Below are 56340 nucleotides of genomic sequence, written 5' to 3' on the forward strand. Positions count from 1 at the left end.
CCAGCTTAGCACACCGTTTCGGCGGCTTCGCTTTCCTCGCTTTCGGCTTCCACCGCGTTTCCGCGTTTTCCGCCTCCCGGACTCTAGCAGATCTTCCGACCCGCTTTTCATCCGCTGCTTCGTGCTTTCCGCTTTCGAAACTCTCGTTTCTTCCGCTTCCGGCCCGCTGAGCTTAGCAGACCCGTTTTCCCGCCTACCCCGACCTCGCTTGATCACTCTCGCGATGTCGGCGGCCGACGAGCCGCGCGTCGTGCTCCGGATCTCTCCGGCACTCGATGCTTCAACCCTAGCAGGTTTCCCCGGTAAAGCCGAATCACATTCCGAGAATGCGATTCCCAGTAATAAATGGCAGCACAAATAAAACCCCCGGAATTTGGATGATCAAATTCCGCGCGCTTCACAAGGGCTGTGTCGATAACTGGTTACACTGGGTCACACCCACGGAGACACCACAGGGACGGAGCAGCCAAAGGCCGTCCGCTTCAGGATGGATCGTTTGGGGTGTCAGTCGCGATGGGATCGGCCATCGCGCCGGTGTTGAGGGCGCGCCTGTCCGGATCTCCCGAAGTTGCGACTCGTACGAGCTTAAACCACCGTCTTGGACGGGTCAAGCCGGTCCCCTATACCCAGTGAAACGGGTCGGGAACCGGCTCGACGAGTGAACCTTCGGGGTGGCTGACGGTGCATCAACTGCCTTGTGTCAGGCGGTGATCTCCGCTGCGGCAAGGTTGCGCTTGCCGCGGCGCAGGAGGGCCCAGCGGCCGTGCAGCAGGTCGGACGCGGTGATCATCGCGTCCTCGTCGGTCACCTTGGCGTTGTTGAGGTAGGCGCCGCCCTCCTTGATGGTGCGCCGGGCACCGCCCTTGCTCGGGGCGAGGCCGGTGGCCACCAGGGCGTCGATCACCGTCGGGCCCTCGGGCAGTTGTGCGCTGGGGAGTTCGGCGACGGCGGAGCGCAGGGTCGGCTCGTCGAGTGCGGTCAGGTCGCCCTGGCCGAACAGTGCCTTGCTCGCCTCGACGACCGCGACGCACTGGTCGGCGCCGTGGACCAGCGTGGTCAGTTCCTCCGCGAGGGCGCGCTGGCCGATCCGGGCGGCGGGGCGTTCCTCGCTGTCTCGTTCGAGGGTCTCGATCTCCTCGCGCGAGCGGAAGCTGAAGGTGCGCAGGTAGCGCGAGACGTCACGGTCGTCCGAGCCCAGCCAGAACTGGTAGAAGGCGTACGGCGTGGTCAGCTCGGGGTCGAGCCAGACCGTGCCGCCCTCGGTCTTGCCGAACTTGCTGCCGTCGGCCTTGGTGAGCAGGTTGGTGGTCAGCGCGTGCGCCTGGCCGTGCGGGTCGTTGCCGGTGATCCGACGGATCAGGTCCAGGCCGGCGGTGATGTTGCCCCACTGGTCGCTGCCGCCGATCTGGAGCGTGCAGCCGTACCGCTTGTAGAGCTCGACGAAGTCGTAGGACTGGAGCAGCACGTAGCTGAACTCGGTGTAGCTCATGCCCTCGCCGGAGAGGCGGGAGCGCACCGTCTCGCGGGCGAGCATCTGGTTGACGCTGAAGTGCTTGCCGATGTCGCGCAGGTACTCGACGATGCCGAGCTGCGCGATCCAGTCGTGGTTGTTCGCCATCACGGCGGTGTTCGGGTCGGTGCCGTCGAAGTCGAGGAACGCGGAGAGCTGGCCTCGGATCCGGTCGGTCCAGGCCTCGACGGTGGCGACCTCGTTCATCGCGCGCTCGGCCGAGGGCTTGGGGTCGCCGATCAGGCCGGTGGCGCCGCCGACAAGGGCGATCGGTCGGTGGCCGAAGAGCTGGAGTCGGCGCAGCGTCAGGATCTGGGTGAGGTGGCCGACGTGCAGGCTGGCCGCGGTCGGGTCGAACCCGCAATACGCCGTGACGGGACCGTCCGTGAACGCCTTCTTGAGCGCGTCCTCGTCGGTGGTCTGGGCCAGCAGGCCCCGCCACCGCAACTCGTCGACGATGTCCGTCACAGTGCCTGGTCTCCTCGATCGATGCCGATGTGCGGCATGGGGGTGCGGCGTGTGCCGCGAGTGCGGCTGTTGCAGCCGTTACAGGGTGCCCGACGGTCCGCCCTCGGCGCTAACCGCTTTGCCGGGCCGCGCCGGCGTCGGGGTCGGCGGCGGGCTCGGCGGCCGGCTTGGTGGTGCGCTTGCGTGGCTGGTGGGCTCGGTACGGGCTGACCGTCGGGTCGCCCGCGATGTGGAAGCGCCAGGGCTGGGTGGCTCCGCCGCCGCCGACGCCGGTACGTGGGCCGGTGCGGATCGCGGTGCGGGCGGGGGGTGTCCCGTACAGGACGCGGACCGGGCCGGTGGGGTCGCAGACGTCGGTGCCGTCCTGGGTGCGGTCCAGGGCCATCGCCATGGCCAGGCGGGCGGGGCCGGCGGCGAGGTCGGTGTCCTTGCGGGTGGTGGGTCGACGGGCCCGGGCCAGGGCGGTCCCGGTGATGATCTCGCCGGCGCGCAGCAGTACCCCGGATGCGCGCTCGGGTGGGCCGCAGACCAGGTTGGCGCAGTAGTACATGCCGTAGGTGAAGTAGACGTACAGGTGGCCGGGCGGGCCGAACATCGTGGCGTTGCGGGCGGTTTTGCCGCGGTAGGCGTGCGAGCCGGGGTCGTTGGCGCCGTCGTATGCCTCGACCTCGGTCAGCCGTAGTTCGACCGGCCCGGCCTCGGTCTCGTGCACGACGATTCGGCCGAGCAGATCGGCGGCGACGGCCAGGACCGGGCGGTCGAAGAAGGAGCGCGGCAGCGGATCGTTCGGGTCGGCGGTGGGGGCACGCATGACGAGCCAGCTTACGGCCGGGCGCACGTGATGGAATGGGCGGCCGAGACGATCATCGGGGAGGACACATGGTTTTCAAGAAGCTGATGGCGAGCATGGGCGCGGGCGGCGCCTCGGTCGAGACCGAGCTGCACGGTGCGCACACCACGCCGGGCGGTGTGGTCGAGGGACACGTCCGGATCCAGGGCGGCAAGGTCGACCAGCGCATCGAGGGCCTGTATGTCGGGTTCCAGGCGGTCGTCGAGGTGGAGACCCAGGACGGCGAGCAGCGGCGGAACGTGGAGTTCGGCCGGCAGCAGATCGGCGGCGAGTTCGAGCTGCGCGAGGGCACGACGCACGACGTGCAGTTCCGGCTGCCGGTGCCGTGGGAGACGCCGCTGACCACGTTCCGCGGGGTGCAGCTCCGCGGCACCACGGTCGGGGTGCGGACCGAGTTGGCCATCGACCGGGCGATCGACAAGGGCGACCTGGACCCGGTCTCGGTGGACGCGTTCCCGGCGCAGGCGCTGATCCTCGACGCGTTCGGGAATCTGGGTTTCCACTTCAAGGCCGCCGACCTGGAGCAGGGGCACATCCGCGGGGTCGATCAGCGGCTGCCGTTCTACCAGGAGATCGAGTTCGCCCCGCCGCAGGCGTACGCGCGCGGTATCAACGAGGTCGAGCTGACCTTCGTGTCGGCCGAGCACGCGACCGAGGTGATCCTGGAGATCGACAAGAAGGGCGGCGCGCTCTCCGGTGGGAGCGACGCGATCCGGCGGTTCACCGTCGATCACGGTACGGCGCAGCAGACCGACTGGAACGCCTACCTGCACGGCTGGTTCCAGGAGCTCGGTCAGCGCCGCGGCTGGTTCTAGTCCGCGCGTAGTCGGGGACGGGCGGCGGCCCGGGTGTCAGGCGTCCAGGAGCACGCGTACCCGGGCCGCCCAGTCCGCCTCGAACTTCGCCCGGGACAGACCGGTGGCCCTGTCCAGCGCCGCGTCCACGGCGGCGGGCGCCGGGTCGGCGTAGACGGCGGTGACGAAGCCGTACACGGCCAGGCCGCCGCCGAGTTCCTCGATCCGGCGGATCGCGAGGTGGGCGAGTTCGTAGGCGGCGGCGTTGGCGACGGTGTCGGCCTGGTACAGCTCGTTGTCCGTGGGCAGCTTGCCGGTGAACCGGTTCGTGGCGACGTAGGTCCTGGCCTCGTACAGCTCGTCGGTGCCGAGCAGGGTGCGGCCGCGTAGTGCGAGCCAGTCGGCGAAGCCCTCGACGACCCACACGGGTTGGTCCTGGTTGGGCACCTCGGTGCGCAGCGGGGTGACCAGTGCGTGGGCCATCTCGTGGCGCAGCAGTTCGCCCAGGCGTCGGGGGTTGGGCGAGGTGAACCAGCCCGAGGTGGTGTCGAGCACGATCCGCGAGCCGCCGAAGCGGCCCTTGCCGGCCGGGTCGATCGTGCGCAGCGCGTAGGTGAGGCCGGATTCCTCGCCGTGTTCGCCGGTGCGCCCGCCGTACAGCCGGTAGAAGGTGTCGCGGTCGGCGACCGGGACGATGACGAAGCCGGGGGCGGTGCCGGGTGGGCCGCCGTCCGCCCATGTCTCGATGTCGGCGCGCGCGGCCTCCTCGGCGTCGTCGGCCAGTTGTTCGGCGCCGGCGGCGGTGGTCGGGTCGGCGAGCACCACGACGTGGTCGCGGCGAACCACGGTCAGGTCGGCCTGGTCCCAGGGCGCGGGATAGTCGCGGGCGTACGCGTAGCCGGCTCCGTCGTAGGGGGTGCCGTCGACGGCCTCGATGACCAGTGGGGCGCCGGGTTCGGCGCGGACCACGGTCCAGCGGTAGCCCTCGCCGACGGTCGCGGTGTCGGCGGCGGAGATGCGGTGGTCGAAGGACACGTCCACGTAGGCGGTGATCCGCTCGCCGGCCCCGGGCATGGTCTGCACCGTCTCGACGCGGTAGCCGAGGTGGTCGAAGGAGACGCGGCCGAGGTTGTGGAACAGGCGCTGCTGGCCGCTGACCAGTTCGGGGATGTGCGGGTCGAGGTCGGCGGTGAAGCCCTGCGCGTCCCGGCCGATCAGGGCCTTGGTGCGGCGGCCGACCAGTTCTTGGATGTCGGAGCTCGCGATGGTGGGACCGTGTGCGGGGGCGACCGGTGTCGCGGTGCCCGGGCGGGGGCCGCCGATCGCGCCGTCGGCGCCGCGCGGCTTGGCGCTGCCCGGGTCGCTGAGGGTGACGCCGAAGACGATCAGCGCGACGAGCGCCAGTACCAGCGCGGTCAGCGGCGCGGCGAGCCGGCGGACGGCGGATCGCGGCCGGGCCGGTGCGGGCCCGGGTGTCGCGCCGTCGGCGCCGCCCGCCCGATCGGCGGGCTCGGCGGATATGCCCGATGAGGCGTCGTCGGCACAATCGCCGGTTTCGTGCGTCGGCTGGGTCACGCCGGATGCCTCCCCCCTGTTGGCGCGAGGATACCTACGTGATCTTCGCCGGTTTGCCGGACGGTGAGAATAGGCTCGTCCGGACGAGGCGCCCGGCAGGCGGCCGGGTGCCGGTGAGCACGAGCGGAGTCTCGCGTGTCCGAGCCCATCAAGCCCTCGATGCCCTACGACTATCTGCCCGAGAAGCCGTCCTTCACGGTCACCAGTGGGGACCTGAGCGATGGTCTGACCCTGCCGACCGCCCAGGTCAGTGGCGTGATGGGCGCGGGCGGCGAGGACGTGTCACCGCAGCTGTCCTGGTCCGGCTTCCCGGCCGGCACCAAGAGCTTCGCGGTGACCTGCTTCGACCCGGACGCGCCCACGCACAGCGGGTTCTGGCACTGGGTCGTGGTGGACGTCCCGGCGGACGTCACCGAGTTGGCGAGCGGCGCGGGCGCGGCCGACGGCAAGGCGCTGCCCTCGGGCGCGTTCCACGTGCGCAACGACACCGGCGGCCCGGGCTACGTGGGCGCGGCGCCGCCGCCGGGGCACTACCCGCACCGGTACGTCTTCACGGTGCACGCGCTGGACGTGGACAAGCTCGGCGTGGACGAGAGCGCGACGCCCGCGTTCGTCGGCTTCAATCTGTTCTCGCACACGCTCGCGCGCGCGGTTCTGGTCAACACGTACGCGCGGTGATCGCCGTGCCGCGGGCCCGCCGTTCACAAACGGCCGGCCCGGCACCGATTCCCGTCCGGTAATTGCGTTGTCCCGGTGATCGATCAAAAGGCACAGTGGTCGAGTTGTCCGTACTGACGGTTCGTCGAGTCGAAGGGTGCGCATGAGCGTCGCAGCACCACCCCAACGCTGAGCGCGTGGTCGCGCCCGGCCGGTTCGGTGCGCGTCCGGGTGTGCTCGCTTCTCCCCTCGTCGACCAGGTGAGGGGAGGTCGCATGCGGGAGACGTTGGTGCTGAACGCGACGTATCAGCCGCTGGCGACGGTGTCGTTCAAGCGCGCGCTCGTGTTGGTGTTGCAGGAGAAGGCGGTCGTCGAGCATGTCGATCCAGGCCGGGTGGTGCGGGCCTCGACTCTCGAGTTGCCGCTGCCGCGGGTGATCCGGTTGCTCAAGTTCGTCCGGGTACCGTTCCGACAACAGGCCGCTTGGTCTCGCCGGGGCGTGTTGCTCCGGGACAATCGGCGCTGCGCCTACTGCGGTGGGCGGGCGACCACGGTGGACCACGTGCTGCCGCGTTCGCGTGGTGGCGCGGACTCGTGGCTGAACACCGTCGCCGCGTGCGGGAGCGACAATCAGCGCAAGGCGGCCCGGACGCCGGCCGAGGCCGGGATGCGGTTGTTGTTCCAGCCGTACGAGCCGTCGGCGACCCGGGCGCTGGTGCTCGCGTTCGGCGTGGCCGACGTCGAGGGCGCGCAGTGGCTCGCCGAGCCGGCACGGGCGCCGGTGCTCGCGATGGGCGCCTGATCGGCCGCTCGGATGGGTGACGAGGCGTACAGGCCGCCGGGGTTCCTCACCCCGGCGGCCTTCGGCGTTTCGCGGCGTCCCACGGGTGCTTCGGGCGCGGGTGGCGGTCCGGATGTCAGACCGTCTTGCGGACCCAGGCCGCCCAGTCGGCGCGGAGCCGGTCCGGGGTGCTGTCGAAGGCGGCGGTCAGGGCCTCGTCGACGGAGTCGTACCGGCCGGTGACGACGTCCGTGTAGAACGTGCACACCCGTTCCGCGCCGTAGGTCCGGGCCAGGTAGCGCAGCATCAGGTGGGCCAGGTTGTAGGCGGTCTCGACCCGATCCTCGTCGGTGGTCTCGAAGTCGCTCTCGGCGGGCAACTCGCCGGTGAAGCGGCCCCGGTCGATCAGCGCGCGAATATTTTGGGTGATCACCGGCTCCAGCGGCCGGTCGGCCTCCGCCTGCCAGTCGGCGAACCCTTCGGCGAGCCAGGTGGGCAGGTCCGCGGCTCGGGCCGGCCGGGACAGCGGGGCGACCAGGGCGTGTGTCATCTCGTGGCGGAGCAGGATCGGCGCGAAGGCCGGGTCGCTCGCCAGTTGCCCTTCGTCCACCACCATCCGCACGCCGCCGATGGGCCGGTCGGTCCCGGGCAGGCCCAGCGCGTAGCCCGCCGCCCAGTCCTGCACCTCGCCGCTGTTGTACAGCTTGTCGAAGCCGGCCCGCGACGAGGTCAGCACGAGCGCGAAGCCGGGTGAGGTGCCGGGGCCGCCCTTCCACGCGCCGAGCGTGTAGACGGCGGCCCGTTCGGCCAGGTCCGCGTTGCGGCGCAGCGCGGCCGGGTCCGACCCGGAACCGATCAGCACGACGTGCGGGCGCCGTTCGACCCGGATGTCCCACAGGTCCCACGCGGCGGGATACCCGGCGAAGCCGGAGGTGGTGTCGGCGTCGGCCGCGCCGTCGGCGCCGACGAGGGTGCACGGGTCCTCGGGGCCGGCGCAGCGCGCCTTCCAGAGGTAGATCTCCGGGACCGGGCCCAGGTCGACGCCGGTGATGGCGTGCTCGAAGCGCACCTGCGCGGTCACCGTGACCGGCCACGCGGCGGCGGTGCCGGCGTGCTTCGGGTCGGAGCCGTCGGCGGTGACCACCTCCTCGGTGCCCAGGACGCGCCAGCGGGCGGTGTCGAACGGCATCTTGCGCAGGTTGCCGAAGAGTCGGCGCTGACCGTCGACGAGGGCCTTGTCCTGCTGGTCCACGCCGGCCAGGAAGCCCGTCTCGTCCCCGCGTTCGAAGGTTGTCGAGCGGTTCGCGGCCAGGGCCCGCATCCGGGCGGACACGCGCGAGTCGATCCCGTCCGGGGTCGGGGTCGCGGCGGCGCCGGGTGCGCCCGGGACGCGGGAGGCGGTGCGGTCCGGGAGGCGGCCCGGTGTGGGCCGGTCGTGGTCGAGCACCCGTTGGGCCGTGTCGAGTCCGACGAGGCGACCCCCGGCGGACACCGCGCCGACGACGAAGGAGAGCGAGAGCAGGGCGCCCAGCAGGGCGACGCAGATCGCCCACGGTCGGGACCGGCGCGGCTCGACGGCGTCCGGCCACGGCCCGGACGGGTCGCCCGAGCGCACGTCAGTTGCCCACCTTGGTCTTGACGTACTTGGCCCAGTTGCTCTCGAAGGTGTCCCGGTCCTGGCCGGTGGCCTCCTTGAGCGCGGCCTCCAGGGCGGCCGGGGTGGAGTCCTTGTACACCGCGACGACGAAGTCGTCGGCCTTGGCCGCGCCGTACTTCTCCGCGATGTAGCGGATGGCCAGCATGCTGTAGTGGTAGCCGACCGTGGAGGTCTTGGCGTCGGCCGAGTTGACCTCGGTGTCGGTGGGCAACTTGCCGGAGAACTTGCCCGCCCGGACCTGCGCGCGGGCGTCGGGCTGGAACCACTCGGCCAGCGAGAGGTCGGTCCAGGCCAGGTATTCGGCGAAGCCCTCGGAGACCCACAGCGGCGGCCCTTCGCCGCCGCGCTCGAACTCGGCGACCATCGCGTGCCCGAGCTCGTGCCGGAGCAGGTGCATCTGCTGCTCGCCGTCGCCCTTGGCGAACATCTCGTCCGAGCCGTCCAGGGTGATCCGGCTGCCGGCCATCGGCTGGTCGCTGCCGGTGGGGCGGGCGGGCGGCATGGTGCGGCACACCCCGGTGACGTTGGGCAGGTCGTTGCCGGACAGCGCGCGGGTGAAGGTCTCGTGGTCGGGCGTGATGTAGATGACGTAGCGCTGCGGCGTGATGGCCGGGCCCTTCCACACCGCCAGGTTCTTCTTCAGCGCGCTCTCGGCCCGATCGGCCCAGGCGGCGCCCTTGCTCTTGTTCTTCGCCGGTACGGCGACCAGCACGTGCGGGCGTTCGATCAGCGCGAGTTCGTCCTCGTCCCAGGGCGCGGGGTAAGCGTTGCCGCCGCCTCGGGTCGAGCCGCCGGTGATCTTGGTGATCAGCAGCGGTGCGTCCACCGCGGCGCGGGAGAGGGTCCAGATGTAGCGCTCGGCGATCGGCTCGCTGTCCACGCCGGTGATCTGGTGGGCGAACACCACGTTCACGTCACGGGTGAGCGGGCCGGCGTCGGTGCCCGGGTCGATGCTCGCGTTCGGTGGCCGGAACTCGACGCTGGTGAACGGGAAGAGCCGCAGGTTGCCGAACAACCGACGCTGCGCGGCCACGAGTTCGGTGGCGGCGGGGTCGATCCCGGCGACGAACGCGTCGGCGTTGCCGGACTTGAGGGCCTGGGTGCGGTTGTCGGTCAGGAAGGCCACGTCGGACGTCGCGATCCGGGTGACCGGCGGCTTCTTGTCCTCGGGCTTCGCGGAGGTTTCGGCGTCGTTCCGCTCGGCGATGGGCGCGGTGGCCGGGGAGGAGGGTGGGTCGAAGACGCCGCCGACGGCGAGGGACGCGAGCAGCGCCAGGATCGCGACCACGCCGCCGACCGCGGCCAGCCGGCGCCGACGGGTGTTGCGGCGCTGCTGGTCGGCGGGTGGTACGTACGGGAGGGGGCCGAAGAAGCCGACCTGGGTGGGGAACTCGGGTGCCGCGAGGCCCTGTGGAGGGCCGTAGGGGGTGCCGGCCGGCGGTGCGGCGGGTCTGGGGGGTGCGGCGGGCAGCGCGGGCTCGGTGCGCGCGGTCGGCGCGGCGGGCTCCGCCGGCGCGCTCGGGGATGGGGCCCCGGCGGATATGGCGCCGGCGTCGACACCGTCGCCGCCGGGTATCGCCTCCGGCCGGGGTGCGGAGATCACGTGCCCGGTCGAGGCGGCGGGCGGCGGCGCGACTGTCTCGGACCCGCCGGGCGCCGGCGCGGCCTCGGGCCGGTGCGGCTCGGGCACGGCGGGATCCGCACCGCCGGGCTCCGCCGGTGCGGACGGGCTCGCGGACGGGCGTTCGGACGTCCCCATGTCCGGGCGCTCGGGCCGCTGTTCGGCTTCGGACTCGGTGGGTCCGGTGGTCGAAGCGTCGGTCGGCGGGTGTGTGCCGCCGTCGTTCGCGTTTTTGGGCATGTCGGACATGCCAGTCCTCCCCTGGACCGCCGGCCCGATGATTCCGCCCCCGGCCCCGGATCGGCGATCCGATCATGTGTTCGCCGAGGTTATCGACGTGCCCGGACACCGTCGGCACGGGGTCCGCACGCTGTCTTGTGCGGTGCTCGCGGGTGGTCGGCCGGCCGACTCGGCCCGTACGTAGTCTGCCCAGTCGGCCTCGAACCGAGCCCGGTCGAGTCCGGTCGCCGCCTTGATCGTCTCGTCCGCCGAGGCCGGGTCCGCGTACATGGCGACGACGAACGCGTCGGCCTTGGCGGCCCCGGGCGTGGGCGCGGAGCCGGGCGCAGGGGCGGGCAGTTCGTTGGCGGTCGGCGGTGATTCGCTCACGCGTGCGAGCCGAGGTTATCCGGCTCCCCCGGACCCGTCGAGCCGGTATCGCACGTGGTGACGAGCGGTCGGTCAGGAGGCGGTGCCGGCCTCCACGGTGTCCGTGTCGGGGCCCGGGGTGGGGGTCGGCGTCGGGTCGGACAGGTCGAGGACGTGCCACGAGTCGGGGACCAGGTAGCCGGGCACGTCGTAGGAGGCCATCGGGTCCGCGGCCAGGCCCTCGACGCGCGTGGACGAGCCGTCCGGGTGGGCGAGTTCCTCGGTGTAGCGGAAGTGCAGGTGGCCGTGTGCGGCCAGCGCGGGGCGGTAGGCGTCCACGAGGCGCTGGACGCGGCGCTGGTTGGGCAGGCAGCGCGGGTCGCCCTTGCGGTTGAACTCGGGCGCGGTGCGCAGCGGTTTGTCGTGCGTGAACAGCACGTCGACGGGCGAGGGGTCGGCCAGGATCGCGTCCACGTCGGCGTCCGTGGCCTCCTCCTCGGGGAACCACAGGGCGCCCGCGAAGTCCGGCACCTCGCCGGGCGGGCGGCCCGCACCGCGCCGGAAGCCCTCCTTGCGCAGCGCCCTCTCGTACCGCCGACGCTCCTCGGCGAGCCGCTGTTCGCGATCCAGCGAGAGCGCGCCGCCGAACGCGAGGAAGTTCCTCCCGTGCCAGGACCAGCGGTGTCCGCGCGGCGCGTAGCGCACCCGGGTGCGCACGATCAGGAAACCGTGCTCGTCGCGGTCGTCGCCGTAGGACTCCGTCAGCAGCGAGGTCTTGTCGTGGTTCCCGTCCAGGAAGTACACGTCGATGCCGCGCGAGCGGGCCGAACGGTTGACCGCATCCAGGTAGCGGACGCCGGACGCCTCGTGCTCCCAGTAGCCGAAGTCGCCGAGCTGGAAGATCAGATCGACGTCGAGCTGCACGGCGGCGTCGAGCAGCCGCCGCACGTGCCCGGTGTTGCCGTGCGTGTCACCGGCCAGCAGGATCCGCATCGTGAGTCCCCGCCCTTCCACCCCGTTTTCGCGTGCGTGTACGCCCGCCCCCGAGGTCCATCATCGGTGATCGGGCGACGACCCGTCCGGGGTATCTCCCCAGGACTCGGGTGTCGGGCCCGGACAGGACCTAGGCGCCGGGGGGTACGAATGGCAGGCCGGGGGGAGCGCCCGCGGTGATGAGGCGGTCCACCGCGGCGTTGTCGAGGTGGTCGGCGACCAGATCGCCCAGCGCGTCCAGGCGGCTCTGCCGGGCCGCCTCGAACGAGGTGTCCGGCGACACGACGAACCGACGGCCCGTCAGCTCGGCCGTCCGGGCCAGGAAAGCGCGGCGGAAGCCGTCGTTCTCCAGCGCGCCGTGCCACAACGTGCCGGTCACCGCGCCGACCCGACAGCCGTCCAGCGCACCGCCGTCGGCGGCGGTGAACAAGGGCTCGCCCGCCTCGACGTCGACGACGCCGTGGTGGATCTCGTACGCGCTCACCGGCTCGCCGTCGGCGAAGCCGCGTGGACGGGCCAGCGTCTTGGCGGCGGCGAAGCGTATCCGGACCGGGAGCAGGCCGAGCCCGGCCACGGTGCCCGCGCGGCTCTCCACGTCGTCGTGGATCTCGTGCCCGAGCATCTGGTAGCCGCCGCAGATCCCGAGCATGGGCCGGCCCTCGGCGGCGCGTCGGGCCAGCGCGGTGTCCAGGCCGCGCTCGCGCAGCCAGGCCAGGTCGGCGACGGTGGCGCGGGTGCCGGGCAGGACCACCAGGTCGGCGTCGGCGATCTCGCCCGGTGTGCTCACGAATCGGACCACGACGCCGGGTTCGACGGAGAGCGCGTCGATGTCGGTGAAGTTGCTGATCCGGGGCAGCCGGACCACCGCGACCCGCAGGACGTCTTCGCCGAGCGGCGGTTCCGGGGTGCCGCGGTCGGCGTCCAGGGCGAGCGAGTCCTCCACGTCCAGCCACAGGCCGCCCAGGAACGGCAGCACGCCCAGGACCGGACGCCCGGTGAGTTCGCGCATCCGGGTCAGCGCCGGGTCGAGCAGCCGGGCGTCGCCGCGGAACTTGTTGATCACGAAGCCGCAGACGAGTGCCTGGTCCTCGCGCGAGAGCAGCGCGAGGGTGCCGAAGAAGGACGCGAAGATGCCGCCCCGGTCGATGTCGCCGACCACGAGCACCGGCAGGTTCGCCGCCCGGGCCAGACCCATGTTGGTGATGTCCCGGTCGCGCAGGTTGATCTCGGTGGGGCTGCCCGCGCCCTCGCACACCACCACGTCGTAGCGCGAGCGCAGATCGGCCAGCGACTCGAGCACGGCCTCGAACAGACGCGGCTTCAGGTCGCGGTAGTTCAGCGCGCCGACCTCGGCGATCGGCTTGCCGAGCAGCACGACCTGACTGCTCATCAGCCCACCGGGCTTGAGCAGTACCGGGTTCATCACCGCCTCCGGCTCGATCCGCGCCGCGGCGGCCTGCATCGCCTGCGCGCGCCCGATCTCCGCGCCGTCAGCGGTGACCATCGAGTTGAGCGACATGTTCTGCGCCTTGAACGGCGCGACCTTGACGCCCTCGCGCGCGAGCCGTCGGCACAGTCCGGCGACCACGACGCTCTTGCCCGCGTCGGAGGTGGTGCCGGCCACCAGGAGGGCGCCGTTCATCGGGTTGCCTTTCGGGTACGCGGTGCCGTGCGGCCGGCGACGTCCCGGCCGGTGTCGGCGACGGGGTCGACGATCGGCGCGGCGCGGGTCATCGAGGTGTCCTGCGGGTGCGCCACGCGGCGCGGGCGGCGACGAAGGCGACGGCCATCGCTGCGGCGCCCAGGCCGACGGTCGCGGAGAGCCGGTTGGCGCGATCGATGTCGGTGGGGCTCGGCGGCGGGCCGTCGCCCAGTCGCGGGCGGTCCTCGGTGCGGCCGGCGTAGACGTTGCGACCGCCCAGCGCGACGTCCAGCGCGCCGGCGGCGGAGGCTTCGCAGCGGCCCGCGTTGGGGCTGGGGTGACTGCCGCCGTCGCGGCGCAGCACGGCCCACGCGCGGGCCCGGTCGCCGCCGACGACCGGGGCGACGGCGACGGTGAGCAGGCCGGTCAGGCGCGCGGGCAGCCAGTTGGCGGCGTCGTCCAGGCGGGCCGAGGCCCAGCCGAAGTTCTCGTGCCGCGGGGTGTGGTGGCCGACCATCGCGTCGAGGGTGTTGATCGCGCGGTAGCCGAGCAGGCCCGGGATGCCCGCGACGGCGCCCCAGAACAGCGGGGCCACGACGGCGTCGGAGGTGTTCTCGGCGACCGATTCGACCACGGCTCGGGCGATGTCCTTGTCGTCCAGGCGAGCCGGGTCGCGGCCGACTAGGCGGGGCAGCGCGGCCCGGGCTGCGGGCAGGTCGCCGGCCACCAGCGGCGCGGCGATCACTCGGGCCTCGCGACGCAGGGTGGTGCCGCCGAGGACGGCCCACGTGCAGCCGGCGGTGACCGCGATGGTCGCGAGCGGCCGGCCGGCGATCGCGCGGCGCAGCCCCAGGCCGAGGGTGGCGGTGGCACCGACGCACAGCGCGGTGTAGGCGACGCCGCGCGCGCGGTCGTCGGCGTGCATGGCCCGTTCCAGCCGGCCGGCCACGGCGCCGAAGCCGGCCACGGGGTGACCGCGCCGGGGGTCGCCGAAGGCGGCGTCGAGGAGGACGCCTGCGGCGAGGCCGACAGCGGTGGAAGTCGCGTGCGCGGGCATCCCGGCATCGTTTCACGGGGGCGTGACGTCACCTCGACGGGGTGCGACCACCGGGCGCCGGGCTTCGAGGCTCCCGGGCTTCGACGCTCCGGGGTTCCGGAACGACGTGGGACCACGCGTGCGTTGGGCTAGCCCAGCGCCGGTTCCGCGCGGCGCGGCCGGGGCACCAGTTCGCCGCCGCAATTGGGGCACGTGTCGTCCATCGTGGCACTGCACGGTTCGCAGAAGGTGCACTCGTACGAGCAGATCCGAGCCGGGCTCGTCGCGGCGAGCGCCACGTCGCATCGTTCGCACTGCTCGCGCATCTCCAGGGCCATCGGGCCGCCTCCCCGGTAGTGCCGTTCGGGAGGATCAGGGTATCCAAAGCGGCCCTCGCGGCAGCGGCGGAACGACCTCAGAGCAGCAGTCGGACGACCGCGATCAGACCCACCACGACGATCACCGCCCGCAGCACGGTCGGCGGGAGCCGGCGGCCAACCTTGGCGCCGACCTGCCCGCCGATCACCGAGCCGAGCGCGATCAGTAGGACCACCCACCACGCGACGTCGGCGACGAGCATGAACACGATCGCGGCGACGCCGTTGACGATGCCGGCGAGCACGTTCTTGACCGCGTTCATGCGTTGCAGGTTCTCCGCGATGAACACGCCGAACAGCGCGAGCAGCAGCACGCCCTGCGCGGCCCCGAAGTATCCGCCGTAGACGCCGGTCGCGAACACGGCCACCCACAGCAGCACACCGCCGTGGCGGGGGCCCTCCTCGCCCGCTCCGCTGTCGGCACGCCGGGCTGCGAGTCGCTTGGCCAGCCGCGGTTGCAGCACCACCAGCACCAACGCCAGCACGATCAGCGCGGGCACGATCGCCTTGAACGCGTCGTCGGGCAGGGTCAGCAGCAGGATCGCGCCGGCCAGCCCGCCGAGCAGCGAGGCCGCCCCGAGTCGGATCAGCCTGGGCCGCTGGCCCGCGAGTTCGCGGCGGTAGCCGATCGCGCCGCTGATCGACCCGGGTACCAGGCCGATCGTGTTCGACACGTTGGCGGTGACCGGCGAGTAGCCGAAGGCGAGCAGTACCGGGAAGGTGATCAGCGTGCCGGATCCGACCACCGTGTTGATCCCGCCGGCCGCGATGCCCGCGGCGAAGATCGCCAAAGCTTCCAACCAGCCCATGTCCACCCGCTTCGCCGCGATGATCCTGGCGTCGGGAGGACATCGAGCTTCCCCCCGTGGCCGTAACGCCAGTGATCATCGCAGCCCGCGACTCGACCTCAACGTTGTGGTCGGTGACCGCGCTCGATGTGCGGGGGTTCCACGTCGCCGGCCGGCGGGGTGCCGCGGCGCTGCGGCTCGATCGGCGGCTGGGCCGGAATGGTCGGCGGGTCGGCGGGCGGGCGCGGCGGCGTGGAGGCGCCGTTGCCGGCCGGCGGCTTGCGGACCGGCGCCGTGGAGGTACCCGAACCGGGCCAGGCCGGCTCCTCCTCGACCGGCACCTGCGGTACCCGGTGGGCCGGGCCGGAGCCGTTCTGGGACAGGTTGCCGACCGCGTCGCCGATGCCCTCCAGGGCACGGGTGACCTCGCTGGGCAGGATCCACAGCTTGTTGGAGCTGCCCTCGGCGATCTTCGGCAACATCTGGAGGTACTGGTAGGCGAGGAGCTTGTTGTCCACCTCGCCGGCGTGGATCGCCTCGAAGACGGTCTCGATCGCGCGCGCCTCACCCTCGGCCCGGATCACCGCGGCCTGGCGCTCACCCTCGGCGCGCAGCACGGCGGCTTCCTTGTCGCCTTCGGCGGTGAGCACCTGCGAGCGCTGGTGGCCCTCGGCGGTCAGGATCGCCGCGCGCTTGTCCCGCTCGGCGCGCATCTGCTTCTCCATCGAGTCCTGGATGGAGGGCGGCGGCTCGATCGCCTTGAGCTCGACCCGGTTGACCCGGATGCCCCAGCGGCCGGTCGCCTCGTCGAGCACGCCGCGCAGCCCCGCGTTGATCTCCTCGCGCGAGGTGAGCGTCTGTTCGAGGTCCATGCCACCGATGATGTTGCGCAGCGTGGTGATGGTGAGTTGCTCGATCGCCTGGATGTAGTTGGCGATCTCGTAGGTGGCCGCGCGCGGGTCGGTGACCTGGAAGTAGATGACGGTGTCGATCTGAACGACGAGGTTGTCCTCGGTGATCACCGGTTGCGGCGGGAAGGGAACGACCTGTTCACGCAGGTCGATCATCTGCCGGATGCGGTCGATGAACGGTACGAGGATGTTGAGTCCGGCGTGCAGCGTGCGGGTGTAGCGCCCGAATCGCTCCACGATGGCGGCACTCGCCTGGGGGATCACCTTGACCGTCTTGACCAGGGCGACGACCACCAGCAGTACGAGTACGACCAGGACGATGACGGCGGTGGCCTTCACGATCTCTCCCGAGGTCCTGCTTGCCTGTGGCTGCCTTCGAATTCCAAGGCTGGTTCGAGCGTAGGGGTTCGCGGGCCGGCGTGGGGCGTCAACACGGTTGGCGCAACGATCCGGGTCTCACATCACCACGGCGGTCGCGCCCACGATGTCCGCGACGTCCACCCGGCTGCCGGGCTCGAACACGGCGGTCGCGTCCAGGCTGCGGGCGGACCAGACCTCGCCGTTGAGCTTGATCCGGCCACCGTGCTCGTCCACGCGTTCCAGCACCACGGCGCTGGTGCCCTTGAGCGCCTCGATGCCGGTGCGTGCTCCGGGCGTGTTGTCGTGCCGGACCACGATCGGTCGCACGAACACGAGCAGCGCGATTGAGACGACCGCGAACACGACGGACTGGATCAGGAAGTTGCCGCCGAGTCCGGCCGCCGCGGCGGCCGCGGCGGCGCCGACCGCGAACATGCCCATCTCCACGAAGGAGGTGAGCACGCCGAAGATGCCGAACGCCCCGACCGCGATGAGCCACCACATCCATGCGTCCACGTGTTCATCGTAGATCGTGGGCGCGTCGGGCAGCAGGCGGTTCTCGGCCGAAACGATCAGCGCCGAACGCGCGCCCGGGGTCAGCCCTGCGCTTCCGGCGCCTCCGGCATCGGCAGGCCGCGCGCGGACCAACGCCCGTACTGCTGCTCGACGATCAACGGCAGGCCGAAGCAGTGCGAGAGGTTGCGCGAGTTGAGCGTGTCGGCGATCGGGCCGGCCGCGAGCACCCGTCCCTGACTGATCATCAGGATGTGCGTGAAGCCGGGCGGAATCTCCTCGACGTGGTGGCTCACCAGGATCATCGACGGCGCGTACGGGTCGGCGGCCAGCGTGCCGAGCCGGCGGACCAGGTCCTCGCGCCCGCCCAGGTCCAGACCGGCGGCCGGCTCGTCCAGGAGCAGCAGTTCGGGGTCGGTCATCAACGCGCGGGCGATCTGTACCCGCTTGCGCTCGCCCTCGGACAGGGTGCCGAAGCGGCGGTCGACGTATTCGGCCATGCCGAGTTGGTCGAGCAGTCGGCGGGCGCGCTGCTCGTCCTCGGCGTCGTAGCGCTCGTGCCACTTGGCGGTCATCCCGTAGGCCGCGGTGAGCACGATGTCCAGCACCCGCTCGCGCCGGGGCAGCTTGTCGGTGAGCGCGGCCGAGGCCATGCCCACGCGCGGGCGCAGTTCGAACACGTCGACCGTGCCGAGCTTCTCGCCCAGTACCGCGACGGCGCCGGTGGTGGGGAACAGATAGGTGGACGCCAATTGCAACAGGGTGGTCTTGCCCGCGCCGTTGGGTCCGACGACGATCCAGCGTTCGCCTTCCGCGACCGACCAGGTGACCTGGTCCACCAGAGGGCGACCGTCGCGCACCACCGATACGTCAACCAGTTCGAGAACGTCGCTCATCGCCTGCCAGCTCCCCATCGTGCGCTACGCCGCCGGGCGGCATCCCCTTGTGTGGGATCGCCGCCTCGCTCCGTGGTCCGCGTTGTTGCACCCGGTCCGGGAGAAACCTATGACACCGAGCCGCCTCCGGTCGTGTCCGGGAGCGTTGTGACGCCCCTTAGGCTTGTCCGCATGCTTGCCGAACCTCGCTCCGGACTTCTCGTCGCATGGGGCAATGCCCTGTTGGCCGGGCACGTTCCGCCGGACGACGCGGTGTCCGAGATCGTCGGAACGGACGAACCGCATCGGGTGACGGGTGTGCCCGGCGAGAGTGTGCCGGTCGGCCTGTCGCTGGCCCTGGGTCGGCTGCGCGCGCTGGGCGTGACCGGTCTGCGATTGGCCCTGCCGGTGGCGGGCGATCCGCTGGCGCTGCCCGGCCCGCCCGCGTTCAACGACCTCGCCCTGGACGCCGGCGAGACGGCCATCACGGTCGGCGCGCCGGACGTCGCGTACGGCCTGGTGCCCGAGGTGACCCGGCACGGCACCGACGGCGACGCGACGGTGCGGGTCGCGTGGCGCATGCTCGAGGTGAGCGACCGGCCCGCTCAGGGGCCGTTCCTGGCCGAGGCGGAGCGCGAGCTGGCCGAGGCGATGCGGGACGCCGTCGAGGACCTGACCCGGCTCGACGTGGCGGGCAGCGGTCCGGCCGCGCAACGTGCCCTGGCCGGGCTGTACCGCAAGGACTCGGACACCCGGGTCGCGCCGGGGCATCCCGGTCGGGCCGGCCGGGTGCTCGACCAGGCCCGCCGGATCCACGCGGTACTGAGCGTGGCCTGCGCCGAGGACGGCGCGGCGGTCAGCGCGGCCGAGATGTCCGCGCGGCTCGGCGCGCTCGCGCCGCTGGAGCGGGCCTGCCGCCGGGCGATGGTGGCGGCGTACGGCGCGGCCCTGGAGCCCGACCGCGCCTGAGCGGACACGAGACGCGCGCAGCGCGTGGAGCACGCTTCAGCTGCCGCGCTTGCGCTTGGTCTTCGGGTCGAGGCGGCGGAGCATCAGCAGGGCGATCAGGCCGTAGACCGCGATCTGGCCGGCCAGGATGCCGATGTTGCGGTACCAGACCTTCGGGTCGTGCTTCCACAGCGGATCCGGGGACTCGCCGGGTTTGCGCGGCAGTTGGGTGGCCAGATCTATCGTGCTGCCGGCCGCGGCGAAGGCCCAGCGGGCCGGGGCCAGCCAGGAGACCTGCTCGATGCCGGCCTTGCCGTTGAGCGGGAAAAGGCCGCCGCACAGCACCACTTGCACGATCGCGATGACCACAAGCAGCGGCATCGCCAGCTCCGCGCTGCCGATCGACGCGGAGACCACCAGGCCCACCGCCATCGCCGCTATCGCGGACAGCACCACCGCGATGCCGATCTCGATGATCGGCGGGCTGATCACCACACCCTCGGCGGGCAACTTCTGACCGACCAGCGCAACCGCGGTGAGCACCACGCCCTGGATCGCGGAGATCAGTCCGAGCACGATGATCTTGGAGCCGAGATAGGCGGACACCGAGAGCCCGGCGCTGCGTTCGCGCCGGTAGATCGCGCGTTCCTTGATCAGCTCGTTGACCGCCGTGGCGGTGCCCATCAGACCGCTGATCACGAACAGCACGAGCAGCTTGGTGGTCGCCTCCTGGTTCGAGCCCGGCGGCGATCCCTCCGGGCTGACCAGCTTGCCGGGGATCACCCGGCACAACATCCCCAGGAACAGCGGTGCTATCGCCAACAGCGCCAGGTACTTGCGGTCCGAGGAGATCACCGCGAGGTAGCGCCGGGACAGCGTGGTCAGCTGGGAGAACCAGCCCTGCGGCTTCGGCGGCTTGGCCTGGGGCCGATCGCCCTGCACGGCGTGCGCGCGATCGCGGCCGACCTCTATGTACCGCCCGTACAACTCGGAGCGCCGGAACGGACCCTCGTAGTCGCGGTCCGGCTCGTCGTCGAACATCTTGAAGACCTCGGGCCAGTCGCCCTTGCCGAAGAACGGCAGCGCCTCGTCCGGCGGTCCGAAGAAGGCGATCCGACCGCCCGGGGCGAGCACCAGCACGCGGTCGCAGACGTTCAGGCTGCGGGTGCTGTGCGTGACCACGATGACCGTACGGCCGTCGTCGGCGAGTTCGCGCAGTTTCTCCATCACCGAGCGCTCCAGGCCCTCGTCCAGGCCGGACGTCGGCTCGTCCAGGAACAACACGGAGGGCTTGGTGAGCAGTTCGACGGCGACGCTCACCCGCTTGCGCTGACCGCCGGAGAGGCTGCTGACCTTGGTGTCGGCGTACGGCGCCGTGGCGCCGCGCGGCATCTTGTCCAGGCTCAGCTCGCCGATCACCTCCTCGACCCGGCGCTCGCGCTCGGCCGCCTCGGTGTCCTCGGGGAAGCGCAGTTGCGCGGCGTAGCGCAGCGCGGTGCGCGCGGTGAGTTGGGCGTGCAGGATGTCGTCCTGCGGAACCAGGCCGATCCGCTGGCGCAGTTCGGCGTTGTTCGCGTACAGGTCGCGGCCGTCGTAGAGGATCTTGCCGCTGGCGGCTCGCCGGCTGCCGGTGAGCGCGCCGAGCAGGGTGGACTTGCCCGCGCCCGAACCGCCGACGATGGCAAGCAGGTTGCGCTCGGCGAGCGGGAAGGAGACGTTGTCGAGCAGGACCCGCTTGCCCGCCGTGACGGTGAGGTTCTGCACCTCCAGCGAGACCTCGCCGGTGTCGATGAACTCGCGTAGTTCCTGCCCGTCCAGCCGGAACGTGGCGTGCCCGATGCCGACCAGGTCCGCCTCGCCCAGCAGCGCGCGCTCGATCGGCTGACCGTTGAGGAAGGTGCCGTTGTGGCTGCCGAGGTCGACGATCTCGCGCCGGCCGCCGGGCGTGGTGCGCAATTCGGCGTGGTGCCGGGAGACCATCAGGTCGGTGAGCACCAGGTCGTTGTCCAGCGCGCGGCCGATCCGCAGGGTGCGCACCGGGAGCGGGATGACCATGCTCGGCGCCCGGTCCACGCTCGGGCGCGGATCCGCGTGCGGCCCGGCGCCGATCTGCGCGCGGCCCAACGGGCGTGCCGGCTCGGAGACTTGCCGGGGCGGCTCGGGCACATACGGCGGTTCGACCCGGCGCGGGGGTTCGGCGCGGCGCGGCGGCGGTTCGCTCCGGCGCGGCGGCTCGGGGATCTGTACGTGGTCGTGGTGGGCCGGCCGCGGCGGCACCACCTCGGTGACACTCGACTCCGGGGCCAGGCGCAGCGGGTCGCCGTCGTCCGGGTCGCCGAGCAGCACCTCGCAGCCTCGGCCGACGACCACGCGGTGCACCCGATTGCCGCGCACCCACGAGCCGTTGACGCTGTTGGTGTCGACGAACTCCCAGCCGTCGGGCCCCACCCGCAGGATCGCGTGTTGGCGCGACACCCGGCGGTCGTCGAGCACGATCGCGCAGGACGGGTCGCGGCCGACGACGTGTTCCCGCCCGGGATCCAGGATCACGGGTGCTCCGGCGCTGGTGCCGACGGTCAGGTGCGGCACTGCCGGTCCTTCTGGCGTATAGCTGTCCCCCACTCTTCGAGAGTGTAGGGACGCGCGGGCCTCGCGGGCAGCCTTTCTCATCCGGAAGGGCACCGAACCACTCCGAAGGGGGATTACAACATCAACTTCTCCGAATCGGGTGTGATCTCCTCCGATCATCCATCGATCGGATCTTTGCATTCATATCGTCGAGTCGAAGATCTGCCGCAATCGTGACCATCCGCCACTGAAACATGGCCGTGCGTAACCGCCGGTCGGGCGCCGACTTCCGCCGTCCGCACGGGTGGCAGTCCGGCCGAATCCGTTGACGCGCGGGTCGGGGCGCTCGATAGTCGAGTTTGTCCCGCTCAACCGGCAGCCGGGTCGCACGTGACAGGAGCGGTCGTGTCCTGGAACCAGCAGCAGCACAACGCACCGCGGCAACACGATCCGCCTCCGGCCCGACCACCGGCCGGACCCGCCCCCTGGGGCGGCGTGGCGCCCTGGCTGCACGCGCTCGGCGCGGTGCTCGCGGCGTTCGTCGCGATGGCCGTCGCCGCGTGGGTGGCGCTGTGGCTGCTCGGCGCGGACGACCTGGGGTCGGGCACGATGCCCGCGCTGGTCGCGGCGGTGATCGCGCTGGCCGTCGGCGGCACCGTCGACCTCGAGGGGACCGAACAGGGCACCCCTGGCAACGACATCCTCAGCCAACTCACCGGCGACATCTCACTCGCCCAGGGCAGCGGCAAGGTCGACATCATGCTGCTCGGCATCGGCCTGATCGGCGCGCTGGTGCTGGGCTGGTTGTTCCTGCGCCCGCTCCGCCACCGGTTGGTGATCGGCGCGCTGGACCTGGTCGTGCACGGTGTGCGGGTCCTGGTGTTCACCATGGCCGCACTCGGCGTGGTGGTGTCGACGGGTGAACACTCGCTGCCGATCCAGCAGTTCGTCTCTCAGGTCGGCGGCGCCCAGGACCTGATGGGCATCTTCGACCTGGGCGCGGCGGCCAGGTTCGAGACCGACGTGAGCGGCACCCTGGTCTTCGGCGCACTGTGGTTGCTGATCACCCTGGTGGCCGCCGTCGCGGTGTCCGCGCGCGGGCCGCTCCCGCTCAAGTGGCTGCGGCACCGCGCGGTACTGCGGGCCCCGGTCGCCGGTCTGCTCGCGGTGCTGATCACCGCGGTGGTCGCCGGGATCGTGGGCACCCCGTTCGTGGCCGCCGCCGCGCCCGCGCCCAAGCGGATGATCGGCGGCATGTTGTTCGCGCTGCCCAACGCGGTCTGGCTGCTCGCCTCGCTCGGCCTGGGCATCCCGTGGAAGGCCACCAGCAGCGCGCCCACCGAGTTCGGCGGTTTCTCCTTCGGTCTGCCCGGCCCGCTGGGCAAACTGGTCAAGGCCTCCGCCGGGGAGGGCCTGCCGATCCGAATCGACCGGCTGGCGGAGCTGGACTCGCGCGCGTGGTTCGTACCGCTGTTCTCCGCGCTGCTCCTGCTGCTCGGCGCGACCGTGATGGCCATGCGCGCGCCGGCCTCGGTGCGTCCGCATCAGCACGCGTGGCGCTTCGCGGTCGCCCTCGCCGGCGGCCTGCTGGTGATCTCCTACCTGATGGAGCTCCAGCTCAAGGTCGCGGTGACCGTCCTCGGCGGGGTGATGTCCCCGGGCGCGTCGGTGTCGCTGCACGCGGACTACCTGTGGACCGTGCTGCTCGGCCTGCTGTGGGGCGCGTGCGCGGGCTTCATCGGCGGCGCGGTCGCGGACTGGGTGCGCTACCGCAGGACCGACCCCGCCGGCGCGCCGCCGGCCGCGGGTCCGCCGCGACCCACCCACGCCGCGCCGCCCGGCTCGCCTCGGCCGTACCCGCAGGGCGCGCCATACCCGCAGGACCGACCCGCCTCCCGGCCCCCGTCGACACCTCCGCCCGCCCCCGGCGCACCCGCGCCGCCCGGCCCGCCGCACTCGAACAGACCCGCCCCGGCGTACCGCCCGCCGTCCCCGCCCGATCCGCAGGGTCCGACCCGGTCGGGCCCCTGGCCTGGGTAGATCCGACCGGCGCGGGCCCTGCGCCGGTGTTCGTACCGTGGACCGGCGACGCGTGTGCCATCGAACGGCCGGTACCGTGAAGCATCATGAATGCGCCGCGCACTCTTCTCGTCAAGATCTTCGGCAAGGACCGGCCGGGGGTGACGTCGAGCCTCTTCGAGATCCTGGCCGGCCACTCCGTCGAGGTCGTCGACGTCGAGCAGACCGTCACCCGGGGCCGGCTCACGCTGTGCGTCCTGATCACCACGCCGGCCGACGAGGGCCGGCTGCGGGCCGGCGTGCACCGCTGGGCGGACGGCGAGCGGCTGGAGGCGGAGATCCTCTCCGGCGTCGGCGACAACCGCCCGCGCGGCGAGGGCCGCTCGCACGTCACCGTCCTGGGCCACCCGCTGGAGGCCACCGCCTTCGCCGGGATAGCGCACCGGATCGCGGCCACCGGCGCCAACATCGACCGGATCTTCCGCCTCGCCAAGTACCCGGTGACCGCGATCGAGCTCCAGGTCTCCGGCGTCGAGACGGACAAGCTGCGCCTGGAACTGGCCACCGAGGCCGCCGAGCGCCGGGTGGACATCGCGGTCCAGCCCGCCGGGCTGCGCCGCCGGGCCAAGCGGCTGATCGTGATGGACGTCGACTCGACCCTGATCCAGGGCGAGGTGATCGAACTGCTGGCCGAACACGCCGGCTGCCTGGACCAGGTGGCCGAGGTGACCGCCGCCGCGATGCGCGGCGAGTTGGACTTCGCCGAGTCGTTGCACGCTCGGGTGGCACTGCTGGCCGGGCTGGACGAGGACGCCATAGACAAGGTCCGCGAGCAGGTCGTGCTCACCCGCGGCGCGCGCACCCTGGTCCGCACGCTCAAGCGGCTCGGCTACCAGGTGGGCATCGTCTCGGGCGGGTTCACCCAGGTCACCGACGCGCTGGTGGAGCGGCTCGGGCTCGACTACAGCGCGGCCAACACCCTCGAGGTGGTGGACGGCAGGCTCACCGGGCGCGTGGTCGGCGAAATCGTGGACCGGGCGGGCAAGGCCCGACTGCTGCGCCGCTTCGCGGCCGAGGCGGGCGTCCCGCTGACCGCGACGGTGGCCATCGGCGACGGCGCGAACGACCTGGACATGCTCAACGCCGCGGGTCTGGGCGTGGCCTTCAACGCGAAGCCGGTGGTCCGCGAGGCCGCCGACACGGCGGTCAACGTGCCGTTCCTGGACACCGTGCTGTTCCTGCTCGGCGTCACCCGCGACGAGATCGAGGCGGCCGACGCCGCCGACGTGTAGCGCCGAACCGGGACACGCGTCCCGCGACGTCGAACGCCGGACGGGCCGAGTGCGGCCGTCCGGCGTTCGAGGCGGTGTCTCGAGGCACCGCTTTTTTCGCGGCGGGTCAGGACTCCGGCGTGGTGAACCTGGTCAGGTGCGCCGAGCGCTCCCGAAGATCGGCCCACGGAGTGTGCAGGCTCAGCACCGACACGGCCGAGGTCGGGTACTTCTCCCGGAGCCGGACCAGCGTGTCGTCCTCGCCGCTGCCCGCCAACGCGTTGACCAGCGTGGCCACGCCGGGGTTGTGCCCGATCAGCAGCAGCGTGTCGACCTCGTCGGGGGTCTCCTGGACGAGGTACAGCAGCGCCTGCGCGCTCGCCTCGTACACCCGCTCGTCGTAGATCGTGTGCGGCTTGTGGTCGTAGACCTTGCCCACGAGACGCCAGGTCTCCCGGGTGCGTACGGCCGGCGAGCACACCACCAGATCGGGGGTGATGCCCTGGTCGAGCAGCCGGTGCCCGGTCTCGGCGGCGTCCTTGCGGCCGCGTTCGGCGAGGGGTCGCTCGTGGTCCGGCCCGTCGGGCCACTCGGCCTTCGCGTGCCTCATCACCACAAGATTGCGCTGTCGGTGGGATGCCATGGGTTCAGCCTCTCAGACATCGGCCTTTGTGCACTGCGGGTCGGCGCCTCGGTACACGATTGATTCGGCACCTGGGCACACCATCGACGGGACCGCCGGCGCCGGCCGGATCGCGTCGGTGGAGCCGACACGCACGACGGGTCGGGACCGAGTATCCGGTCCCGACCCGCGCTTTGCTCGGATCTACAGGGTGGTCACCGCCAGGATCCCTCCAGCGGCGGTCCGGTTCGGGTCAGCCGACCGGCGGCTGCGGGATCCGGCGCGACCGGGACACGCCCTCGTCGTATCCGGTCGTCCCCGGGTGCGCCGGCTCGTAGCCCGGCGAGGCGTAGCCGTTCGCCCCGGCGTACGCGGGAACCGGCCGGCCGGCGGGGGCCGGCACCTCGACCGCCTCGTCGCCGTGGTCCATCTGCGGCAGCCAGTTCAGCCAGCGGGGCAGGTACCAGTTGTGGTCGCCGAGCAGGCTCATCACGGCCGGGAGCAGCAGACCGCGGATGATCGTCGCGTCCAGCAGGACCGCGACCGCCAGACCGACACCGAACTGCTTCATCGACTGCATCGACAGGGTGCCGAAGACCGCGAACACCGCGACCATGATCGTCGCCGCACTGGTCACCACGCCCGCGGTGGTGCGGATGCCGTGCGACACGGCCGACTTGGTGTCCATGCCCTTGTCGTAGGCCTCACGGATGCGCGAGACCACGAACACGTGGTAGTCCATCGACAGGCCGAACAGGATCACGAACAGGAACATCGGGATCCAGGAGACGACCGCGCCGGGTGCGTCCGTGCCGACCAGGAAGTCGCCGTAGCCGTGCTGGAAGACCAGCGTCATCACACCGTAGGCGGCACCCACCGACAGCAGGTTGAGCACGATCGCGGTGACGGCGATGGCGATCGAGCGGAACGAGACCAGCATGAGCAGGAAGGCGAAGCCGAGCACGAAGGCGAAGATCGGCAGCCGCGCGTCGGCGAGCTTGTCGTTGAAGTCCTTGGAGCCGGCGGTGTTACCGGTCACCGGGGCGTCCACGCCGTCCAGCTTGCCCAGCGTGTTCGGGATGATCTTGTCGCGCAGCGTGGACAGGGCCTTGTCGCTGGTCGAGTCGTTGCCACTGCCGGCGAGCGGGACCGAGACCTTGAAGACGTTGGTGGTGCCCTGGCGTTCGACCTCGATCGGCTCGTGCATGCGACCGCTGGCGACCGCCTCGCGGCGCAGGTTGTCGAACGCGGCGGCGAGCTTGGGGTCGTCCGGGTTCTGCGCCTTGACCACGATCTGGGCGGGCGCCGGACCACCGGGGAACGCCTTCTCGATGTGCTGGTAGGTCTGCACGATCGACAGCGAGGTCGGCAGTTCCTTGTCGATCGGCAGCTCGGAGGTCTTCATGGCGAACATCGGGACGGTCAGCGCGACGAGCAGACCGCCGGCGAGCACCGTGGTGGCCCTGGGGCGGTTGAGCACGACGCCCAGGATCTTGCCCCAGATCTTGCTGCCCTCGGTGGGACGGCGCATCTTGGCCAGCCCGGGGATCTTGCCCAGGTCGACCCGGTCACCCAGCATCGACAGGATCGCGGGCAGCACGGTGAGCGAACCGAGCACCGCGGTGAGCACGACCAGGATGGTCGCGGAGGCCATCGACTTGAACTCGCTGATGCCGGACAGGAGCAGGCCGGCCATCGCGACCATGACGGTGATGCCGGAGATCAGCACGGACCGGCCGGAGGTGGCGGCGGCGATCCGCAGCGCGGTCTCCGGGTCGCGTCCCTTGGCCCGCTCCTCACGCTCACGGCGCAGGTAGAACATGCAGTAGTCGACGCCGACGGCCAAACCGATCAGCAACATCACCGACTGCGCGTTGTCGCCGACGGGCATCAGGTGGCTGCTCAGCGCGAGCAGGCCGCCGGCCGCGATGAACGCGGTCAACGCGAGGGCCACCGGCAGGAGGGCGGCGACGACGGCGCCGAACGCGACGAGCAGGATGCCGAGCGCGAGCGGAACGGCGGTCCATTCGGCCCGGGTGAAGTCCTTGGCGATGGTGTCCTCGAACCACTTGTCGCCACTGGCGTCACCGAACTGTTCGATCGCCACGTCGGGGTGCGCCTTGCGGGCCTCGGCCACCGCGTCCAGCACGGGCTGGATGTTGTCGACGGCCTTGTCCTCCTCACCCGCCATGTCGAACTGGATGAGCGCCGAGTGCTTGTCCGCGGACAGGCCCCCCTCGGCCTCGTACGGCGAGCGCATGTGCTCCGTCGCCGGACCCTTGTTGCCCTTGATCTGCACGGCGTTGACGCGGTTGATCACGTCGTCGACGGCGGCCCTGAACCTCGGGTCCAGGGCGGGCAGCGTGTCGCTGCGCACCAGCACCATCTCGCCGGCGGGTTCCTTGATCCCCGCCTCGTCGATGATCCGCGCGGCCCGCCCGGACTCCCCCACGCCCTGGTCGACCTTGGTGATCTCCTGCGACCCCGCCATGTTGCCGATGACGACGGCGAGCACCACGAACAGCAGCCACCCGAATACCGCCGTCTTGCGATGCTGTGCACTCCAGCCACCGATCGAGGCGGCGAGATTACGCCTGGATGCCATTGGTCCCCGCTCCTGTGTTCTCCGTCGGCCGAGGGTTTCCTCGACACGGAAAAAGGTATTGGCGGGCAACCGGGGGTCACATCCTGCGGACAGGTGTCTTGATCGGGGGGCAGGCACCCCTGCGTAGTAGGGCTGGCCCTACCCCTGAGAACGAGCCTCGTGGTGACCAGTCGGGGCAAATCGGGATGCGTGTAAGGGGAAGCTTCCGCGATCAATCCGCTGACCTGCGCAAACGCGGGCAACGCCAGTCGGGGGAAGGACACATCGGACGAGGGTCGACACGTGTGCACAACGCCCGGGGCGAGGTGGGGAGTTCCCCACCGCCCGGCCGGCTCCGCGCCGACGGGCGTTCACCCGCCGGGGCACGGCCGCGCCCCGCCGGTCGGTCCGACGGGGCGGGTCTGCGAAACTCGGTCCCATGGCTGCTACATCTGGCGAATCCTCCAAGGAGCGGTACGAGCGGGCCATGGCCGCTCGCAAGGCCCGCGAGGAGCGCACCCACGCGGAGGAAGTCGCGCGGTCGAACGCGCGCAACGAGATCCTCGCCCGCAAGGCCGCCGAGGCCGCCGCGTCCGGCGCGGACGACGAGATCCGCCAGACGGTGCTGGCGCCGCCGGACCCGAACAAATCCTCCGCCAAGCAGCTCGGCGGCATCCTGGGCATCATGCTGCTGATCACCGTGCTGATCGGCATCGCCGCGACGATCGCCGCCGCCACCGGCTGATCGGTTTTCCGTCCGCCCACCCGTGCCGCTCCCGAACAGGGCCGCGGTCCCACCGGCGGCGACGCACCCGTCCCGATCCCGCGGCCCCTACGACACAGCCCGACCGCCGCGACCCTGTCGGGTCGGGCGATCGGGCTGCGGAGTGGATCGGTTGCGCCGCCGAGGATGATGCCCGGCGGCGCGGCCGCGCGGTGATCCGGCTACGCGCCGATGGCGTGCAGGCCGCCGTCGACGTGGATGATCTCGCCGGTGGTCTTGGGGAACCAGTCGGACAGCAGCGCGCACACGCCCCGGGCGGCCGGGTCCGCGTCGCGCAGGTCCCAACCCAGCGGCGCCTTCTCGTTCCAGACACCCTCGAACTTCTCGAAGCCGGGGATGCTGTTCGCGGCCATCGTCTTGACCGGGCCCGAGGAGATCAGGTTGACCCGGATGTTCTTCTCACCCAGGTACTTGGCCAGGTAGCGCGAGGTCGACTCGAGCGCGCCCTTGGCGACACCCATCCAGTCGTAGCCCGGCCACGCCACCTGCGCGTCGAAGTCGAGGCCGACGACCGAGCCGCCGGCGCCCTTGTTCGCCTCGATCAGCGGCAGACAGGCCATCGTCAGCGACTTCAGCGAGTACGCCGAGACCTGCACGGCCGTGGCCACGTCGGCCCACTCGGTGTTGAGGAAGTTGCCCCCGAGCGCGTCCTTGGGTCCGAACGCGATCGAGTGCACGACGCCGTCGAGCGAGGGCACGTGCGCGCGCACGTTGTCCGCGAGCGCCGCGAGGTGTTCGGGGTTCTGCACGTCGAGCTCGATCACCGGGGCCGGCTTGGGCAGCCGGTTCGCGATCCGGTTGACCAGCGAGAGCCGGCCGAATCCGGTCAGTACGACCTCGGCGCCCTCCTCCTGGGCCCGCTTGGCGACGTGGAAGCCGATCGAGGCGTCGGTGATGACGCCGGTGACGAGAATGCGCTTGCCCGCAAGCAGGTCGCCCATGAGTTCAGTGCCCCATTCCAAGTCCGCCGTCCACAGGGATGACGGCTCCGGTGATGTACGACGCGGCGTCCGAGGTCAGGAACTTGACCACGCCGGCGACCTCGTCCACGTCCGCGTACCGCGCGAGCGGGATCTCCTTGAGGATCTGCGCCTTGCGCTCCTCGCCGAGCACCTCGGTCATCGCGGTGTCGACGAAGCCGGGCGCCACCACGTTCGTGGTGATGTTGCGCGACCCCAGCTCGCGCGCGATCGAGCGGGCGAAGCCGACCAGACCGGCCTTGGAGGCCGCGTAGTTGGCCTGGCCCGCCGAGCCGAGCAGCCCGACCACGGACGAGATCAGCACGATGCGACCCTTGCGGGCCCGCAGCATGCCCTTGCTCGCCCGCTTGACCACCCGGAACGTGCCGGTCAGGTTGGTGTCGACGACGCTGGTGAAGTCCTCTTCGCTCATCCGCAGCAACAGCGTGTCGCGGGTGATGCCCGCGTTGGCGATCAGCACCTCGACCGGGCCGTGCGTGGCCTCGATCTCCTTGAACGCCTGCTCGACCTGCTCGCCGTCGGTGATGTCGCACCGCACTCCGAGCAGGCCCTCCGGGGGCTCGCCGGAGCGATACGTGATCGCGACCTTGTCGCCGTCGGCGGCGAAGGCCCGGGCGATGGCCAGGCCGATGCCCCGGTTTCCTCCCGTGACCAGTACGGACCGGCTCAACGGATCACTCCTTTGTCCTCGGACGTCCTGTGGATGCGCGCGCGCAGGCCGTCGGCTTGCGTCACGATGACGCTATCGGGCTACCCCGGGGTAAGGGGAATCCGGTCCGGGACAGCGTCCGCGGACCGATAGTTGTGGGAACCCGACAAGAGCCGGCGGGAAGCGGAATCATCGGCTCCACCGACCGAATCCGGCCGGCCTGCGCGCGGCAGGTTTCGTTCCGGTTGTCCGGGCGCAAGACCCGTCCGACCAGCGGACCGGTCCGACCGGCAGACCGGAATGCCGGCGACGTCGTGTCTGGTTGACTGAACGACGCGAGCCGACAGGCCGAACGTATGGAGGAATGGGTGCCCAACGAGATCGATCCGACGTTCCTCGCCTATCCCCTTCGGGAGCTGGCCGCCGCGGCCCTGTCCCGAGCCGGGGAACTGGGCGCCGAACACGCGGACTTCCGCTTCGAGCGGGTACGAGACGCGTCCTTCCGGTTGCGCGACGGGAAAACCGACTCGGCCGCGGACACCACCGACGTGGGCTTCGCGGTCCGGGTCGTGCACGACGGGGCGTGGGGCTTCGCCGCGGGTGTCGACCTGACCCCGGAAGCGGTGACGTACGTCGCCGAACAGGCCGTCGCGGTGGCCCGGGTGTCCCGCTCGGTGAGCGAGGCGGCCGGGGCGGGAGAGCGCGTCGCGCTGGCCGACGAGCCGGTGCACGCGGACGAGACCTGGATCTCGAAGTACAAGATCAACCCGTTCGACGTACCCGAGGCCGAGCGCATCGGACTGCTCGCGCGGTGGAGTCGGGAGCTGCTCGCCGCCGACGGCGTGGACCACGTGGACGCCACGTGCATGGTGGTGCAGGAGAACAAGTTCTACGCCGACTCGGCCGGCACCACCACCACGCAGCAGCGGATCCGGATACACCCCCAGCTCACCGTGATCGCGGTGGACCGCGACTCCGGCGCGTACGAGACGATGCGCACCGTCGCGCCGCCGGTCGGCCGCGGCTGGGAGTACGTCAAGGGCGAGGGCTGGGACTGGGACGAGGAGCTGGCGTCGCTGCCGGGCCTGCTCGCCGAGCGGCTCAAGGCGCCGAGCGTCGAGGCCGGCGAGTACGACCTGGTGATCGACCCGAGCAACCTGTGGCTGACCATCCACGAGTCGATTGGGCACGCCACCGAGCTGGACCGCGCGCTGGGCTACGAGGCCGCCTACGCGGGCACCTCGTTCGCCACGTTCGACCAGCTCGGCAAGCTCGAGTACGGCTCGCCGGTCATGCACGTCACCGGCGACCGCACCGTGCCGCACGGCCTGGCCACCATCGGCTTCGACGACGAGGGCGTCGCGACGCAGAGCTGGGACCTGGTCACCAACGGCGTGCTCACCGGCTATCAGCTCGATCGGCGGATGGCGCTGATGCAGGGCCTGGGCCGGTCCAACGGGTGCGCGTTCGCGGATTCCCCCGGCCATGTCCCGGTGCAGCGGATGGCCAACGTCTCGCTCCAGCCGGGCGAGGACAACCTGTCCACCGCCGAACTGATCGGCCGGGTGCACCGGGGCCTGTACATCGTCGGCGACAAGTCGTGGTCGATCGACATGCAGCGGTACAACTTCCAGTTCACCGGCCAGCGCGCCTACCTGATCGAGGACGGCCGGATCGTCGGCCAGGTCAAGGACTTCGCCTACCAGGCGACCACGACCGACTTCTGGGGCTCGATGGAGGCCGTCGGCGGTCCCGGCACCTACGTCCTGGGCGGCGCCTTCAACTGCGGCAAGGCGCAGCCGGGGCAGGTCGCGGCGGTCAGCCACGGTTGCCCCTCGGCGCTGTTCCGCGGCGTGAAGGTCCTCAACACGGTTCAGGAGGCGGGTCGATGAGCAGCGGGCAGACCGTGGTGACGCGGCCGAACGAGACGGTCGAGCGCGCGCTGGCGCTGTCCAAGGCGGACGGCTGCGTGGTGATCGCCGAGGAGACCTCGGCGGCCAACCTGCGCTGGGCGGGCAACGCGCTGACCACCAACGGCGAGACGCGCGGCCGGCGGATCACCGTGGTGGCCACCGTCGCGGGGACCGAGGGCACCGCGTCCGGGATCGTCTCGCGCGGCGGCGTGACGATGGATCGGCTGGAGGGCCTGGTCCGGGCCGCGGAGGCGGCGGCGCGCGACGCCGGACCGGCCGAGGACGCGCGACCGCTGCTCGGGGCCGGCGGCGGCCCGGACGGCGGCTTCGACCAGGCGCCCGCGCAGACCTCGATCGGGGTGTTCGCGGACTTCGCGCCCGAGTTGGGCGCCGCGTTCGGGCGGGCCCGGGAGAGCGACCGGCTGCTGTACGGGTTCGCGTCGCATCAGTTGACCTCGACCTACGTGGGCACCTCGGCCGGACTGCGACTGCGGCACGACCAGCCCACCGGGCACGTCGAGTTGAACGCGAAGTCGGCCGACCTGAGCCGGTCGGCGTGGGCGGGCGTGCCCACCCGCGACTTCCGCGACGTGGACCTCGCCGCGATGGACGCGGACCTGGGCACGCGACTGTCCTGGGCGACCCGCACGCTCGACCTCCCGGCGGGCCGCTACGAGACGCTGCTGCCGCCCACGGCGGTCGCGGACCTGATGGTCTACATGTACTGGCAGGGCGGCGCCCGGGACGCGCACGAGGGCCGTACGGTCTTCAGCAAGCCGGGCGGCGGCACCCGGATCGGCGATCGGCTCAGCGAGCTGCCGCTGACGCTGTACAGCGACCCGACCTACCCGGGCCTGGAGAGCGCGCCGTTCACCATCGCGCACGCCTCCGGCGACGCGTCGTCGGTGTTCGACAACGGGCTCGCGCTGGAGCGGACGAACTGGGTCACCGACGGCGTGCTCACGTCGCTGCTGACGAATCGGCACACCGCCGAGCTGACCGGGCTGCCGGTCGCGCCGGAGATCGACAACCTGATCCTGGACGGACCGGCCGACGGCCCGAGCATCACGGACATGGTCGCCTCGACCGAGCGCGGGCTGTTGCTGACCTGCCTGTGGTACATCCGCGAGGTGGATCCGCAGACGCTGCTGCTGACCGGGCTGACCCGGGACGGGGTGTACCTGGTCGAGGGCGGCGAGGTGGTCGGCGCGGTGAACAACTACCGCTTCAACGAGTCGCCGGTGGACGTGCTCGGGCGGGCGGTCGAGGTGGGGCGTACGGAGCGCACCTACCCGCGCGAGTGGGGCGACTGGTTCACCCGCGCGGCGATGCCGCCGTTGCGGGTCCGCGATTTCAACATGTCGTCGCCGAGCCAGGCGCAATGACCCCGGGGTCGGAGCGGGCGGCCCGCGGCTCGCTCGTCCTCGGGCGCCGGACAGGCTGAAGCTCCGGCCGGCGCGGTACCGGCCGCGGTCCGCGGGACGCCGGGTGGGCCCGATCGGGCCCACCCGGCGTTCGGCGTCCCCGGGGAAAACCGCTGTCCCCGCGCGGGACTCCGTGCTTTCGTTGGGGTTCATCATGAACATCGTCAAGATTTCGAAGTATCTGTCCCGACACCTGCGGCATCAGCCGGAGCGGCTCGGGATCACCCTGGACGAGGCCGGCTGGGTCGACGTGGACGTGCTCCTGGCGGCGTGTGCCGCGCACGGGGTGGCACTGTCCCGGGCGGGGTTGGAGCAGGTCGTCGCGGAGAACGACAAGCGGCGCTTCGCCTTCTCCGCAGACGGCACCCGGATCCGGGCCAGCCAGGGGCACACCGTCGTGGTGGACCTGGGTCTGGTCGAGGCCGTGCCGCCCGCCGTGCTCTACCACGGCACGAGTCCCAAGAGCGTGGCCGCGATCCTGGTCGAGGGCCTGCGGCCGATGGACCGGCACGACGTGCACCTGTCCGCCGACACCGAGACGGCCCGCCGGGTGGGCGCGCGGCGCGGGAGGCCGGTGCTATTCGTGGTGCGGGCCGAGCGCATGGTCGCCGCCGGGCATGTGTTCCGCCGCTCGGACAACGGCGTGTGGCTGGTCGCGGCGGTGCCGCCGGAATTTCTGGAGCCGCTCGGCTGAGCCGGTTCCGGCGTCCGCCACTCGGGTCGGTTTGTGGCAAAGGTCCCGGCCCCGGTCTCGGTGTGGCCGGCTCGCGGGCGTACCGTGAAGGGCCGGACGAGTGTGTGGACACGTGGTCGGAGACGGTGAGGTCGTGAAGAACGCCAAGGGCTCGGTGTACCGGATCAGTGGTGCGCGCAAGGGACTGACCGAGGACGTGGCCGGGCGCCAACGCCGGTACGTCATCTCGATGTCGATCCGTACCGTGTGCTTCGTCGCGGCGGTGTTCACGCCGTCGCCGTGGCGGTGGATATTGGTCGCGGGCGCGCTGTTCCTGCCCTACATCGCGGTGGTGTTGGCCAACGCCGGGCGCGAGCCCACCTCGAACACACCCGTGCAGGCGCAGTTCGTGCCGCCGCTCCCGCCCAAGGCGCTGGAGCCGCCGCCCGGCGCGGTGCTCACCAGCGCCGAACGACAGACCGTGCACACCCACGCGGAAGACTCGTGGACGATGCCCGCCGGACCTGCTCCGACCGCCGGCGCGGAGCCCACCGACCGTTCCTCGCACACGAATTCGGATACGCACGGTGACACCGGGGGTGCCGACCGGGGCCATGCGGGCGACCCGGCGGGGGCCCCCTCTCACAGCGTCAAAAATTAGCGGTAAGCGCTACGCGGGTTGGTGCTTCAACCGCATGCAGGACGTGCCATACTTCGAAACGTGCTCCGTATCCCCCGTCGGAGCGACCGACGCGATGCCGGGCGGCTCCCCCCGTGGCTGCCCGGCATCGCCCGTGTCCGGGTCGTTTGACTGTCAGGCAAGTCGACACTCGCGCGGTTACCGCACCAGCCCGTTGCTTACTGAGAGCAGCGCTCCGGTTGGTGTCTGACGCCAAGTCAGCTTCCCGTCCGACGCATCGCGTCCGGTGTGCCGACCTCGTCTGAGACACTGGTGGGCATGTTCCCCACCCCCGCCGATCCCGTCCGGCCGATCTGTTCGGCGAAGGGCTGTCGTGCCGACGCCCGGTGGGTCCTGGCCTGGAACAACCCCAAGCTGCACACCCCGGAACGGCGCAAGACGTGGCTCGCGTGCGACGAGCACCGTGAGCACCTGTCGCAGTTCCTGGCGATTCGCGGATTCCTCAAGGACACCGTGGCGTTCGCGGACTGGCACGACCCGCAGGCCGCCGCCGGTCCGGCCACCGAGGGTTCCTGACCCCTGCCGGGCAATCCGCGCCGCGCTCGCCTGCGCCGTGGCGAACTCCCTTGCCCACGAGGAAGGTTGATCGAGCCCGCGGCTCCCCCGCACGAACGCCGGGTCGGCCGCGGACAACGACGCTCGGTCGCCGACGAGGGTCGGCAGCGGACGACGCTCGGTCGCCGACGAGGGGCCGGTCGCCGAGAGCGGATCAGCCGCCGATGGCCGACATCGGTCGGTCCGGCTGGAGGAACTCCGGGTCGTCGATGCCCGCACCGGCCTTCTTGCCCCACATCGCGGCCCGCCAGCGGTCCGCGATCTCCGCGTCGTCCGCGCCGCCGCGCAGGGCGGCCCGCAGGTCGGACTCCTCGCGGGCGAACAGGCAGTTCCGGATCTGCCCGTCGGCGGTCAGCCGGGTCCGGTCGCACGCGCCGCAGAACGGGCGGGTGACCGAACCGATCACGCCGACCGTGCCCGGACCGCCGTCCACGAGCCAGCGCTCGGCCGGATTGCTGCCCCGGGCGTCCTCGGGGTCGAGACGGAACGCGCCGCGCAGCGAGGTCAGGATCTCGCCCGCGGTGATCATCTCGGCGCGCTTCCAGCCATGCTGCGCGTCCAGCGGCATCTGCTCGATGAAACGCAGTTCGTAGCCGCGTTCGAGGCACCACGCCAGCAGCGCGGCGGCCTCGTCGTCGTTCACCCCGCGCATCAGCACGGTGTTCACCTTGACCGGCCCCAGGCCGGCGTCGACCGCCGCGGCGAGTCCCGCGAGCACGTCGGCGTGCCGGTCGCGCCGGGTCATCGCCTTGAACCGGACCGGGTCGAGGGTGTCCAGCGAGACGTTGACCCGATCCAGCCCGACCTCCTTCAGCGTGCCCGCCAATCGGGCCAGACCGATCCCGTTCGTGGTGACGGAGAGGGTGGGGCGCGGCTCCAGGGCCGCGGCGTCCCGCACGATCTCGACCAGTTCGCGGCGCAGCAGCGGCTCGCCTCCGGTGAACCGCACCTCGCGCACACCGAGCACGGTCACCGCGATCCGGACCAGGCGGGAGATCTCCGCACCGGTCAACAGTTCGGGCTTGGCCAGCCAGTCCAGGCCCTCCTCGGGCATGCAGTACGTGCAGCGCAGATTGCAGCGGTCGGTCAGCGACACCCGCAGGTCGGTCGCCACGCGGCCGAAACCGTCAACGAGTCCGCCGGTGCGGTGGTGCGTGCTCACCTTCGACCCCCTTTTCCTGGTTCCGGCAAGTTTCCCAGGTTACGCGGGTCACTCCGACCGCCGGGGTCCCCGGGGTACGAGTGGGGCGGTCGATCGGTTGCAGTGGCGTATCCCACACCGGCATCGACAACCGTGAGTCGAATACCGGACGTGATCCACGAGAGGATCCAGGCTCACTACGAGGAGGCTTCACCGGTGAGACACGCAGCGGGCAGCGGTGCACAGCCCGACGAAGGGGGTACACCCGACGGAGCGCACTTCCTGGACACCTCGTGGCAACAGCACACCATGGGCCCGGCAGGCACATCCGGCACTTCCGGCGCATCGGGCCCACCGGGCCCACCCGGCGCGTTCGACGCGGCGACCACGCCGGTCCCGGCCGACTGGTACCAGCGTGATCAGCAGTCCGTGCCCACGTCCACGCCGGAGGCCCCGGCCGCGCCGGCGAGGCCCGCGCGCACGGACGAGCCCGAGCCGCCGCGGCGCGGCCGACGCAAGCTGGTCGTCTGGTCTCTCGCGGGCGCGCTGGTGCTCGCCGGAGCCGGGGCCGGAGCAGTGCTGTTCCTCGGGAGTGGAGACGACAACGACAAGAAGGACCGGGCTGGTTCGGTGGGCGCGGATCTGACGCCCGGCGCCACCACCGCTGCGTCCACGCCACCGGCGGCAGCCACGACCGCGCCGCCCACCGGCGCCCCGTCCTCGTCCCGACCGCCGTCGTCGAGCAAGCCGCCGAGTTCGTCCTCGTCGGCGTCCTCGACCGCGAAGGCGCCGGCCAACGACGTGGACGCGCCCAAGGATCCGAGCGCGCTCAAGCCGGCCGCCTACGCCGCGTGGAAGAGGATCGACGCCGCGATGGCGGCCGAGGGCATCAAACTGAACCTCAACTCCGGCAAGCGCGGCTGGGCGCATCAGCAGCGGCTGCTCGACGACAAGATCGCCGAGGTCGGCTCGCGCCAGGAGGCGCTGCGCTGGGTGCTGCCGCCGGAGAAGTCGATGCACGTCCAGGGCGTCGCGGTGGACATCTACCCGGCCAACGCCCAGGCCTGGCTCCAGGCCAAGGGCAGCAAGTACGGCTGGTGCCGGATGTACGACAACGAGGCGTGGCACTTCGAGTACAACGCCTCCTACACCTCCGGCTGCCCGAAGCGCCTCCCGAGCGCACTGGACTCGTAGCCGAAGAGGCTCGATCGGGGCCGGGTACGCGGGGCCATGGGAGTGACCTCGCGACACCCGGCCTCGACCCGCTCGTTGTACGCCGTGTCCGCCGACGAGTCTCGGCGGGCGCGGCGTCGGGGCGTGGGATCTCGGGGCCGTCGTAGCGGAGAGGCTCTCCTGTGCGAGGTTCGGCCCTGATCGCCCCCAACCCCGATCCCAACCACCGCCGCCCGTTCGGCATGGTGCCGCTGCCGTACCCGGTGCCGCGGGCGGCCCGCCCGGCACCCGCGATTCCGCCGCCGGCGCCATGGGCTTCGCCGGCCCCACCGCAGCCCTGGTACCGCGCCGACTGGCGCTAGTGCCGCGCCCCGCGACGTTTGCCCCGTCGCGGCGCCCGGCAGGGCACGACATGGCATGGCACCAAATACGTCCCCGGGTATCCACCCGTGCCGGCGCGGCCTACGGCCGACCGGTCACGGCTTGTACGGCAGCGACGGCACGTCGAAGCAGTTCTTGGTCATGTCCGGCACCTGGCCGACCCAGCCGCCCGGCGCGGCGTCCTGCCAGCGGGCCACGTCGAAGCAGGTCCGGGTGGGCGCGGCGACGCGGTCGACCGGTTCGGCCTTGAAGTCGACCGGGATCAGCAGCCCGTGCGCGTCGTAGCCCTCGGGACGGTTGACGAAGGCCTCCACACAGGCCCGGGTGACGTTCGCGCCGCACGAGGCGATCGCGTCGGTGAGCCACATCGCCGAGGCCCAGCCCTCCAGTTCCCACTGGGAGAGCTTGTCCTCGCGGTCGGGGAAGTACTTCTTCATCGCGGCCCGGAACTCGGCCACCGCGGGCTGCGCGGTGTCCGTGTAGCCGCGGCTGTTGCTCGTCGCGTAGATGCTGTCGCGGCAGGTCGGGGACGCCTTGAAGTCCTCGCCGACGCGCGCGTTCCAGTTCTGCACGTTGGTCACCTTGGCGGTGACCCGCAGGCCGGCGCCGTCCATCGCCTTGCACAGTTCCGCGTTGCCGCGCGTGTCCACGGCGTCGAAGACGATGTCGACGCCCTTGCTGCGCATGTCCACCACGGCGGCGGCGAAGTTCGGCAGCGCGAAGTCGACCTGCTTGTCCAGCACGGTGTAGCCCTCGGCGCGCAGGCCGTCGGCGACGGTCTGCGCGTAACGCGCGGAGTCGGCCTGGTTGTACGACACCACGGCGGCGGTGCGCGCGCCGAGCTTCTCCTTGAAGTAGCGGTACACCTCGGTGCTCGCGTACAACTCGCCGTTCCAGCCCACCTTGCCCGCGCGCGGGGCCCGCGAGCCGTAGATCGAGTACAGGTGCGGGTAGGTCTCGTACGCGGTCCCGATCGGCTGACCGCCGACGTCCGGGACGCCCTTGTCGCTGACGTACCCGGCGGCGGTGTAGCTGTAGATGCTGTTGCCCGCGAAGGCGAACACCTTGTCGTCCTCGACGAGTTTGCGGGCGCAGCGCTGGTTGGCCACGCCGTACCCGTTGTCGTCGCACGCGGCCACCTTGACCCTGCGCCCGTTGACGCCACCGCGGTCGTTCAGCGCCCGGAACCAGGCCTGCGCGCCGTACATCGGCCCGGAGAAGGTCTCGTTGCCCAGGACGCCCTGGACGGTGTCGATCATGCCGACGGTGATCTCGGTGGGGGTCACGCCCACGTCGGACGCGGTGTTGGCGTTCGCCGCGGGCGCGCCTGTGCCCGCCGGGGCGGGCGTACGGTCCTGGAAGTCGCGCTCGGGCAACCGGGAGCCGCACCCGGTCAGTACGCACAACAACCCGGCCAGCAACAGGGCCACCGAGGCGCACGGTACGCCCCGTCGGTGGAAACGACGATGCATGGGTGCTCCTCGGTGGCCCGGGTGCGGCGGACGTCCGCCCGTTCGGGGTGTGGATCAGGCCTTCGGGCAACCCTCGACGACGGTGCCCGGCTTGAGCGCGCCGACCAGCGTGCAGACGGTGCTCAGGCTGACCTTCCAGGTGCCGTCCTGCTTGACCGCCTGGCCGTTCTGGCCGGGCAGCGCCGGGGTGCCGGCGAGCAGGATGTCGAACGTCACGGCCGCCTTGTCACCGCTGATCTTCACCGCGGTGGTCTTGGACGTGACCGACTTGGCCATCGGGTCGTTCGCGAGCGTCTCCACGAGCGTGCCCATCTTGTCCGCGTTCTCCAGGACCGCCTTGCGGTCGGCGAGCGGCGCGGTGTTGTCGAACAACTTGTCCCAGTTGTCGGCGACCTTCTTCTCCTCGCCGGTCAGCGTGGTGCCACCGGCGGCCGGCGGAGCGCTGGTGGCGCCGCCGGGCGCGGACGCGCCCGTGCTCGGGGTGGTCGCGGCCGGCGTCGTCTGCTGGGCGGCCGGCGCGGAGGCCGACGGCGTCGACTTCGACTCGTCGTCCTTGTCGTCGTCGCCGCCACATCCGGACAGCACCAGCACCGCCGCCACCGGCAGGGCCAGCCATGCGCGGCGCGCCCCCTTGCGACGACCGACGCCGGTGCCCGTCTTCGCCCGCTCGTTGATCATGTCCACGCTCACGTGCGTTCACCACCCGTTCCGCCGGTCGCCCGGCGTCCTGTTGCTGTTGATGTAGCCAGGTAGTACCTGGGTTACCGGCAAGTCATGTTGCCACGTGCGACTCGGTATCCAATCGTGTTCCGGCCCGTATGACCAGATCCCGGAGAACTACGCTGAGGCACGGATGCGCGATCGGGCGGACTCGACGGGTGGACCCTATGGCAGGTTCGACGGACTCGGCAGGTTCCACGGGAAAGGCGAACTCCCCTATCGAACGACAGCGTACGACCGACGCCGCGACGACCCTGGCCGGTTTGCGTCGGTTGTCGCGCACGCACGGCGGTTGGCTGGTCGGACTGTGCGGCGCGCTGTTGTGCGCGCTGGGGTGGTACGGCGTTTCGGGCGAACGGTATGAAGCGCGCCAATTGCCCTATCTGGCTTCGGCCACCATCCCGGGCGCGGCCCTGATCGTCGCCGGCGCGGTGCTCGTGGTGGGCACCCGGCGCGGCACGGCGGGCGAGTCCGGCGACGTCGACGCGGAACTGCGTTTGATGGTGGGGCAGTTGTACAGCCTTCTGGTCGAACCGGTGCCGGCCGATACGGCGGCGGAGGCACCCGTCGAGGGGCGGTGGGTCGCGGTGCCCGGCGGGGCGCGCTACCACCGGCCCGGATGTTCGCTGGTACGGGGCAAGGACGGCGTGCGTCGCGTGGACGAGACGACGGCGCGGGACAAGGACCTGCGGCCGTGCCGGTTGTGCGACCCGGGGCCCGGGTCGGGCGGGTCCGCCGGCTCCGAGGCCGGCCGGGGCGCGGGTGCGGGCGGTGCCCCGGCCGTCGGTGACGCGGGTCCGGACGGGCCGCACGTGCCCCCGACCGGCGGCTGAGCGTCGTGCTCACACTGGAACTGGCGCTGGCCGGACTGGGCGTGGGCGCGATCGCCGCGCTCGCGGCGGTCGGCATGATCACCTCGTACCGGGCGACCGGCGTGTTCAACCTGTCCTTCGGCGCGCTCGCGATGATCGTGGCCTACCTGGTCTGGCAGCAGGTCCGGGTGTGGGGCTGGCCGCTGTGGGCCGCGGTGCTGCTCGACGTGGGCGTGGTGGCGCCCGCGCTCGGCCTGGTGCTGGAGCGTTTCGTTTTTCGCGGGCTGCACCGCGAGGGAGCCGGTCCGGCCCGGATGCTGGTCGCCTCGCTGGGCGTGTTCGTCCTCCTGGTCGGCGTCGCGACGCTGACCTGGGGCACCCAGGCCCGCCTGGACCCGCCGTCGATCGTGCCGAGCGGCTCGGTCGCGCTGCCCGGTGACACCTCCGTGCCCACCGGCACGCTGGTCGAACTGGGCGTGGTGATCGCCGTCGCCGCGCTGGTCGCCGGCGTCACCCGGTACACCCGGTTCGGGGTCCGGCTGCGCGCGGTGGTGGATCGGCGCTCGCTGGCCGAATTGGCGGGCGTGCCGGCCGACCGGGTGGCCGCGGCCGGCTGGGCCTTCGGTTCGATGCTGGCGGGCTTGACCGGCGTGCTGTTGGCGCCGCACCTGCGGCTGGATCCGTACGGACTGACCCTGCTCGTGCTGGAGACGATCGGCGTCGCGGTGGTGGCCCGGCTGGCCAGTCTGCCGGTGGCGATCCTGGCGGCGTTGGCGATCGGGGTGGGGCAGAGCGAACTGTCCCGGCTGGAACTGGACTCGTGGGGTCTGGTCCAGGCGCTCCAGGCGAACCTGTTCGTGGTGGTCATGCTGGTCGCGCTCCTGGTGCTGCCCCGGATGGTCGAGGTGGGCGGCCCGGACACCGTGCGGGCGGCCGCTACCCGGATAGGGACCGGGCACGGGGAGAGCGCGCCGGCGGGCTGGTGGGTGCCGTTCGTCGCGGTCGCGGCGGCGCCGCTCGCGCTGGGCGCGGAACATCTGCGGATCGCCCAGCAGGTGCCGGCGATGGCGATCGTATTCGTGTCCCTGGTGATGCTCACCGGGTACGCGGGCCAGATCTCGCTCGGCCAGGCCGGCTTCGCGGGTCTGGGCGCGCTCTTCGCCGGACAACTGATGGGCCGGGAGGTCCCGGGCCTGGTCGCGCTGTTCCTGGCCGCGCTGCTGGTGGTGCCGGTCGGCCTGGTGACCGGGTGGCCGGCGATTCGACGGCGCGGGTTGACGCTCGCGCTGACCACGTTCGCGGTGGCCGCGGTGGTCAGCCGGTTCGTCTTCGCGCAGCCGCGCTTCACCACCGGCACCGCGCTCGACCACCCGTGGCCGTTCGAGGGCGAACGTGCTTTCTACGCACTGGAATTGGCCTGTCTCGGGCTGGTCCTGCTGGTGATCCGCCGGCTGCATGTGAGCCGGCTCGGGCGGATGCTGGTCGCCGTCCGCGACCACGAGGACGGCGCGGCGGCGTCCGGGGTGGACGTCTCCTCCGCGAAGGTCTTCGTCTTCGCCGTCGGCGCCGGCGTCGCGGCACTCGGCGGCGCTCTGCTCGGCATGGGCGGCCGGGCCTTCGACGCGGCGGCCTTCGACCCGGTCCTGGGCCTGGTCTGGTTCGCCGCGGTGGTGGTCTTCGGCGTGGACAGCGCGGCGGGCGCGGTTCTGGCCGCGGGCCTGGTGGTCGCCCTGGACGCGGCCACCACGGCGGGTATGTCCACGATCGTGATCGGCGCGCTGGCCGTGCTGCTGTCCCGGATGCCCGGCGGCGTCTCGGCCACCCTCCTGCGCCTGGTGGCGGGCCGCCCACCCGCTCCCGTGACACCTTCCCCGGTCCGCCTCACCCCGCTGGGCCGGACCCTGCGCGCGCGGGTGCGCCCGTGAACGCGCGCCGGGAGTCGCCGACGACCGCGGACGCGGAGGGCGGGGAGCCGATGGACGCGTTGCGGGCCGAGGGGGTGGTGCGCCGATTCGGTGGGCTGCGGGCTGTGGACGGGGTGGATCTGCGGGTGCCGGCGGGTGTGGTGACGGCGGTGATCGGGCCCAACGGGGCCGGCAAGAGCACCCTGTTCGACTGCCTCGCCGGCGGCCGGGTCGATGCCGGGCGGGTGTATGTGGGCGGGCGCGACGTCACCCGGCTGCCGGCGCATCGCCGGGCCCGGCTCGGGGTGGCCCGTACCTTCCAGGTGGTGTCGGTGTTCCCGAGCCTGACGGTGCTGGACAACCTGCGGGTGGCGGCGGAGAACCGGTCCGGCGCCTCCGCCCTGACCCGCCTGTTCGGCCTGCCCGACCCGGCCCGGGGGCGTACCGGGAGCGCCGTCGAGAGCGCGCTGCGCCGGCTCGCGCTGACCGAGCACGCGCACACCCCGGCGGGCGAACTCCCGGTCGGGATCCTGCGCATGGTCGAACTGGCCCGCGCGCTCGCGTCCTCGCCCTCGGTGCTGCTCCTGGACGAGCCGGCCAGCGGGCTGGACGACGCGCAGACCGACCGGCTGCGCCACGAACTTCGCGCGCTGGCCGCCGACGGCCTGGCGATCCTGCTGGTCGAACACGACATGGACCTGGTCTTCGGTGTGGCCGACACCGTGCATGTGATGGCGGCGGGTCGGATCGTGGCCTCGGGCACGCCGGCCGAGATCCGCCGCGACGAACACGCCCGGGAGGTGTACCTCTGATGGCGATCGCCCTGTCGGTCACCGGACTTCGCGTCCGGTACGGCCCGATCGAGGCGCTGCACGGCGTCGACCTGGACTTCCCCTCGGGCGCCGTGACGGCCCTGGTCGGCCGCAACGGCTCCGGCCGCAGCACGCTGCTGAACACGCTGGCCGGCCTGGTCCGCCCGAGCGCCGGTCGGGTGGTGTGGAACGGTACGGACATCACCGCGTGGCCCGCCGACCGACGCACCCGCGAGGGCCTGACCCTGATCCCCGAACGCGGCGGCGTGTTCGCGGGCCTGACCGTGGCCGACAACCTGAGGCTGTTCGCCGACGGCGCCGACGTCGAGCCCGCGCTGACCGCGTTCCCGATCCTCGCCGAGCGCATGTCCCAGCGGGCCGGCACGCTCTCCGGCGGCGAACAGCAGATGCTCGCGGTGAGCCGAGCCCTGCTCACGCCGGCCCGACTGCTCCTCCTGGACGAACTCAGCCAGGGCCTGGCCCCCCGGATCGCCGCCCGCCTCTACGAGGTCGTGACCACCCTGGCCACCGCCGACCGCACGGTGATCCTGGTCGAACAACACACCGGCGAGGCGCTGGAACGTGCCGAGGTCGTCTACGCCCTCAGCCGAGGCACCGTCACCTTCCGCGGCGACCCCACCGAATACCGCACCCACCCGGACACGGCCCACCGCAGCTAGGCCCTGTCCGGGTCGTACGGCGGTGAAGACCCGGAATGCGGCCACCGTCGTACCACTGCCCAGCACCGGCGGCACGGTTGCCGCGAACGACCGAACCGCCGTCATCGCGCCGAAGAGCCCCGGGGCGGTGGCCCGCGACCCGCTCCGGCAGCGACCGGAACAGGCCACGCCGGGCGGTCGAGCCACGCCCACCGGCGTTCGCGGGTGAGCGTCGGGCCGTACCGGTCGCGGCGAGGACGGCCGTGCTCCCGATGGAACGCGTACGCCGCCTCGACGCCGTCGCCACAGCGAACGTGGCGTGGTCTTGGACGCCGGGTCGTACATCCTGGAGTAACGACTTCGACGCCCGACGCGCGGCGTTCGCGGACCTCGCCCCGACCGGCCCGCCCTCGGGGGGTGAACCTCTCCTTCTCGGATGTCGCCGAGGCGGCCGACACCGGGCGTCTTCCGGTGCTTCGGACGCCGATCCCTGGAGACCTCGACCCGACTCGGCGGCGACCGGCCGGTCAGCGGGGCATCAGCGCGCCGCGCAGCACCACCGCTCGGGGGTCGGCCAGGGTGGCGATGTCGGCGCGCGGGTCGGCCGCGTAGACGACCACGTCGGCGGAGGCGCCCTCGGTGATCGCGTCCCGGCCCAGCCACTTGCGTGCGGACCAGCACGCGGCCGAGAGCGCGTCGACGGCGGGGATGCCGGCCTCGACCAGCTCGGCCACCTCGTCGGCGACCAGGCCGTGCGGTAGCGAGCCGCCCGCGTCGGTGCCGACGAAGATCGGGATGCCCGCGTCGTGTGCCGCCCGGACCGTGGCATAGCGGTTCGCGTGCAGCGCCCGCATGTGCGCGGCGTAGGTCGGGAACTTGCCGGCCGCCTGATCCGCGATGCCCGGGAAGGTGCCGATGTTGACCAGCGTCGGCACGATCGCCACGCCGCGCTCGGCGAACATCGGGATCAGTTCCTCGGTCAGGCCGGTGGCGTGCTCGACGCAGTCGATGCCCGCCTCGACCAGGTCCGGGAGCGAGTTCTCGGCGAAGCAGTGCGCGGTGACCCGGGCGCCCTCGGCGTGCGCGGCGGCGATCGCCTCCTTGAGCGCGTCCAGTGGCCACAGCGGGGCCAGGTCGCCGGTGTCCCGGTCGATCCAGTCGCCGACCAGCTTGACCCAGCCGTCGCCGCGCCGAGCCTCCTGGATGACGAACGCGGTCAGGTCGCCGGGCTCGATCTCGTGCGCGTAGTTGCGGATGTAGCGCTTGGGCCGGGCCAGGTGGCGGCCCGCGCGGATCAGTCGGGGCAGGTCCTCGCGGCCGTCGATCCAGCGCGTGTCGGCGGCCGAGCCGGCGTCGCGCAGCAGCAGCGCGCCCGCGTCCCGGTCGGTGCGCGCCTGGCGTTCGGAGGTGGCGGCGTCGACGGCGCCGTGCTCGTCGATCCCGACGTGGCAGTGCGCGTCGACCAGGCCGGGCAGTACCCAGCCCTCCAGGGTCGCGTCGACGGCAAGCGACGTCGGCCGGTCGAACGTGATCCGCCCGCCCACCACCCACATCTCGTCACGAACTTCGTCCGGGCCGACCAGAACGCGACCCTTCACGTGCAACACGGTCATGCCGAGACCCTACGACCGCCCCACCGAAAACCGCCCCACCCCGCCCCGAACCCGCCGCTCCACGCCTCCGGTTCCACCCACGGCCACTCACCGCCGCCCCGACACCCCACGGCGCACCACCGCCGCGCGCGAGTCGACGCCGAGCACCGCACCGCCCCGCCGCGAACCCCCAGCGCCCCGCCACCCCACACACCCGTTCCCACCCGCGCACCATCCGACCGCGCTCAGCGCCGGCCCGACCCCACGTCGTACCGCCGCAACCCCCGCGACGCGCGAGCCGACGCCGAGCACCAACCCCCCGCACCCCGGCCCACCCCACACCAAGCCCACCCGCGCGCACCGCACCGCCTCACGCTCAGCGCCGACCGAGCACCCCGCGTTGTATCGCCGCCGCCACCGCCGCGGTGCGGGAGTCGACGTCGAGCTTTGCGTAGATGTGCACCAGGTGTGATTTGACGGTGGCCTGGCTCAGGAACAGCGCCTTGCTGATCGCGAGGTTGGACAGGCCGTCCGCGACCAGCGCAAGCACCTCGATCTCGCGACCGGTCAGCGTCGGGAGCGGATCGCGGAGCCGACTCAACAGCCGGCCCGCGATCCGCGGCGCGAGCGCGGATTCGCCCGCCGCGGCGGTACGCACCGCGGCGGCCAGTTCCTCGGGCGGGGCGTCCTTGAGCAGATAGCCCAGCGCACCCGACTCGACCGCCGCCAGGATGTCCGCGTCGGTGTCGTACGTGGTGAGCACCAGCACGTGCGGCGCGTCGGGCAGCGCCGTGATCGCCGCCGTGGCCGCGTTTCCGTGCATCCCGCCCGGGGCGAACCGCAGATCCATCAGCACCACGTCCGGCGCGAGCACGCGGGCCAGTTCGACCGCGCGTTCGGCGGTGTCCGCCTCGCCCACCACCGCGAAGTCCGGCTCCGCCGCCAGCACCGCGCGCAGCCCGGCGCGCACGATCGGATGGTCGTCGGCCAGCAACAACCGGATCATCGCGCCGACCCACCCGGTGCCGGCACCGGGAACGTCACCGCGATCGCCGCACCCTGCGCCGGCCCGGACTCCACCGTCAGCACACCACCGAGTTCGGCGGCCCGCGTCCGCATCGCGGCCAGCCCGAACCCGGTCCCGGCGGACCCGCCGGCGGCGGCCGAGTCCGCGCCGCCCCGCCCGACCCGCGCGGCCGGATCGAAACCGCGCCCGTCGTCGACCACGTCCAGCGTCACCGAAGCGTCCATGTGGCTGAGCGTCACCTCGGCCCGGGACGCAGACGCGTGCCGCACCGTGTTGCCCAGCGCCGACTGGGCGATCCGCAACAGCGCCACCTCGACGGCGGTCGGCAACCCGACCGCGTCACCGGTGTTGTGGAAGCGCACGTCCAACTGCCCCTCGGCGGCGGTCCGCGCGCACAACCGCTCCAACGCCGCCGGCAGCGAGGACCCGTCCAGCTCCGGCGGCGCCAGCGCCCGGACGAACCGGCGCGCCTGGGCCAGGCTGTCGGTCGCGGTGACCCTGGCCAGCCGTACGTGCCGCTCCGCGTCGAGGGCATCGCTCGGCAGCGCCCGCTCCGCCGCGCGCAAGAGCAGTTGGATGCTGCTGAAGCCCTGCGCGAGGCTGTCGTGGATCTCCCGGGCCAACCGCTCGCGCTCGGCGAGCACCCCCGCGTGCCGCTCGGCCGCGGCCAGCGACGCGCGTGCCGCGACCACGTCCTCCACCAGTCGGCGTCGCTCCTCGCTCTCCCGGTGCAGCGCCTGGTAGCCCAGTACGGTCGCCACCGCCACCGCCGCGCCCAGCACCGGACCGAGCAGCATGCCGGTCGTCACCGCGCCGCGATGCGCCGCGTAGCCCGCGATCGCGACCACCGTGAGCCCGGCCACCACCGGCAGCGCGACGCGCACCGGCAGCAGATGCGGGACCAGGAAGAACAACGGGAACGCGAACCAGATCCCCTCCGCCGTGAGCGCGTACAACCCGCCCCAGGCCAGGGTCAGACACCCCAGCCACAGCGCCGAGGCCCGCACCGAGGACTCCACCGAGGGCAGCAGGTTGCCGACCACGTACACCCCGACGGTGACCGCCACCGCGGCCACGATCAGCGCGGCCCGCGTGGCCGGTATGTCGGTACCGATCAGCGCGCGCAGCGCGGCGAGGGCCAGGAGCAGCGCCACGAGCCCGTGCATGCAGGCACGGAGCGCGCGGGGGACCCGAGTCGGGCCGGGCGGTGTGGGGGCGGGGGTGGGGCACATGTCGGTTCAAGGGTAGAGCGGGTGGATTCGGGCGGCATCGATCGAAAGGTTGAGTCGGGAACGGCCAGGTCGATCGATGATGCCGCTGGTGGTCGAGGAGCAGAGTCGGGTTGTCCTCGGACGCCGGACCGGCCGCTCTCACCGGCCCGGGGACGCGGCGCCGCGGGTCACGCGTGCCGCACATCCAGCCAGGAGGCCTCGACCAGCCGTGTTCGTCGCAGTGCGGGACCTCGTGTTCGCCCGAGGGCGGTTCGCCCTGATGATCGTCACCGTGGCGCTGCTCACCGCGCTGGTCGGCCTGGTGTCCGGTCTGACCGTCGGGCTCGGGCGGGCCAACACCTCGGCGATCGACGCGCTGCCCGCCGATCGGCTCGCGTTCGCCGCGCCCGCGTCCGGGCAGGGGGTCTCGTTCGCGGACTCGGCCGTGGACGAGAGCCAGTGGCGGCGCTGGGCCGAGCAACCGGGGGTGCGCTCGGCCGCGCCGCTGGGCATCGCGACCACCCGGCTCGGCGCCGGCGAGCGCACGGTCGCCGCCGCCGCGTTCGGAGTCGAGCCCGGCGGGCCGCTCGCGCCCCGGGCGCTTGCCCCGGGCACCGTGGTGTTGTCCCGGGCGCTGGCCGAGGACCTGCGGGTCGCGGTCGGCGCCCGGCTGAGCGTCGGGTCCGGTACGTCGCTGACCGTGGCGGCGGTGGTGTCGGGGTCCTCGTACAGTCACACCCCGGTCGCCTGGACCACGCTGGCCGACTGGCAACCGTTGCGCCCGGCGCCGGCGCGCGGCGGACCACACGCGACGGTGATCGCGCTCGACCTGGCCGGCGCGCACACCGGTGCGGGCGACCGGACGATCGGCACCCGCAGCACCACGATCGGCGCCGCTCGGAGCGCGATCGGGTCGTACACCGCCGAGAACGGGTCGCTGCGCCTGATGCGCGGCTTCCTGTTCGCGATCTCGGCGCTGGTGGTGGGCGCGTTCTTCACGGTGTGGACGATTCAGCGGGCCGGCGACATCGCGGTGCTCAAGGCGCTCGGCGCGCCCACCGGTTATCTCCTCGGGGACGCGCTCGGCCAGGCGTTCCTGGTGTTGCTGGTGGGGACCGCCGTGGGCACCGGAATCGCCGCGCTGTTCGGCGCGGTGACGCCGGCGGGGGTGCCGTTCGTGGTGGACCCGTCGACCACGGCGTTCCCGGCGGCGGTGCTGATCCTGCTCGGCATGGTCGGCGCCGGGCTGGCCGTGCGCCGGGTGACCTCGATCGACCCGCACACCGCGCTGAGCGGCACCCGATGACCGTCGGCCCGACCCGAGCCGGCGGCGGCCGGTCCGCGCCGCGCGCCACCCCCGGCGACCCCGAAAGGCACCCGATGCACCCGTCGCACCCGTCGCCCGGTCTCGAACTCGCCGACGTCACCCTCACCTATCCCGACGGCGACACCCGACTCACCGCCCTGGACCGGGTCGGCCTGCTCGTGCCGTCCGGCACGCTGACCGCGGTGGTCGGCCCGTCCGGGTCCGGCAAGTCCAGTCTGCTCGCCGTCGCCGCGACACTGACCGCGCCGGACCGCGGTCGGGTCTCGATCGCCGGCCGGGACGTCGCGGCGCTGTCCGCCGCCGAACGTGCCAGACTGCGCCGGACCACCATCGGCATCGTGTTCCAACAGCCCAACCTGCTCGCGTCGTTGACCTGCGTCGAGCAGCTCCAGGTGATGGCGCATCTGGCCGGACGCAGCCCCCGTCGGGCCCGCGCGCGGGCGCTGGAACTGCTCGACCGGGTCGGCCTCGCGGACCGCGCGGGGCATCGCCCGCAACGCCTGTCCGGCGGCCAGCGGCAACGCGTCAACATCGCAAGGGCCTTGATGAACGAGCCGAGCGTGCTTCTGGTGGACGAGCCCACCGGAGCGCTCGATCACGATCGCGGCGCCGCGATCGTCGCGCTGCTCGCCGAACTGACCCGTGCGAGCGGCACGGCCACCGTCCTGGTCACCCACGACCACAGCCATCTCCCGCACGCGGACCACACGATGGAGCTGATCGACGGCCGCCTGGGCACCCTCGCCACGAGCCGTTGACGCGGCGGACGACATGCTTGGCCCACCGAAGCGACGGACGGCCAACGCCCGGGCCGGCGAAGCGGCGACCGCCGGCCGGGCCCACCGAAACCCCCACCGAAATCGCCTACGCGCCCTCCCCCGGCCGCCACGCGCTCGACCCCGACCGCTCCCGATCGGCGTCCGGGTGCCACGCACTCGACCCGCCGGGGCCGGCATCCGGCCCGCCGGGCGACCCCGCACCGTCCGAACCATGCGGAATCACCGGCCAGTTCGGGTCGACCACCTCGCCGCCGTCCGGGTTGCGGCGGTCGAAGTACTGCTGCAGCGAGGCCGCCTGCTCGGCGTACCAGCGGACCTGCTTCTGGTGCAGCGTGCGCAACGAGTCGGCGGCCAACTCCGGGAAGCGCGCGCCCAGATCCCGGGCGAGCAGCAGGCACGCGAGCGCGTCGCCGTCGGCGGTGTGCGCGTCGGTCAGCACCACCTCGTAGAACGCGCTGGTCGCGGCCAGCGTGCGCTTGCCCTTGCGGTACCGGTCCAACTGCTTGTCGATCACCAGCGGATCGATGATCGGTGCGGTGTACGGGAGTTGCGGCAGGTTGTGTCGACGCAGCTCGGTTTGCAGGATGGTCAGGTCGAACGGCGCGTTGTAGATCGCGATCGGCGTGCCGGCCTCCAGGTACGCGGTCATCGCCGCACCGATCTCGGCCAGGCAGAGCGCGGGCGCGCGCCCCTGGGCCCGGGCCCGCTCGGTGTCGATCCCGTGGATCGCGGTCGCCTCGGCGGGAATCTCCCGCTCGCCCGGGTCGAGCAGCCAGGACCGTCGGGTGCCGGTCGCGTCGACCAGGGCGGCGGTGACCACGAAGTCCGTGTGCGGGTCGACGCCGGAGGTCTCCACGTCGAACGCCGCCATCGGACCGCGATGCCAGCCGTCGTGGTTGCCTCTCGGTGGCGCGGCCGGCTTGGGCTCACCGCAGGTCGCGCAGTACGTCACCCATTTGCCGTCCTTGCGGACCAACAGGCCGTCGCCTGCCTTGACATAGGTCGTGCACGTGGCACAGGTCGCGCCGAACTTGTTCGTAGCCATGGGGTGCTCTTTTCCGATCGCGGATCAGATTCACGTCGTCACTGCGCGAAACGCTAGTGCCCGGGTACGACGCGATCCGCGCGCCGGGTGGCGACCCGGCGCAGCAGTGGGCGTTCGACGGTGGTCCACGCGGTGCTCGTGAGCAGGTACAGGCCGGCCGCGAGCGGTACCAGGGCCGCGGTGAGCACGGTGCCGAAGGGCATCCAGCGGATCAGCGCGGGCGCGTCCGGGACCGCGCGGGCGGCGCGGTATTGCGCGTAGGCCACGCCCGCGAGCAGCACCAACAGGCCCACCAGCACAAGCGTGTGCGGCCCGCCGAGCCCGGTCACCGGATGCAGGCCGAGCGGTGCGCCGGCCAGGGTGTGGCCCAACAGCGCCGGGTCGCCGCTGAACAGACGGTACGTCAGGAACAGGAATGGCAGACCGGCCAGGGCCGGGAGCATGCCGGCGAACATCGAGGTGCCGGACTCCCGGTGCAGCGCGCTGAGTTCGCGGGCCAGGCGCTGCGGGTCACGCGCGTGCCGGTCGCGGAGCCGGCGGACCTGCGGGGCGAGCCGGGCGCGGGCCACCTCGGCGCGGGCCTGGGCGTAGCCCAGGGGCAGCAGGGCGAGTCGCACGCACGCGGTGAACACGACCACGGCGCCGGCCACCGAGCCGGTGCCGAGCAGCGGCGCGAGGGCGTCGGCGAGAGTGAGCAGGACGTCGTGCGCGACGCCGAGAACGGGGATGCCGAACATGGGAAGGGCCTTCCGTGACGCGGGAATCAGGGCTGCGTCAGGCGGCCGTGCCGAACCTGTGGAACAAGGTCGTCGGGGTCAGCAGCGGGCCGCCGGGCCCGCTCCCGGTGCTCTGGGCCGCGATCGGCCCGGCCCGTCGGGATCCCGCGAGGGCAGGAAGGCCAGCCGATCGGCTTGCCTGCGCAACACCGCGCCGCGAACGTGCGCGCGCTCGGCGGACGGCGCGCACGCGGCGGCGGTACAGCAGGCCAGCGCGAGCACCGCGGTCACCGCGACGGCGACCAGACCGGGCAACGCCCCGTCCACGAACAGCCCGAAGCCGACCAGCGCGAGCAGCGTCGCGCACAGCGACGTCGACGCGGTGGCGGGGCCCGAGCGGTACATGCGCCCCACCCTAAACCGACACCGCACCGCACCGCATCGCTCCGTGCCGACTCCGACTCCGCGCGCCACCCTTGCCGGATCCACGCTCACCCGACCCCGGCTCCACGATCCGCCCGCGCCCGACACCGCACCGCACTGCTCCGCACCACACCGCACCGCGCCGGCTCTGATTCCGCGCCCCACCCTTGCCGGATCCACGGTCGCCCCGCCCCGGCTCCACGATCCGCCCGGCCCGACTCCGCACCCCCGCGACCCGGCCCCACGCCGCACCCGGACGGGACGCTCCGGTCTCGCTCCCGCCCGGGTCCGAGGCCGCCCGAGCCGAGGATGCGAACCCGCACCGGCCGTGAGGTGAGCACGCACGCACGTTCGTGCCAGGATGACCCCGTGCGCGTGCTGCTAGGGGACGGCTTCGGGGTGACGTCACGTCAGATCGCGATGGCGATCGGGCGGTCGGGGCAGGACGTGGCGGTGCTCGCACCGCCCGGTCGGCCGGTTCACGCACGCCCTCGCTCGGTCACGGCGGTGCACGAGGTGCCCGCGTTCGGCGCCGATCCGTGGGCGTGGCTGGCCCGGACCGAGGCGGTGTTGCGGGCCGAGCCGCACGACGTGCTGCTGGCCACGAACGAGCATGTCGCGGTGCTCGCGCGTGAGCCGGAGCGGATCACCACACACGGTGTGGCCCTGGCCGTACCGCCGTTCGCGGCGCTGCGCCGAGTGGCGGACCGGGCCTCGGCGGCGAGCACCCTCACCGAGATCGGGATGCCGCAGCCGGCCGGGACGGTGGTGGTGCGCTCCGCCGAGGAGTTGCGCCAGGTCGCCGATCCGCCGTTGTACGTGAAGACCCTCGCGGGTTCGCACCGGGTCGAGCGGCGCGAGCAACTGCTGCGGCTGGCCGACTCGTTGGAGCAGGGCGGTGCGTTCGTGGACGGCGCCGGCGTGCTGGTGCAGGAGCCGGCCCAGGGCCCGGTCCTGTCCGCCCAGGCGGTGTTCGAGCACGGCCGACTGGTCGCGGTGCACGCGTACGAACACCTGCACGGCAGCGCGGTCAGGCGCAGCGTGGTGGTGCCGGAGGTGCGCGAGCAGGTCGCGATGCTCGGCGGCCACCTCGGCTGGCACGGCGGCCTGTCGCTGGACGCGGTGCGCACCGCGCACGGCGGCCCGGCCTGGCTGGATGTGCGCCCCTACCTCGCCGAACCGGGCAACGCGGGCGCCGCGGGCACCGATCTGGTCGCGGCGCTGATCGCGGTCTCCCGGGGCGAGGCGCCGGCCTCGATGCCGTGGGGCCGGCCGGACGTACGTACCCGGCAGGCGCACGGCGGGCTGCTGACCGCCGCCCGGGCCGGGCGCCGCCGGGCCGGCCGCGAACTGCTGCGGATCGTGGTGCGGGCAATTCCGTACCGGGACGCCGTCGAGGAGACCCTGAGCCTGCGTCGCGAGCCGCGTCGGATCGCCGGATCGTTGTGGCTGACCACGACCGTGCTCACCGTGCCGGCCCGCGTCCTGGCCCGGATCGACGCACAGGAGGCCGGGGGCACGCTGTCCCCCGCGGCATGGCGCCGCGTCCTGGCCGGCGCCCCACCGCGGGTGCCCTGACCACCTCACCGAAGCGGCGTCTTGATCACCGCGCGTGCCTTGGTCGCCCGCACCCGAGCGGCGACCGCACCACCGCGCGTGCCCTGACGTCCCTCACCCGAGCAGCGACTCCACCAGCGCTCGCACCGACAGCACGAACAGCCGGTCACCGTCGGTGACGTTGCTCAGACTCGCCGCCAGTTCCGGATCCTTCAGCGCCAACTCGCCGCGCCACCGGTCCACGGCCGGCGGTTCGGCCGCGCTGTTCTCCAGGGCACGCTCCAGCATCACGAAGCCGGCGATCTGGTACTGCACCGCCTGCACCGCCTCGCCCGCCCGTGCGCCGCGCAGGCCGGCCGCCGTCATCTCGTGTACCAGCGCCTTGCGGGCGGGCAGCATCATCAGCGACTCCAGGCCGCGCTCGCGGACCAGGCCGACCAGGTGCGGGCGCTCCAGGATCAATCGCCGACACGATCGCGCGATCGACACCACCCGCTCGACCGGCGTGCTCCCGTCCACCGAGATCGCGCCCATGTCCGCGATCACCCGATCCACCAGTTGGTCCACCAGCACGTCGCGGTTGCCCACGTGCCAGTAGATCGAGGTGACGGCGACGCCCAGTTCGGCGGCCAGTTTGCGCATGCTGAGGTTCTCGATACCGGATTCCATGACGAGACGCATGGCGGTGTCGAGCACGGTGTCTCGCGTGATCTTGTCCATCACGTCCCATTCTCGCGCCCGGGCGGGGTCGCCCGATACACGGGCAACCCCGCCACAGGTCTTTACCTCGCCGACCTACCGGTGTAACAGTGTTACAGAACACCCGGCACCACCGCGCACGGGATCGGGCAACCGGCCCGCGCGCAGCCCTCGCACGAGCGGAAGAGGTGAGGTACGTGGCACGCATTCGGTACGGCGCCCGGCCGGCGGAAACGTTGAAGAAATCCTCGCGGGAGCGGTCCAGCCTCCCGGAGATCTGGTCCACCGGCGTGATGGCGATCTGGGAGACCGACCCCGAGGTGATCGCGGCGATCCTGCCGCCGCCGCTGGTCCCCGTGGACCGGCCGCTGGTGCGGGTGAACGTCTCCGCCTGCGACATCAACGGTCACCCGCTCGGCGCGGGCGCGGTCGCGGTGCGCTGCAAGCACGGCGACATCGAGGGCGACTACACGCTGACCATGCCGATGACCACCGAGCGGGCGGTGATCGGCGGTCGCGAGGTGTTCGGCGAGCCGAAGAAGCTGGCCGACGTCAAGGTCGAGCGGGACGGCGACGAGGTCGTGGCCACCGTGAACCGGATGGGCGTCACCTACGTCGAGGTGCGCGGCACCGTGGTCGAGGAGCTGGCCACCCCCGAGCCCCGACAGACGCTGAGCTTCTACTACAAGTTCCTGCCCGCCGTGGACGGCGACGGCTTCGACGCCGACCCGATGCTGGTGCACGTCACCCGCAACGAGCGCACCCGCAGCGCGCACCGCCTGGACGGCGAGGTGATCCTGCGCGACTCGGACTTCGACCCGGTCGCCGACCTGCCGGTGCGCAAGCTGATCTCGATCACGCTCAGCGAGCGCACCTCCGACCAGCAGGGCTTCGTCGCCGAGCACGTCAAGGCCGACCTGGTGCTGCCGTACATCCACCAGCGCTACGACGACGTGCAGCAGATCACCGACGATCCGCCGCCCGCGAAGTAGCACCCCGGCAGGCAAGGCAGCGACGACAGCAAGGGATCGACAGACATGCTGCAGGAATTCGACGGCAGAGTCGCCGTCGTCACCGGTGCCGCGAGCGGCATCGGGCTCGCGATGGCCGAGCGATTCGGCGCGGAGGGCATGAAGGTCGTGCTCGGCGACATCGAACAGGGCGCGCTGGACAAGGCGGTCGCGCGGATCACCGACGCGGGCG

Annotated in this window: 51 protein-coding genes (1 of these 51 only partly in view); 22 read left to right on the forward strand and 29 right to left on the reverse strand. The window is 72.1% G+C overall.

Features of this window, described 5'->3' with window-relative positions; genetic code table 11:
- Window positions 1-700: 700 nt before the first annotated feature.
- Both tyrS and ACZ4FV_RS19825 read right to left on the reverse strand, forming a co-directional pair.
- Window positions 701-1978: a tyrosine--tRNA ligase gene (tyrS, locus tag ACZ4FV_RS19820; RefSeq protein WP_465322995.1), complete on the reverse strand. Its 1278-nt coding sequence runs from the start codon at window positions 1976-1978 to the stop codon at window positions 701-703.
- Between the two features lie 109 nt (window positions 1979-2087).
- Window positions 2088-2789, reverse strand: coding sequence for a DNA-3-methyladenine glycosylase (locus tag ACZ4FV_RS19825; RefSeq protein WP_402231569.1), 702 nt, complete (start codon window positions 2787-2789; stop codon window positions 2088-2090).
- A gap of 68 nt (window positions 2790-2857) precedes the next feature.
- Between ACZ4FV_RS19825 and ACZ4FV_RS19830 the strand changes: the two genes are divergently transcribed.
- Window positions 2858-3643, forward strand: a complete 786-nt coding sequence (locus tag ACZ4FV_RS19830) for a sporulation protein (RefSeq protein WP_402231571.1) — start codon at window positions 2858-2860, stop codon at window positions 3641-3643.
- A 36-nt stretch (window positions 3644-3679) separates the two neighbouring features.
- Here ACZ4FV_RS19830 and ACZ4FV_RS19835 read toward each other — a convergent pair whose 3' ends face one another.
- Complete coding sequence (locus ACZ4FV_RS19835) at window positions 3680-5197, reverse strand: hypothetical protein (protein ID WP_395862770.1); 1518 nt, start codon at window positions 5195-5197, stop codon at window positions 3680-3682.
- Window positions 5198-5332: 135 nt separating this feature from the next.
- On the opposite strand from ACZ4FV_RS19835, the gene ACZ4FV_RS19840 reads away from it, so the two are divergent.
- Window positions 5333-5875: a YbhB/YbcL family Raf kinase inhibitor-like protein gene (locus ACZ4FV_RS19840; RefSeq protein ID WP_402231573.1), complete on the forward strand. Its 543-nt coding sequence runs from the start codon at window positions 5333-5335 to the stop codon at window positions 5873-5875.
- 254 nt (window positions 5876-6129) lie between these two features.
- Complete coding sequence (locus ACZ4FV_RS19845) at window positions 6130-6657, forward strand: HNH endonuclease (protein ID WP_402231575.1); 528 nt, start codon at window positions 6130-6132, stop codon at window positions 6655-6657.
- Between the two features lie 115 nt (window positions 6658-6772).
- Here ACZ4FV_RS19845 and ACZ4FV_RS19850 read toward each other — a convergent pair whose 3' ends face one another.
- The 11 genes from ACZ4FV_RS19850 to ACZ4FV_RS19900 all read right to left on the reverse strand — a co-directional run bounded on the left by ACZ4FV_RS19850 (window position 6773) and on the right by ACZ4FV_RS19900 (window position 18018).
- Window positions 6773-8251, reverse strand: coding sequence for a peptidase MA family metallohydrolase (locus ACZ4FV_RS19850; RefSeq protein ID WP_402231576.1), 1479 nt, complete (start codon window positions 8249-8251; stop codon window positions 6773-6775).
- A gap of 1 nt (window position 8252) precedes the next feature.
- Window positions 8253-10163 carry a hypothetical protein gene (locus ACZ4FV_RS19855; protein ID WP_465322996.1) on the reverse strand — a complete coding sequence of 637 codons (1911 nt, stop codon included), beginning with the start codon at window positions 10161-10163 and terminating at the stop codon, window positions 8253-8255.
- Window positions 10164-10226: 63 nt separating this feature from the next.
- Window positions 10227-10523 carry a hypothetical protein gene (locus ACZ4FV_RS19860; RefSeq protein ID WP_395862760.1) on the reverse strand — a complete coding sequence of 99 codons (297 nt, stop codon included), beginning with the start codon at window positions 10521-10523 and terminating at the stop codon, window positions 10227-10229.
- Between the two features lie 72 nt (window positions 10524-10595).
- Window positions 10596-11495, reverse strand: a complete 900-nt coding sequence (locus ACZ4FV_RS19865; protein WP_395862758.1) for a metallophosphoesterase family protein — start codon at window positions 11493-11495, stop codon at window positions 10596-10598.
- A gap of 130 nt (window positions 11496-11625) precedes the next feature.
- Complete coding sequence (locus ACZ4FV_RS19870; RefSeq protein WP_402231581.1) at window positions 11626-13137, reverse strand: cobyric acid synthase; 1512 nt, start codon at window positions 13135-13137, stop codon at window positions 11626-11628.
- 88 nt (window positions 13138-13225) lie between these two features.
- On the reverse strand, window positions 13226-14194 hold the full coding sequence (locus ACZ4FV_RS19875) for a cobalamin biosynthesis protein (protein WP_402231583.1): 969 nt from the start codon (window positions 14192-14194) through the stop codon (window positions 13226-13228).
- A 128-nt stretch (window positions 14195-14322) separates the two neighbouring features.
- Window positions 14323-14511, reverse strand: a complete 189-nt coding sequence (locus ACZ4FV_RS19880; RefSeq protein ID WP_395862751.1) for a DUF1272 domain-containing protein — start codon at window positions 14509-14511, stop codon at window positions 14323-14325.
- Window positions 14512-14588: 77 nt separating this feature from the next.
- The gene (locus ACZ4FV_RS19885) at window positions 14589-15359 is read right to left on the reverse strand and encodes a sulfite exporter TauE/SafE family protein (RefSeq protein WP_395862749.1); all 771 of its coding nucleotides are present in this window, start codon (window positions 15357-15359) and stop codon (window positions 14589-14591) included.
- 98 nt (window positions 15360-15457) lie between these two features.
- A complete protein-coding gene (locus tag ACZ4FV_RS19890; RefSeq protein ID WP_395862747.1) occupies window positions 15458-16588 on the reverse strand; it encodes an SPFH domain-containing protein in 1131 nt (376 codons plus the stop codon).
- Between the two features lie 117 nt (window positions 16589-16705).
- The gene (locus tag ACZ4FV_RS19895; protein WP_395862808.1) at window positions 16706-17113 is read right to left on the reverse strand and encodes an NfeD family protein; all 408 of its coding nucleotides are present in this window, start codon (window positions 17111-17113) and stop codon (window positions 16706-16708) included.
- Window positions 17114-17205: 92 nt separating this feature from the next.
- Entirely contained in the window at window positions 17206-18018 is an 813-nt protein-coding gene (locus ACZ4FV_RS19900) for an ABC transporter ATP-binding protein (protein ID WP_395862745.1), read from the reverse strand.
- A 171-nt stretch (window positions 18019-18189) separates the two neighbouring features.
- Between ACZ4FV_RS19900 and ACZ4FV_RS19905 the strand changes: the two genes are divergently transcribed.
- The gene (locus tag ACZ4FV_RS19905) at window positions 18190-18966 is read left to right on the forward strand and encodes a hypothetical protein (RefSeq protein WP_402231586.1); all 777 of its coding nucleotides are present in this window, start codon (window positions 18190-18192) and stop codon (window positions 18964-18966) included.
- Window positions 18967-19002: 36 nt separating this feature from the next.
- On the opposite strand, the gene ACZ4FV_RS19910 is transcribed toward ACZ4FV_RS19905, so the two are convergent.
- Complete coding sequence (locus ACZ4FV_RS19910) at window positions 19003-21534, reverse strand: FHA domain-containing protein (RefSeq protein WP_402231588.1); 2532 nt, start codon at window positions 21532-21534, stop codon at window positions 19003-19005.
- A 384-nt stretch (window positions 21535-21918) separates the two neighbouring features.
- Here ACZ4FV_RS19910 and ACZ4FV_RS19915 point away from each other — a divergent pair, with 384 nt between their 5' ends.
- Both ACZ4FV_RS19915 and serB read left to right on the forward strand, forming a co-directional pair.
- Complete coding sequence (locus ACZ4FV_RS19915; protein WP_402231590.1) at window positions 21919-23553, forward strand: streptophobe family protein; 1635 nt, start codon at window positions 21919-21921, stop codon at window positions 23551-23553.
- Between the two features lie 86 nt (window positions 23554-23639).
- Window positions 23640-24824: a phosphoserine phosphatase SerB gene (serB, locus tag ACZ4FV_RS19920; protein ID WP_395862737.1), complete on the forward strand. Its 1185-nt coding sequence runs from the start codon at window positions 23640-23642 to the stop codon at window positions 24822-24824.
- A 106-nt stretch (window positions 24825-24930) separates the two neighbouring features.
- Here the strand turns inward: serB and ACZ4FV_RS19925 are convergent, their stop codons facing one another.
- Entirely contained in the window at window positions 24931-25446 is a 516-nt protein-coding gene (locus ACZ4FV_RS19925) for a SixA phosphatase family protein (RefSeq protein ID WP_395862735.1), read from the reverse strand.
- Window positions 25447-25678: 232 nt separating this feature from the next.
- Entirely contained in the window at window positions 25679-28030 is a 2352-nt protein-coding gene (locus ACZ4FV_RS19930; RefSeq protein ID WP_395862733.1) for an MMPL family transporter, read from the reverse strand.
- A gap of 418 nt (window positions 28031-28448) precedes the next feature.
- On the opposite strand from ACZ4FV_RS19930, the gene ACZ4FV_RS19935 reads away from it, so the two are divergent.
- Complete coding sequence (locus ACZ4FV_RS19935) at window positions 28449-28754, forward strand: hypothetical protein (protein WP_395862731.1); 306 nt, start codon at window positions 28449-28451, stop codon at window positions 28752-28754.
- A gap of 200 nt (window positions 28755-28954) precedes the next feature.
- Here the strand turns inward: ACZ4FV_RS19935 and fabI are convergent, their stop codons facing one another.
- A complete protein-coding gene (gene fabI, locus ACZ4FV_RS19940) occupies window positions 28955-29734 on the reverse strand; it encodes an enoyl-ACP reductase FabI (protein ID WP_395862729.1) in 780 nt (259 codons plus the stop codon).
- A 4-nt stretch (window positions 29735-29738) separates the two neighbouring features.
- A complete protein-coding gene (fabG, locus tag ACZ4FV_RS19945; protein WP_395862727.1) occupies window positions 29739-30443 on the reverse strand; it encodes a 3-oxoacyl-[acyl-carrier-protein] reductase in 705 nt (234 codons plus the stop codon).
- Between the two features lie 347 nt (window positions 30444-30790).
- On the opposite strand from fabG, the gene ACZ4FV_RS19950 reads away from it, so the two are divergent.
- From ACZ4FV_RS19950 to ACZ4FV_RS19970, 5 genes are all read left to right on the forward strand, one after another.
- Window positions 30791-32314, forward strand: coding sequence for a TldD/PmbA family protein (locus ACZ4FV_RS19950; protein WP_402231593.1), 1524 nt, complete (start codon window positions 30791-30793; stop codon window positions 32312-32314).
- A complete protein-coding gene (locus ACZ4FV_RS19955) occupies window positions 32311-33720 on the forward strand; it encodes a metallopeptidase TldD-related protein (protein ID WP_395862724.1) in 1410 nt (469 codons plus the stop codon). The genes ACZ4FV_RS19950 and ACZ4FV_RS19955 overlap by 4 nt, the downstream gene beginning before the upstream one ends.
- A 193-nt stretch (window positions 33721-33913) precedes the next feature.
- Complete coding sequence (locus ACZ4FV_RS19960; protein ID WP_395862722.1) at window positions 33914-34453, forward strand: RNA 2'-phosphotransferase; 540 nt, start codon at window positions 33914-33916, stop codon at window positions 34451-34453.
- Window positions 34454-34586: 133 nt separating this feature from the next.
- Window positions 34587-35093, forward strand: a complete 507-nt coding sequence (locus ACZ4FV_RS19965; protein WP_402231597.1) for a DUF3099 domain-containing protein — start codon at window positions 34587-34589, stop codon at window positions 35091-35093.
- A gap of 297 nt (window positions 35094-35390) precedes the next feature.
- On the forward strand, window positions 35391-35648 hold the full coding sequence (locus ACZ4FV_RS19970; protein WP_395862719.1) for a hypothetical protein: 258 nt from the start codon (window positions 35391-35393) through the stop codon (window positions 35646-35648).
- A gap of 193 nt (window positions 35649-35841) precedes the next feature.
- Here ACZ4FV_RS19970 and moaA read toward each other — a convergent pair whose 3' ends face one another.
- Complete coding sequence (gene moaA / locus ACZ4FV_RS19975; protein WP_395862717.1) at window positions 35842-36849, reverse strand: GTP 3',8-cyclase MoaA; 1008 nt, start codon at window positions 36847-36849, stop codon at window positions 35842-35844.
- 195 nt (window positions 36850-37044) lie between these two features.
- Between moaA and ACZ4FV_RS19980 the strand changes: the two genes are divergently transcribed.
- The gene (locus ACZ4FV_RS19980) at window positions 37045-38022 is read left to right on the forward strand and encodes a D-alanyl-D-alanine carboxypeptidase family protein (RefSeq protein WP_402231600.1); all 978 of its coding nucleotides are present in this window, start codon (window positions 37045-37047) and stop codon (window positions 38020-38022) included.
- Window positions 38023-38477: 455 nt separating this feature from the next.
- Here the strand turns inward: ACZ4FV_RS19980 and ACZ4FV_RS19985 are convergent, their stop codons facing one another.
- Both ACZ4FV_RS19985 and ACZ4FV_RS19990 read right to left on the reverse strand, forming a co-directional pair.
- A complete protein-coding gene (locus ACZ4FV_RS19985; RefSeq protein WP_395862713.1) occupies window positions 38478-39854 on the reverse strand; it encodes an ABC transporter substrate-binding protein in 1377 nt (458 codons plus the stop codon).
- Window positions 39855-39908: 54 nt separating this feature from the next.
- Window positions 39909-40544 (reverse strand): MTB12 C-terminal domain-containing protein, encoded by a 636-nt coding sequence (locus ACZ4FV_RS19990; RefSeq protein WP_395862711.1) that lies wholly within the window; start codon window positions 40542-40544, stop codon window positions 39909-39911.
- 293 nt (window positions 40545-40837) lie between these two features.
- Here ACZ4FV_RS19990 and ACZ4FV_RS19995 point away from each other — a divergent pair, with 293 nt between their 5' ends.
- The 4 genes from ACZ4FV_RS19995 to ACZ4FV_RS20010 are packed head-to-tail and all read left to right on the forward strand — an operon-like array spanning window position 40838 to window position 44782.
- Entirely contained in the window at window positions 40838-41407 is a 570-nt protein-coding gene (locus ACZ4FV_RS19995) for a hypothetical protein (RefSeq protein WP_395862709.1), read from the forward strand.
- Between the two features lie 5 nt (window positions 41408-41412).
- On the forward strand, window positions 41413-43311 hold the full coding sequence (locus tag ACZ4FV_RS20000; RefSeq protein ID WP_395862707.1) for a branched-chain amino acid ABC transporter permease: 1899 nt from the start codon (window positions 41413-41415) through the stop codon (window positions 43309-43311).
- Window positions 43308-44102, forward strand: a complete 795-nt coding sequence (locus ACZ4FV_RS20005; RefSeq protein ID WP_395862706.1) for an ABC transporter ATP-binding protein — start codon at window positions 43308-43310, stop codon at window positions 44100-44102. The genes ACZ4FV_RS20000 and ACZ4FV_RS20005 overlap by 4 nt, the downstream gene beginning before the upstream one ends.
- Window positions 44102-44782 carry an ABC transporter ATP-binding protein gene (locus tag ACZ4FV_RS20010; protein ID WP_402231610.1) on the forward strand — a complete coding sequence of 227 codons (681 nt, stop codon included), beginning with the start codon at window positions 44102-44104 and terminating at the stop codon, window positions 44780-44782. Before ACZ4FV_RS20005 ends, ACZ4FV_RS20010 begins: the two co-directional genes overlap by 1 nt.
- A 506-nt stretch (window positions 44783-45288) precedes the next feature.
- On the opposite strand, the gene ACZ4FV_RS20015 is transcribed toward ACZ4FV_RS20010, so the two are convergent.
- The 3 genes from ACZ4FV_RS20015 to ACZ4FV_RS20025 all read right to left on the reverse strand — a co-directional run bounded on the left by ACZ4FV_RS20015 (window position 45289) and on the right by ACZ4FV_RS20025 (window position 48546).
- A complete protein-coding gene (locus tag ACZ4FV_RS20015) occupies window positions 45289-46374 on the reverse strand; it encodes an amidohydrolase family protein (protein ID WP_395862702.1) in 1086 nt (361 codons plus the stop codon).
- Window positions 46375-46729: 355 nt separating this feature from the next.
- On the reverse strand, window positions 46730-47359 hold the full coding sequence (locus ACZ4FV_RS20020; RefSeq protein ID WP_395862700.1) for a response regulator: 630 nt from the start codon (window positions 47357-47359) through the stop codon (window positions 46730-46732).
- Window positions 47356-48546, reverse strand: coding sequence for a sensor histidine kinase (locus ACZ4FV_RS20025; RefSeq protein ID WP_402231614.1), 1191 nt, complete (start codon window positions 48544-48546; stop codon window positions 47356-47358). Before ACZ4FV_RS20025 ends, ACZ4FV_RS20020 begins: the two co-directional genes overlap by 4 nt.
- Window positions 48547-48820: 274 nt before the next feature.
- On the opposite strand from ACZ4FV_RS20025, the gene ACZ4FV_RS20030 reads away from it, so the two are divergent.
- Window positions 48821-49897, forward strand: coding sequence for an ABC transporter permease (locus tag ACZ4FV_RS20030; RefSeq protein ID WP_465322997.1), 1077 nt, complete (start codon window positions 48821-48823; stop codon window positions 49895-49897).
- 74 nt (window positions 49898-49971) lie between these two features.
- On the forward strand, window positions 49972-50676 hold the full coding sequence (locus ACZ4FV_RS20035) for an ABC transporter ATP-binding protein (RefSeq protein ID WP_465323010.1): 705 nt from the start codon (window positions 49972-49974) through the stop codon (window positions 50674-50676).
- Window positions 50677-50782: 106 nt separating this feature from the next.
- On the opposite strand, the gene ACZ4FV_RS20040 is transcribed toward ACZ4FV_RS20035, so the two are convergent.
- The 3 genes from ACZ4FV_RS20040 to ACZ4FV_RS20050 form a co-directional block, all read right to left on the reverse strand.
- On the reverse strand, window positions 50783-51742 hold the full coding sequence (locus ACZ4FV_RS20040) for an exonuclease domain-containing protein (protein WP_465322998.1): 960 nt from the start codon (window positions 51740-51742) through the stop codon (window positions 50783-50785).
- A gap of 53 nt (window positions 51743-51795) precedes the next feature.
- Entirely contained in the window at window positions 51796-52479 is a 684-nt protein-coding gene (locus tag ACZ4FV_RS20045) for a YidC/Oxa1 family membrane protein insertase (protein WP_395862692.1), read from the reverse strand.
- Between the two features lie 78 nt (window positions 52480-52557).
- Window positions 52558-52863 carry a DUF6412 domain-containing protein gene (locus ACZ4FV_RS20050; RefSeq protein ID WP_395862690.1) on the reverse strand — a complete coding sequence of 102 codons (306 nt, stop codon included), beginning with the start codon at window positions 52861-52863 and terminating at the stop codon, window positions 52558-52560.
- Between the two features lie 387 nt (window positions 52864-53250).
- Between ACZ4FV_RS20050 and ACZ4FV_RS20055 the strand changes: the two genes are divergently transcribed.
- On the forward strand, window positions 53251-54459 hold the full coding sequence (locus ACZ4FV_RS20055) for a hypothetical protein (protein WP_402231622.1): 1209 nt from the start codon (window positions 53251-53253) through the stop codon (window positions 54457-54459).
- A 93-nt stretch (window positions 54460-54552) separates the two neighbouring features.
- Here the strand turns inward: ACZ4FV_RS20055 and ACZ4FV_RS20060 are convergent, their stop codons facing one another.
- On the reverse strand, window positions 54553-55158 hold the full coding sequence (locus ACZ4FV_RS20060) for a TetR/AcrR family transcriptional regulator (protein ID WP_395862687.1): 606 nt from the start codon (window positions 55156-55158) through the stop codon (window positions 54553-54555).
- Window positions 55159-55334: 176 nt separating this feature from the next.
- Between ACZ4FV_RS20060 and ACZ4FV_RS20065 the strand changes: the two genes are divergently transcribed.
- Together ACZ4FV_RS20065 and ACZ4FV_RS20070 are read left to right on the forward strand one after the other, a co-directional pair.
- Complete coding sequence (locus ACZ4FV_RS20065) at window positions 55335-56129, forward strand: acetoacetate decarboxylase family protein (RefSeq protein WP_465322999.1); 795 nt, start codon at window positions 55335-55337, stop codon at window positions 56127-56129.
- 45 nt (window positions 56130-56174) lie between these two features.
- Window positions 56175-56340: the beginning of an SDR family NAD(P)-dependent oxidoreductase gene (locus tag ACZ4FV_RS20070; protein WP_465323000.1), read on the forward strand. Its footprint extends 725 nt past the window's final position; only the first 166 of its 891 coding nucleotides appear in the window; the start codon lies at window positions 56175-56177; its stop codon lies off the right edge, out of view.

Source organism: Embleya sp. NPDC025285, from assembly GCF_055558835.1.

What these genes read in the sequence shown, in the direction of transcription:
- ACZ4FV_RS20050 (WP_395862690.1), bottom strand. Translation starts at nt 52,863, where the DNA reads ATGTACCGCTCGGGCCCCGCCACCGCGTCGACGTCGCTGTGCGCGACG.
- ACZ4FV_RS19900 (WP_395862745.1), bottom strand. Translation starts at nt 18,018, where the DNA reads ATGAGCGACGTTCTCGAACTGGTTGACGTATCGGTGGTGCGCGACGGT.
- ACZ4FV_RS20040 (WP_465322998.1), bottom strand. Translation starts at nt 51,742, where the DNA reads ATGGCTACGAACAAGTTCGGCGCGACCTGTGCCACGTGCACGACCTAT.
- ACZ4FV_RS19905 (WP_402231586.1), top strand. Translation starts at nt 18,190, where the DNA reads ATGCTTGCCGAACCTCGCTCCGGACTTCTCGTCGCATGGGGCAATGCC.
- ACZ4FV_RS19925 (WP_395862735.1), bottom strand. Translation starts at nt 25,446, where the DNA reads ATGGCATCCCACCGACAGCGCAATCTTGTGGTGATGAGGCACGCGAAG.
- ACZ4FV_RS19855 (WP_465322996.1), bottom strand. Translation starts at nt 10,163, where the DNA reads ATGTCCGACATGCCCAAAAACGCGAACGACGGCGGCACACACCCGCCG.
- ACZ4FV_RS19870 (WP_402231581.1), bottom strand. Translation starts at nt 13,137, where the DNA reads ATGAACGGCGCCCTCCTGGTGGCCGGCACCACCTCCGACGCGGGCAAG.
- ACZ4FV_RS20045 (WP_395862692.1), bottom strand. Translation starts at nt 52,479, where the DNA reads ATGTTCGGCATCCCCGTTCTCGGCGTCGCGCACGACGTCCTGCTCACT.
- ACZ4FV_RS19880 (WP_395862751.1), bottom strand. Translation starts at nt 14,511, where the DNA reads ATGGCCCTGGAGATGCGCGAGCAGTGCGAACGATGCGACGTGGCGCTC.
- ACZ4FV_RS19930 (WP_395862733.1), bottom strand. Translation starts at nt 28,030, where the DNA reads ATGGCATCCAGGCGTAATCTCGCCGCCTCGATCGGTGGCTGGAGTGCA.
- ACZ4FV_RS20015 (WP_395862702.1), bottom strand. Translation starts at nt 46,374, where the DNA reads ATGACCGTGTTGCACGTGAAGGGTCGCGTTCTGGTCGGCCCGGACGAA.
- ACZ4FV_RS20035 (WP_465323010.1), top strand. Translation starts at nt 49,972, where the DNA reads ATGCACCCGTCGCACCCGTCGCCCGGTCTCGAACTCGCCGACGTCACC.
- ACZ4FV_RS20025 (WP_402231614.1), bottom strand. Translation starts at nt 48,546, where the DNA reads ATGCACGGGCTCGTGGCGCTGCTCCTGGCCCTCGCCGCGCTGCGCGCG.
- fabI (WP_395862729.1), bottom strand. Translation starts at nt 29,734, where the DNA reads ATGGGCGACCTGCTTGCGGGCAAGCGCATTCTCGTCACCGGCGTCATC.
- ACZ4FV_RS19845 (WP_402231575.1), top strand. Translation starts at nt 6,130, where the DNA reads ATGCGGGAGACGTTGGTGCTGAACGCGACGTATCAGCCGCTGGCGACG.
- ACZ4FV_RS19985 (WP_395862713.1), bottom strand. Translation starts at nt 39,854, where the DNA reads ATGCATCGTCGTTTCCACCGACGGGGCGTACCGTGCGCCTCGGTGGCC.
- ACZ4FV_RS19875 (WP_402231583.1), bottom strand. Translation starts at nt 14,194, where the DNA reads ATGCCCGCGCACGCGACTTCCACCGCTGTCGGCCTCGCCGCAGGCGTC.
- ACZ4FV_RS19960 (WP_395862722.1), top strand. Translation starts at nt 33,914, where the DNA reads ATGAACATCGTCAAGATTTCGAAGTATCTGTCCCGACACCTGCGGCAT.
- ACZ4FV_RS20020 (WP_395862700.1), bottom strand. Translation starts at nt 47,359, where the DNA reads ATGATCCGGTTGTTGCTGGCCGACGACCATCCGATCGTGCGCGCCGGG.
- ACZ4FV_RS19935 (WP_395862731.1), top strand. Translation starts at nt 28,449, where the DNA reads ATGGCTGCTACATCTGGCGAATCCTCCAAGGAGCGGTACGAGCGGGCC.
- ACZ4FV_RS19825 (WP_402231569.1), bottom strand. Translation starts at nt 2,789, where the DNA reads ATGCGTGCCCCCACCGCCGACCCGAACGATCCGCTGCCGCGCTCCTTC.
- ACZ4FV_RS19885 (WP_395862749.1), bottom strand. Translation starts at nt 15,359, where the DNA reads ATGGGCTGGTTGGAAGCTTTGGCGATCTTCGCCGCGGGCATCGCGGCC.
- ACZ4FV_RS19970 (WP_395862719.1), top strand. Translation starts at nt 35,391, where the DNA reads ATGTTCCCCACCCCCGCCGATCCCGTCCGGCCGATCTGTTCGGCGAAG.
- ACZ4FV_RS19955 (WP_395862724.1), top strand. Translation starts at nt 32,311, where the DNA reads ATGAGCAGCGGGCAGACCGTGGTGACGCGGCCGAACGAGACGGTCGAG.
- ACZ4FV_RS20060 (WP_395862687.1), bottom strand. Translation starts at nt 55,158, where the DNA reads ATGGACAAGATCACGCGAGACACCGTGCTCGACACCGCCATGCGTCTC.
- ACZ4FV_RS19830 (WP_402231571.1), top strand. Translation starts at nt 2,858, where the DNA reads ATGGTTTTCAAGAAGCTGATGGCGAGCATGGGCGCGGGCGGCGCCTCG.
- serB (WP_395862737.1), top strand. Translation starts at nt 23,640, where the DNA reads ATGAATGCGCCGCGCACTCTTCTCGTCAAGATCTTCGGCAAGGACCGG.
- ACZ4FV_RS20010 (WP_402231610.1), top strand. Translation starts at nt 44,102, where the DNA reads ATGGCGATCGCCCTGTCGGTCACCGGACTTCGCGTCCGGTACGGCCCG.
- ACZ4FV_RS19865 (WP_395862758.1), bottom strand. Translation starts at nt 11,495, where the DNA reads ATGCGGATCCTGCTGGCCGGTGACACGCACGGCAACACCGGGCACGTG.
- ACZ4FV_RS19895 (WP_395862808.1), bottom strand. Translation starts at nt 17,113, where the DNA reads ATGTGGTGGCTCATCGCGGTCGGGGCGTTCGGCATCTTCGGCGTGCTC.